This window comes from Arthrobacter sp. AL05, assembly GCF_029960715.1.
GTDB lineage: Bacteria > Actinomycetota > Actinomycetes > Actinomycetales > Micrococcaceae > Arthrobacter.
Window position 1 is genome coordinate 190,147 of sequence record NZ_JASBRC010000004.1, and the last position, 57,671, is coordinate 247,817.

Genomic DNA, 57,671 nt, shown 5'->3' on the forward strand with positions numbered 1-57,671 from the left:
TTCCGGCCGGACGCGCCGGGACAAAAGGAAAGCCCCGGGCGGCCCACTGCGAGCAGCCCGGGGCTTCGGAAACGAGTGGTCAGGCCCTGCGCCGCTGCAGGACGTCGTCGAGGTTGCTCAGGGCGCTCTGCGCCTTGCCGAGGGGCTTTTGTTCAGAGTCCGTATCTGTGGTGCCGGCGGGTGCCTGCACCACGCCCTGCTTCAGCGAGGGTTTGCCAACAGCTTTCGGGGCTTCGGGCAGGTCGAGCGGCTCAGGAGCGGCACGCGGGGCCTTCGGCGCCTCCACGTAGGTTGGCTTGGGGACTTCCACCGGCTCCCAGCTGGATTCTCCAACACCCGGGTTACCCGCGGCAGGTCGTACGGACGTGTCGCCCGAAGCCGCAGCTTCCGCGATGGCCGCCTCGCGGAGGTCCTGGGCAGTCAACGGCTTCGGTGCCGGGGGGTGTTCAACATCGTCTGCCTGGGCGTCAAAGAGCGGGTTCTCGGCCCGTTCACGGGGCTCCCCCGCCGATTGCCGCAATGGTGTGCGCGCCGGGGCCGGCGCTGCCTGGCGCGCCGGAGCGCTCATCGCCGCGCGGAAGGCAGCGTTCACCTTACGGCGACGGTCACGGACCGCGAGTCCGCGGAGGACAACTACTGCCGCTGCCGTGCCCAGCAGTGCAATAACGGGCGCCCAGAGTGAAACGAGGCCAAAGACCCCCAACAGCGCGGACACCACGCCGGTCAGCAGCGAGAGCGAACCGGCCAGCGCGAGGGCCAGCCGACCGAAATGTATCTTGAAAGCCGGGCCCGTAGCGGCAGGCCCACGGCCGCCGTCAAGCCGGGTAGTTCCCCGGACGGATTCGGTGCGCTGGCTGCTGGTCATGGGTTTCTCCTGCTGGGCCGTCATCTTCATGACTTTCCCGGCTTGCGGGGCTGCTGGTTCTAGATCAATGACGTCCGCCACGAGCTCGCCCACGGGTTGCAGGTGGTGTCGTCCGTTCCGGAGGATGTACGGAGCAACCCAAACAATCCAGAGCGCAACAGCAATGACAAGGATCACAGAGCTGCTAAGAGGGAAGTCCACATCAAAACCGTATGAGCAATGCGCTGCTCGGAGCGGCATTGTCCCCGGTGTGTCGCCGGGTAACTGGCAATTGACTGGATTTATGCCGTGCGGGCTTGTCGGTAAAGGCCCGGCCGCTCACTTGGGTCCGGGCTGCTGCCAGCGTGCCAGCAGCCCGCCTGGCACTTCTTCAGAGGTCAGCGCGAAGCTCCGGTGGTCCGCCCATTCGCCGTTGATGTGCAGGAACCGGGGACGGTAGCCCTCGTCGCGAAAGCCGAGCTTCTCCACCACGCGCAGGCTTGGTCCGTTTTCGGGGCGGATGTTGATCTCCATCCGATGCAGCCCGAGGCTCTGGAAACAATAGTCCGTCACCAGTGCCACGGCTGTCGGGGCGATGCCCTGGCCGGCCCGGTCCCGGTCCACCCAGTATCCAAGAGTGGCCATCATCGCCGAACCCCAAACGATAGACGAAACCGTCAGCTGTCCCACAATAACGGGTTCCCGGAAGCCGGCGGTCCGCGCCGTAATGAGGAAGGGCAGGCCAACACCCTGCGCGGCCTGCGCCTTGAGGGACCGCACCATCTGGCGGTAGTCCGGCAGACCACCGCCAGGCTCCGGGTTCGACGCCTCCCAAGGGGCCAGCCACTCACTGTTGCGGGAGCGGACAGTCGTCCATTCCTTGCGGTCCCGGTGCCGAATCGGGCGCAAGACAAGCTCGCCGCTTTCCAGCGTCACCGGCCAGTGGAAGCTGCCCCCCACCGAAGCTACTTGGTCAGGCTGGGAGCAAGGCTCGCAGCGAAGCCGGGCAGCCATTCCCGCAGGCCTGGGCCCAGGTCGTCACTGTCGCAGGCGAGCTGGACGCAGGCTTTGAGGTAGCTGAGCTTATCGCCGGTGTCATAGCGGCGGCCACGGAAGACAACGCCGTACACGCCGTAGCCGTCACCGTCACCGGAGGCAAGTTCCTGCAGCGCGTCGGTGAGCTGGATTTCGCCGCCGCGTCCCGGCTCGGTGCGTTCCAGTACCTCGAAGACAGCCGGGTGGAGGACGTAGCGCCCAATTATCGCGAGGTTGGACGGGGCATCCTCGACGTCAGGCTTCTCTACCAAGTGCTTGATCCGGACGTACTCTTCGCCCTCGATCGCCTGAACGTCGGCGCAGCCGTAGGCGCTGATCGCTGACGGCTCCACCTCGATCAGTGCGATCACCGACCCGCCGGTCTTGGCCTGAACCTCGATCATGGTACTTAGAAGTTCATCGCGGGCATCGATCAGGTCATCGCCGAGCAGGACAGCGAACGGTTCATACCCCACGTGCTGCTTTGCCCGCAGGACGGCGTGCCCCAGTCCCAGCGGGTCGCCCTGGCGCACGTAGTGGATATCACCAAGGTTGCTGGCCGCCTGGATGGACTCAAGCTTCGCGGTGTCTCCTTTGGCCTGAAGGGTGGCTTCCAGGGTAGGGACGCGGTCGAAGTGGTCCTCCAGCGCGCGCTTGTTGCGGCCGGTAATCATTAAGATGTCGGTCAGACCGACGTTGACTGCTTCCTCCACGACGTACTGGATGGCCGGCTTGTCGACGACCGGCAGCATTTCCTTGGGCATGGCCTTGGTCGCCGGAAGAAACCTCGTTCCGAGGCCGGCTGCGGGGATGACGGCCTTGCGGACGGGAGCGTTGGGTGTAGTCACTCGACTAATCTAACGGAGGGACCAAGCATTAGGTAATCATTTCCGACCGGCACCAACCGCGGTTTGCCGGCCGCACCAGCGGAGGGACAAGGCATCGTGGCATCGAAGGAAGAGACCCGGGCCAGCCACCGGGCCCGGCGAGCTGCACTGACGCCGGCGGCCCTGGCGACCGCCGGTGCCGGAATCGCCTCGTACGGCGTTGCCTGGGCAGCCCGCCTGGCGGGCGGCCGCTCCGGCACTTTTGCCGCCTACCTTGGTGTGGGGTCGGAACCGCCAAGTCTTCCCCTGCTGGCAGCACTCCACCAGGAAGGGCATCGGCTGCTCCTTCCGGTCTGCGAGCCCGGCCTGGAGCTGAGCTGGGTCTACTGGACGCCGGCCTCCCGATTCGCGCGGAGCCGGTACGCGCCGATCCAGGAACCCGCCGGCAAGCGACACGATGCTTCCGTGATTCGTTGCGCGGACGGCATTTTCCTGCCGGCCACCGCGGTCGACTACTCCGGCAACCGGATCGGGCAGGGCGGCGGCTACTACGACAAATTTCTGGCGAAGCTGGCCGCACTCCCGTATCCCGGGACGCCGACGTCCGACGGCGGGCTGTTGCCGCCGGTGCCGGCAGCCGCCGTTGTGTACAACGGCGAGGTGCTCCCTGCCGGAAGCATCCCGGCGGAGTCCTTCGACCGGAAGGTGGGTGCCGCACTGACCCCGTCCGGCGTGGTGCAGCTGCAGCACCGGGCTGCCGGGGACCGGTCGCGGGGGTGATAGAATTAGCACTCAGGCCCTGCGACTGCTAAGGGACGGATTCCGCCGATAGAACTACCGGCCGGGATCCCGAACCGGCGGTACGGGACCTGCTCGTTTGCCCCTGAGGAGGATTTCCAGTGCCCACGTATGCATACGCCTGCAAGGACTGCAGCCACGCCTTTGAGATCGTGCAGTCCTTCACCGACAGCACCCTCACCTCCTGCCCTGAGTGCCAGGGGACCCTGCGCAAGAAGTTCAACAGCGTTGGTGTGGTCTTTAAAGGTTCCGGTTTTTACCGGACGGACTCGCGCGACGCAAAGGGCAGCACCGTTTCACAGACGCCGACGCCGGCGCCCGCACCGGCTGCATCCACTGCGCCGGCAGGCGCGTCCGCAAGCTAGCGCCGTTACGAAGGCCGTGCTGCTGCCACTCCTCGCTGGCCGTCACACCGCTTTGTCCACATAGACCGAACTGTAACTGCCAGGCGTGCGCGCCGGTGGGTAGCTTCGGGTTATGGCCCCCATTGGAACCGCCGTCCCGACCACATGGAAGCTACCGGAAGATTTCTTTGAGATCTTCCGTATCGACCCGTGGCGACACTCCTCTATTATCCGGCGCTGGCGATCCCCGGGACGCCGCCTTGATCTGTCCACGCCGGCAGCACCCTCAAAGTCAGCAGTCCCGCCGCGGGGCCGAAGACCCGCCGGCAGGCCGTCCCGCCGGCGGCTGGTCCGATGGCTCAACCGCAACCGCCGGCTCGCCGTGGCGCTGCTGCTCTGCATCGCCGCCGGCCTCACGGTTCAACAACTGACACCTGAGCCGGCCGACACTGTCCCCGCCTTCGCTGCTGCCCGGGATCTCCCCGCCGGCCAGTCCCTTGGAGTGGAGGACCTGACGGTCCTCCACGTGCCCAGGGGCCTGGTTCCCGCGGGCAGCTTCGTGAGCGCTGGTTCCCTCCAAGGCCAGCAGCTTGCCGTCGCCCTCCGCAAGGGCCAGTTACTCGCAGATTCGCAGCTAGTGGGACCTGGCCTGCTGGCTGGAGAGCCGCCGGGATCGGCCGCAGTTCCCCTGCGGATGGCGGATCCGGCCTCGATCCAGTTGCTCTCCCCCGGGCAACTCGTCGACGTAGTCATCACCACCGGCAACAGCTTCGACCAGCCCGCCGCATCCCAGCTGCTGGCAGCTGCCGTTCCCGTGCTGTGGACTTCCGGGCACGGCAGCCGTGCCGGCCCATGGCTGGGGACAGGTGAAAACGAGGGCCTCCTCGTTGTGGCCGCCGACGCCGATCAGGCGCGTCGGCTCGCAGGGGCCTCGACGCAGGGAAAACTCTTCTTCGTCCTCGTCACGGCCGTCCCCGGCTAGTCGCTTCACCGTCCGAAAGCCCCGGCGGAGCAGGCCCGAAAAGGACTTAGGCCCAGTGCGGGGGCTTCTGCTCTTGCAGCCACGAGTCATGGTCGTAGCCGCCGGGCTCGTCGCCCCAGCGCTGCGGGTCATCCTCCGCCGCCTTGTTCGGCAGCACACCGGACGGGGATGCCGCCGACGCCGACTGCGCGGACGCATTGTCCGGTCCGCTGTCCTGGGCGCTGGTGTCGTCCTGGGCCTCGCCACCGTTACCGGTATCGCCATCCGCAGTCATGCCGCTGGCCTCCTTGCTGCCTTGGTCTGTTCTGTAGTCTGGCGCACTGTCCTGTATGCCGGACGTCCGTCCCCGCGAGGCTTGCGCTTCGTTGACGGCAAGGTTTTCGACGTCGTCGTCGAAGAACCCCGGCGATGTGGGTTTACGGTGCGTCACGGCCGGCTTTTCCAGGCCCAGATATCCGCCGATGCGGTCGGCGCAGGCCGAAGGATCCGTGAACACCTCGATGGTCCAGAGCGGCATGTAGCGCCAGCCGAGTCGTTCCAGCAGCTGCGGGCGGAGCCTGCTGCGTTCCCGGACGGTGAGCTTTCGGTACTGTTCGGTGCCGTCTGACTCAATGGCCACGGGCCGCGGAATCTCCGCATCGTCCTGTCCGAGGGTACTCAACGGGTCGGCCGCGGCCACCATATTCAGCGCGCCGTCGTACTGGTGCCAGACCCGTGCGCCCCGGGCCCGCAGCCGGTCCCCGAGGTCGGCCACGAGGGGGTCGGCCCCGAGAGCCTGTTCGCTGGCTGCAGCCCGCGACGCGGGACTTCCGAGATCGGAGTTACCCGCGATTTCCCGGTCCAGCAGTTCATAGAAGTCCACCGCGCCGTGGCTCAGCCGGGTCACGTCGAGGTCCTCCGGACGGAAGCAGCTGAGCACGTGCAGGGACCGGCGTGCCCGCGTCATGGCGAGGGCAAACCTTGCTCGTCCACCATCGACGGAGAGCGGGCCCAGGCTATGCAGCGCACGCCCGTGCGGGGTGCGTCCGTAACCCGGCGAGAAGATCACGTGATCGCGGACCAGTCCCTGGGCACGTTCCAGATCCACGACCCGGAAGGACTCTTCGCCGGCGGTGAAAAAGCTGGCAAGCATCGGGTAGTTGGGCAGCTGAAGCCGGATCGACTCGCCGATCCGCGCCGCATGCCGGAGGCTGCCGGTGACGACGGCCAGCGACGTCCGCGGCCGGAGGCGGGCGTGCTCGAAGACAAGCTCCACGGCCCGGTTTACCTCGGCCACCACAGATTCGACGCCGTCCTGGTCCGCGCTGGGCAGGCCCGTCCCGTCCGGCAGGTATTCCACAGTGAGGGCACGGTCCAGCCCGGTGGCTGACTGGCCCTCCGGCAACCTGCGGAGTCCGCCGTCGTAGAAGCCCTTGCTCAGTTGCCGGACAAGGTCCTCATCCACGGCGCGGTAGACCGTCCGCAGGTTCCAGACGGGCAGTACACCGGCGAGTGCCTTGAAGGCGCTTTCGACGCCTTGATGGGAGCTCTCGCCGGCCGCAAGCCGCTCGACACCGACGGTGAATGTCCGCGGCGTGGCAATCCGGTCGTCACCAAAAGCAATAACCTGCGCGGCGCGGGCTACGGCCGGCAGGACGGCCTGCAGCGACGTTGCCTCGGCGTCAAGGATCACAACGGCATCAAACTTTTGCTCCACCGGCAAAACCGCCGACAGGAGGTAAGGGCTGACGGACCACACCGGAACCAGCATCGGCAGCAAGTCCGGGGCCTGGCCCGTCAGTGCCGAGAGGGTGACCCGGCCATCCTTGAGCAGGCTGCGCAGCAGTTCCGCTTGCCGCGGGTGTTCTGCGATGGCCGCCCGCCAGCGGTCTGCCAGCTGCCAGCGCAGCCTGGCGGCGCCGCTGGCGATGTGCGCGTTGTCCGCGAGGCGGTACTCCGCTTCGAGCTGGCGAAGGGCGTCGCCGTCGGACATAGCCAGGTAATCATCCCCGCTGATCATGGCTTCGAGTGCGGACTGCCACCAGGCGAGCTCAAGCTCGGCGGCCACAGACCCTGCGGGCACCTCACGCTCGGCGAGGTCAGCGAGCAGTTCGCCCAGGCCATGCTCGCGCATGTCTTCGACCAGGAGGGTCCGCTCCGGCAAAGTTTCGAGCGTCCCGGTGTCGGCAACCAGCGCGTCCAGCCGCTCCATAAGATCTTCGTAGGGGCTGCCATGCAGTTCACCGCCCGCCGCGGTGTGCCTGACGGCGTGGCCGAGCTCGACCAGCTCCGCTTCGAGCTCGCGGTACAGGGCGATGATCTCGCCCAGGCCGGAAGGCACTGCAGGGTGCCGCTGCGTCGTGGCGTAGTCGGCCCATGCGGCCCGCTGCTCCTGGACGAGGACGAGGGAGCTGTGCAGGTCGGCAATGTGGACACCCGGCCGGACATATTCCTTGGCCACCCGGCGCAAACGGGAGCGCTGCATGGACGGCATCTCAATGTTCCGTTCGCGCCGCCAGGAGGAAGCTGCGGTGGCGGAGATGAGGTCGTGGACCGGACGGTCGAAGATGTCCGGCGTGAATTTATCCAGGCTTTCGCGAACAGCAACTAACAGCTCAACCTGGTCCCCCCACTCCGAAAACGAACGGCCCAGGCGGATTTCGGCGTGTTCTGCGACACCGTTCATCAGCTCGCGCAGTTCCGGCAGCTTCCTGGCCACGGAGCTGGCCACCTGCTGGGCTTCCTCGGTTTCCTTCCGGGTCAGCAGCCGGGCACCATGCCACGGACTTGTGGTCGAGGCCCTGCTGAAGCTTCCCAGCTCGGCCGCACGGTGGAGCCGGCCAGCGAGTTCCTCGCGGTCCCGGATATTGTCCAGCACACTGCGCTTGAGCCGGACGGTGGTGGCCGGCGCCGGCTGGATGGAGGTCAGCTCGGCCAATGACTGCATCGCCTCGTACGGAGAGCATCCCCAGCGCTGGCGGACGTTGTGCAACGAGGCAACATGGTCCCGAAGGGCATGGCGGTGTTCAATCAAAGTGCTGTGAAGGTTGCTGAGCTGGGGCTCGAGGGATTTCTCATTGCGCACGATGGCCCTGACGAGCTGGCCCTTCAGCTGCAGGGCAGTGGCGTTCCCGGCAAGCTGGAACAGGGCTGAATCCAGTCCCAGGGTCTCCAACTGGGTGGAGATCTCACCCAGGCTGGCTCGCCGGTCCCCCACCACCAGAACCGTCTTACCCTGATCGAGGAGGGTCCCGATGGTATTGATTGCTGTCTGGGTCTGGCCGGTGCCGGGCGGACTGCTGACCACCAGCGAGTCCCCGGCGCGGACGGCGTCGACGACGTACTGCTGGTCGGTGTCGGCGTCGAGCAGCAACAGTTCATCCGCGGGATCCCGCTCATCGGTGCTTGGGAACCGTCCGGGCTTAAGCTCGGATACCTGCAACGGCTGGCCGGCGGCGGCCCGTCCCAACGCCGCCACTAGGGGATGGCTCTCGTTGATCCATGGATCCTCAAGGTTTCCGGACAAGTCCGCGAAGGTGGACACCAGAAGGTTGTGCTCGACCTCGGCGCCGTAGATGGGCTGGATGAGGGTGCTCAGGCGGTCAAGGACCGGCTGGGGATCGAAGCGGGCGGTGCTGTACGCCATCCGGGTTACCGCGTTGACGTCGAAAGCAATGCCGTGGATGGTCTTCAGATGCCGGATCAGGGCGGGGTTGATCTTGGCCTGTTCGGTCAATTGCAGTTCGTAATCGTCCTCGCCCGGACGGACCGTGAGGGAGATGGAACTGAGCATAACCGGGGCTGAGACGCGCTGCGGTTTGCCGCCGACTGCGGAGGTCCACACGACGGTACCCGCCGAAAAGTATCCCGCATCGATGCCGCGGTCATTGGCCAGTTCGAAGATTTTGGAGCGCAGGTTGCGGGACGCCCTCGCGGCGACAACGTACTGCTGGTGATCACGGATCAAGGTGGACAGCCGGGTGCGTCGGCCGGCCATCAACTGTGCCATGCCGGAGGGATGGGCATTGGTCAGGTCTATGGAGCCCTCAGGCGTCTTGGTGAAGCGCAGCATGGTGTCTGCTCCGGTGACCGGCTTGAGCCCCGACAGCCATTTCCTGAGCTCCTCGGAGCCCTCGGGGTGGCCTTGACCAACTGACACTGCTGCCTTCTTTTCTGTGCTTGCGTTTACTCTGCTCACGTTTTTCGTGCCCGCGCGGGACGTCCTGGACCATACCGGCATAATTTCGAGGGTAGCCCGAATCCGGCCCCGGCGAGGCGACGCAACACTGGCGGGACACAAATTCAAACCGAATTCCCAGCATCGCCGCTCGTGCCGCGGGCCGCCGCCGCCCGCTGCCGGGCGGTCCAGGGATGCGGCGACCGAACGGAAAATGGCCGGCCTCCCGACGAGCCCGGCCATTTCATCCGCCCACTACGGGACTATTCCCATTCGATGGTTCCCGGCGGCTTGCTGGTCACATCGAGCACAACGCGGTTCACGCCTTCCACCTCGTTGGTGATGCGGTTGGAGATCCTGGCCAGCAGATCGTAAGGCAGTCGCGACCAGTCCGCCGTCATGGCGTCCTCGGAGGAAACGGGACGCAGGACAATCGGGTGACCGTAGGTGCGGCCGTCTCCCATAACACCGACGCTGCGGACGTCCGCCAGCAGCACTACCGGCATCTGCCAGACCTCGTTGTCAAGGCCGGCGGCGGTCAGTTCGGCGCGCGCGATGGCGTCTGCCTTGCGCAGCAGGTCCAGCCGCTCCTTCGTCACTTCGCCGACGATCCGGATGCCAAGGCCCGGTCCCGGGAACGGCTGGCGCCCTACAATTTCCTGCGGCAGGCCAAGCTGCGCGCCGACGGCGCGGACCTCGTCCTTGAACAAGGCGCGCAGCGGCTCGACGAGTTCGAACTGCAGGTCTTCCGGCAGCCCGCCCACGTTGTGGTGGCTCTTGATGTTCGCGGCACCTTCACCGCCGCCGGACTCGACGACGTCCGGGTACAAGGTGCCCTGGACGAGAAACTTGATCTTCTCGCCGTGCGCTGCCGCCTCTGCGATGATCGCAAGCTCGGCCTCCTCGAAGGCACGGATGAATTCGCGGCCGATGATCTTGCGCTTGGTCTCCGGGTCGCTCACTCCGGCCAGGGCCGACTGGAAGCGCTCCTGCTCGTTGGCCACATAGAGTTTGACGCCAGTTGCCGCCACGAAGTCACGTTCAACCTGCTCCGCTTCGCCTTCGCGCAGCAGTCCATGGTCGACAAACACACATGTCAGCTGGTCGCCGACGGCGCGCTGGACCAGGGCAGCCGCCACCGCGGAATCAACGCCACCGGACAAACCGCAGATGACCCGGGCATCGCCGATCTGTGCACGAACCCGCTCAACCTGCTCCTCAAGGATGTTGCCGGCCGTCCAGTTCGGTTCCAGTCCGGCACCCTTGAAGAGGAAGTTCTCCAGGACCTGTTGGCCGTAGGCCGAGTGCTTGACCTCGGGGTGCCACTGCACGCCGTAGAGGCGCTTTTCCTCGTTCGCGAAAGCCGCGACGTCGGCGCCGGCCGTCGTCGCGAGGACCTCAAAGCCCGCCGGCGCCTCGTGCACGGAGTCGCCGTGGCTCATCCAGGTGCTCTGGTGCTGCGGCATGCCTTCGAGGATGGAGCGGCCTTCGCCGATGGTGGTGGTCTCGGTGGCGCCATACTCGCGGAGTCCGGTCTGGGCGACTTCGCCGCCGAGGGCGTTGGCCATGGCCTGAAAGCCGTAGCAGATCCCGAAAACCGGTACTCCGGCTTCGAAGAGGTCCGAACCAACGGTGGGGGCACCTTCGGCGTAAACGCTTGAGGGTCCGCCGGAGAGGATAATTGCGGCGGGGTTTTTGGCCAGGAGCTGCTCGGTGCTGTAGGTATGCGGAACCACTTCCGAATACACATTCGCTTCCCGGACGCGGCGGGCGATCAGCTGCGCGTACTGGGCACCGTAGTCAACAACCAGGACGGGCTTGTGGGACGTCTGGGATGCAGTGGGAATAGTCACCCTTCTAGGGTACTTTGCGGCGCCGCCCGCCCGCACATTGAGAAGCCGCCAGGACCGCGGATGGGCCGCCGGGTAAGCGAACTCACACCGCGCCGCTCAATAGCGCTGGGGGGCCTGCGGGTTCGCCGCAAGTTCAACCTCCACCTCGGCGTGGAACTTCTTCTCCACGAAGAAGGACAGGAAGGGCACCACCCCGCCGAGTGCCAGGATGATCATTTTCCCGAACGGCCAGCGCATCAGCGACCACAGTCGGAAGTTGGACATAAGGTACACAACGTACATCCAGCCGTGCACGATCAGCACCGCGACGGACAGATTTACGCCGCCGATCACCCCCGGCGGCTCCGCGTCGGCGAATCCGAAACCGAACTGCTGGCCGGTGACGGCGTTGGTCCCGCCGCCGAAGAGATATTGGCCGAACACATACCGGGCAATAAGTTCCGCGCACAGCAGGAGCAGCATGCTGCCGGTCATATACGCGAGGACCTTGTAAAACTTCAGCGCCGAGCGGATCTGGGCCTCGGTGCCGCCAAATCGGCGCTTCTTGCCGCGCCCGGTTCCCGGCACGTTGGACTGCTGCGGCTGGACGGCCGGCTGGGGCTCAATCATGATTGCACTTTCGGTTCGGTGGGGTCCGGTTCGGTGGGGTCCGGTTCGGGATGGTGCAGCGCCGCGGCGTCATACTCCGCATCGAGGGCGTCTTCAAGCCCCCGGCGGTAGTCGTCCTTGACCAGGCGCCACCAAATGAACAGCGCGAAGCCAGCGAACACCACCCACTCCGCGGCGTAGAAGAGGTTCAACCAGTTGACCTTCTCGGCAGGCGGTTGCGGCCCGATGTTCAGCGGCTTCATTTTCCCTCCGGAGGCTGCCGCGCCGACGTCGTTGCCGCCGGAACGCTCCGAACCCGCGGTGACAAAGCCGGGGTAGCTGCTCACTTCCCAGGTGTTGATGAGTTCCGCTACGGAGACGGCGCTGGCCCGGCCGGGACCGGCGTCGGTCCCGGGGACCGGAGCCTCGGATGGCAGCAGCCGTCCGGTCAGGGCAACACTGCCCGACGGCGGGGCGGACGCGTCCGCCGGGTCGGCGACCCAGCCGCGGGCGACCGGGATCCAGGTCTGGGGTGTGGCGGCGGAACCGGTCAGGACGGGGGCATCCTGGACGGCCAGGGCCGAAACGATCCAGTAGCCCTTGGCGCCGTCGTACAGCCGTCCCGGGACGAGCACCTGCTTCTGCGGATCGTACCTGCCGGTGGCGGTGACAATCTGGTCCGCGACCGAACCGGGGAAGAAATCGCCGGGCCGCAGCACCGTGGTGAGGGCTTGGGGTTCCTCGGTCGTGGCGGAGACCGTCACCTCAGCCCTGGTGGAGCGGCCGAACTGCCACTGGCTGAGCAGCACAAACACCCCTGATACGACGATCGCGAACACCAGTCCGGCGATCCAGCGGGGTTTGAGGGCAGTTTTCAGCACCCCTTAACCGTACTTCGTCGGCGTGTAGAACAGCGAAACGGGCAGCAGGGCGACCCGGCGCAGGAGCGGGGCAGCACGGTCCGTGCGTGGCGAGGGAGTCGGCGCGAAAGTCCCCGTCCCGATCTTCAGTGGTCGAAAAAGACCAGGCTGGAATTGATGAGTTCTGCGATGACTTCGGGGTCGTAGGCGCGCCGCAGCGATTCGCGGAACGATTCCTTCGACAGTGACCTGGCAAGGGTGGCCAGCACTTCCAGATGCTCCGAGAAGGAACTGGCCGGTGTCGCGATCAGCAAGACCACTGTTGCCGGCCCGTCGGCGGCGCCGAAATCGAGTGCCTTGCCGTACTTGGTGATGCCGACGGCAATGGTGGTCCGGGAGACGAACTCGCTGCGGGCATGGGGCAGGCCGACGCCGCCTGGCAGTCCGGTGGCCAGTTGGTGTTCACGGGCGTTGACGTGACGGAGGAATCCCGGGAGATCGGAAATGCGTCCGGCGGCATGCATCCGTTCCGCCAGCTGGGTTGTTGCGTCGAGCTTGTCCACGGCGTCCATCTCGAGGATCACCATTTCCGGGGTGGTGAGCTCGGCGTCGTACCGGTCCAATGGTTCCGCCAAGTGGTATCCCTTCGAAGTGGCGCGGTTCCGCCTGCAGCCCCGGTTGGGACCACAGGCGGATGCTGCCGGTCAACGCAACGGGACGATGTCCTCGATGCCCAGGCGTGCTGCGTCGGCGGATTCGTCGTCCGGCTGCTCCTGGCTAAGCCGTTCGGCGTCGACCCGGGCCAGGTAGTGCTTGATTTCGCCCTCGCGCTGCGCATCGCTCCAGCCGAGGACATCTCCCATCAGTTTAGCGACTACCGGCGCTGCTGACACACCGCGGTCCCAGGCTTCGATCGAAATCCGGGTGCGGCGGGTCAGGACGTCCTGCACATGCCGGGCCCCTTCGTGGGTGGCGGCGTAGACGGCTTCGGCGGCGAGGTAGTCGTCGGCGCCCGGCAACGGCTCGCCAAGGTCGGGGTTCTCGGTGATAAGAGCGAGCACTTCCGGGACCATGGACCCGTAGCGGTTGAGCAGGTGCTCGATCCGCGCCACGTGGACACCGGTTTCCTCGGCCATCCGGTTGCGTTTGTTCCAGGCCGCCTTGAATCCGCTGGCACCCAGCAACGGAATGGATTCCGTGCAACTGGGCGCAACGCGTTCGTCCATGCTGCGGGTTGCCTCGTCGACGGCGTCCTTGGCCATTACCCGGTAGGTGGTCCATTTACCGCCGGCCACCACAACGAGCCCCGGTACCGGATGGGCCACCACATGCTCGCGCGAAAGCTTGGCCGTGGAATCGTTTTCGCCGGCCAGGAGCGGCCTGAGTCCGGCATAGACGCCCTCAACGTCTTCACGGGTCAACGGCCGCTTCAGCACCTTGTTCACATGTTCGAGGATGTAGTCGATGTCTTTGCTGGAGGCAGCAGGGTGGGCCTTGTCCAGGTGCCAGTCGGTATCCGTGGTCCCGATGATCCAGTGCCGGCCCCAGGGGATGACAAACAGGACCGATTTTTCGGTGCGCAGGATCAGTCCCACGGTGGACTGGAAGCGGTCCCGCGGCACCACGAGATGGATGCCCTTGGAGGCGCGCACTTTAAGCTGGCCGCGGTCGGTCACCATCGCCTGGGTCTCGTCCGTCCAGACGCCCGTGGCGTTGATGACTTGCTTGGCCTTGATATTAAACGTGGAGCCGTCCTCATGGTTGACCACCTTCGCCCCGACCACCCGTTCGCCTTCCCGGACAAACGCGACGACGGACATCTGGTTCACGGCGTGGGCCCCGTAGTAGGCGGCGGTTCGGACCAGGTTGGCGCAGTACTTGGCATCGTCGACCTGTCCGTCGTAGTACCTGATGGATCCGACGAAGGCGTCATCCTTGAGGCTCGGCGCCGCCCGCAACGTTCCCCGGCGGCTCAGGTGCTTGTGGAACGGGACGCCCCGCTGCTGGCCGGTCGAGATGGACATGGCATCGTAGAGCGCAATGCCGGCCCCCACATATGGACGTTCGATGAAGGGTTTTGTCAACGGGTACAGGAAAGGTACCGGCCGGGCCAGGTGCGGGGCGAGCACCGAGAGGATGAGCCCGCGCTCGTGCAGGGCCTCTTTAACCAGGGCGAAGTCGAGCATCTCCAGGTAGCGAAGGCCGCCGTGGATCAATTTGGAGGACCGCGAAGAGGTACCCGCTGCCCAGTCGTTTGCCTCGACGATGCCAACGCTGAGGCCCCGTGTGACGGCGTCCAGGGCGGCACCGGTGCCGACGATGCCGCCGCCGACGATCAGGATGTCCAGTTCCTTGCCGGGATCCGTGGTGCCCTTGAGTACAGCGAGCGACGCTTCGCGTTCCGCGGGCCCCAGGGCACCGCCGGTCTTTGAAGAACCGCCGGGAAAACTGTTCATGTCACGCCTCCATCCGGATCAAATCTCGTAGTGCACCACACTACTTCCAACTTCACCGGATGGGCAGGGGGCTATCAGTTGCCGGCGTAAGGCGACACCACGACGTCGACGCGCTGGAATTCCTTCAGGTCCGAATAGCCGGTGGTCGCCATCGAACGGCGCAGTGCACCGATCAGGTTGGATGTTCCGTTGGTGTGGTGGCCGGGGCCGAAAAGGACCTCTTCGAGGGGTCCGACGGTGCCAACGTTGACCCTGTCACCCCGGGGAAGTTCAAGGTGGTGCGCTTCCTGGCCCCAGTGCCAGCCCTTGCCCGGGGCTTCCTCGGCGCGGGCGAGGGCGCTGCCGAGCATCACGGCGTCCGCGCCCATGGCGATAGCTTTTACGATGTCGCCGGAGGAACCCATCCCGCCGTCGGCGATCACGTGGACGTAGCGTCCGCCGGACTCATCCATGTAGTCCCGGCGGGCGGCGGCGACGTCGGAGATGGCGGAGGCCATCGGCGAGTGGATGCCGAGGGCCCGGCGGGTGGTGCTCGTGGCTCCGCCGCCGAAACCGACCAGCACCCCCGCGGCGCCGGTGCGCATCAGGTGCAGGGCCGGGGTGTAGCCAGCCGCGCCCCCGACGATTACGGGAACGTCGAGTTCGTAGATGAACTGCTTGAGGTTCAGCGGCTCGTGGTCCTTCGAAACGTGCTCGGCCGAGACCGTGGTGCCGCGGATCACAAAGATGTCGACGCCGGCCGCCACGACGGTTTTGTAGTGCTCCTGGGTCCGCTGCGGGGTGAGGGAGCCGGCAACCGTAACGCCCGCGGCGCGGATCTCCGCTAGCCGCGAGGTGATCAGCTCGGGCTGGATCGGGGCCTGGTAAAGCTCCTGCATACGCCGGGTCACGGCGGGGCTGTTCGTCTCGTCCTGGAGGGCACCGATCTGGTCCAGGACGGCTTGCGGGTCCTCGTACCGGGTCCACAGGCCTTCGAGGTCGAGGACGCCGAGCCCGCCGAGGCGGCCCAGCGCGATGACGGTTTCCGGGGACATCGCGGAATCCATCGGCGCGGCAATAACGGGCATGTCGAACTTGTAAGCGTCGATCTGCCAGGAGACGGATACGTCCTTGGGATCGCGGGTGCGTCGGTTGGGGACGATCGCAATGTCATCCAGGGAGTAGGCACGACGCCCACGCTTGCCACGGCCAATCTCAATCTCGTAAGTCACGTCCCCACTTTACTTGACCCTGCCCGTGACGGGCATTTGGCCGCGCCTGCCGGACCGGGATGGGCTCACAAGGGCACTAACCCCCTGCCGGATTCGAATTACGCGGGGCACAATGTCCAGAGGCCGGCTAGCAAGATCGCACCAACCGTGGCTGCATAAAGGAATGTGGGCTCAGATGTCCAGCAGATCCTCGCCGCCCAAGGCTGCGTTTCGTCCCGGAACCGCCGCGCGGCGTAACAAGGGCCTTGGAAAGTTAAGACTGCGCGATGCCGTGGCGATGGCAGTCGGAGGCATGATCGGCGGAGGTATCTTCAGCGTTCTCGGCGTCACCGTGGCGCTTGCCGGCCACCTGGCCGTGGGTAGTTTTCTTATCGGCGGTGGCATCGCCATTGTCACGGCGCATTCGTTCGCGGCCCTTTCGGCCCGGGCCGGACGGTCCGGCGGCCTGTTCGTATACCTGCAGGATGCCGGCTATCCGCGCGTTGGCTCATACATCTCCTGGCTGCTGATGTTCGGGTACTTGGTCGCCCTGGCAGTCTACGGATTCACCTTTGGCCACTATGCGGCAAACGTCCTGGGCCTGCCGGGGATTTTCGCCGACGGCTTCGCGGCACTGATCTTGCTGGTATTCCTGGGAATCAACCTCCGTGGTGTGGGCGCCTCGGCGCTGTCCGAAGACATTGTCGTGTTGATCAAAGTCGCGGTGCTGGCGTTGATCTCGACGGTGGGGTTCCTGCACTTCGCACCGGAGCGGCTGGCGCCGCTGGACAACTAGGGGCTAGGTGGCGTGATCGTGGCCGCGGCTTCGATCTTTGTCGCCCATGAGGGCTTCGAGCTACTCTCCTACGACTACGAGGATTTGGACCGCCCACGGTGGACACTGCCGCGGGCGCTCTGACTCTCGACCGCCATCGTCACGCTGGTGTACGTGACGGTGACGGTTGGCGCCCAGATGCTGGTCAGCGACGCAATCATCATTTCGCAGAAGAAGGTGGCATTTGCCGCGGCCGGCCAAGCCGCCCTTGGCACGGCCGGATACTGGATCGCCAGTCTCGGGGCATTGCTGGCGGCGAGCTCCGCAATCAATGCAACCCTATTTTCTACCGCACGGCAGATGCATGAAATCGCCGTCGCCCGTGAACTGCCGGCAATCTTCGCAAAGGTCCGTGGCGGACTGCCCGTTACGGCCCTCGTATTCCTGGCAGTCTTTGGTGCAGCATTTGCCATGCTGCCGGACATCACCGAACACCGGACCGCTTGGATTCCAGTCATCGTCGCAAAAATCTGAGCGTGAGGGTGTGCGATGGCCGGGCGACCGAGGGGTAGAGAGAGAGAATGTGCAGTACAAAGCCAAGGAGCGGGAGGAGTTCTTTCGGCGCCTGGATCGAGGCGGCACGATCCGTGCCGTTGCGGCCGAACTCGGGCTGAGCGTGGACGCTTGCTATTGGTGGCGTCGGGAGGCAAGCGTCTCTACTACCCGCGCTAAGAGTCGGATGTACAGCGAGATCGGGGCTTCGTGCTTCCGTGCCACGGCGACCACGTCACGACGGAACTCAGCGGGGAAAGGCTTGGGCATGTGAACATCCTTGCTGCAAGGAGTAAATCCTCACAAGTCAGGAGTCAAGCAAACCCGGGGCAGTCCCTAAATGTCGGAGCGTTCGAGCAAATGGCGGTCCACAAAAGGTGCTAACTCGTCGGCCACAGTGCCGGGGCCCGAGCTGAGTCCGAGGTCATGCGTCACGGGAATCGTCGTCACTGCGGTTGCTTGGTACATCGGCTCTTTCGCTGTTGCGGCTGTTTTGTCCTGGTTCTGTGTGGCGATGACGCTCGCGTGGGCAAGCACCTCTAGTTGCGCCTCGTTGTAAAGCTCGGTCATGGTTTCGACAAAGGTTTCCTGGGTGACTTGTGGGCTTTTGGAGAGGTGCGCTTTTTGGTCCACCAGCCAGGGGTAGTCCGCGAGGTGTTGTGCGATAAGAGGTGCGAACGTCGCCGCAAGTCGTTGTTTGGTGGCCTCATCTGCGTCGGACTGCAACGTATTGAACTCCTCGTTCGCGTCGTCTTCTCGAGGCTCGGACTCCACCATCTGTTTGAGGTCAGCCATTGCCGCCTCGTCGTAGAGCTGAGAGTAGATGAGCATGAGTGAACGTTCCGGAGCCGACAAGAGTCCGGAGATCTCTTCGAAACCTGCGGGCAGGTCTGTGGTTGTGGAGCCCTGCAGGATCGCTCGAATTTCGGCACGTGCACGTTGCAAGCGCGTGATGCTCGCGGATAGTTCCGCTTCGATTCCCAGCAGCCCTGGGTGGGTTGGTTCCCCGCCAAAACCTATGGACTCGATTTGCGCGAGTGGTACGCCAAGGTCGCGGAGCCGGCGGATCTGCAGCAAACGAACAAGATGTCGGGCCCCGTATTGCTTGTAGCCATTGGTCATCCGCGCTGGTTCCTCGAGAAGCCCTGACCGGTGATAGTGACGGATAGTGTTCACAGTCGTTCCGGCGAGTTCGGCTACCTCGCGTGTACTCCAAGGCATGTCCGTTTCCTTTCCCGTTGCTTCACCGCCGCGGGCCGACTGTGATCAGGAACCCATTCAAGACTATGTTCCGAGAACAGGGTCAAAGCAAGAAGTCAGGAATCGGTTAGCGGAGAGGTAGTGCTTGACTCTGTCGTAAGAACACAGTCTTGACTGTTGGGCAAAGGCGTCGTCTACGGGCGCCGAGACCGAACAGGGAAAAGACATGAATAATCCATATGAGTGGCTGCAAATCTTCATCGATCAAGTACCGAGTATCCTTCAACCGTTAATCGTGGCCCTGGCTGGCGCGGTCCCTTATATTGAGGGAGAAGGAGCAGCAGCTTTCGGCATCATTGCGGGTATTAACCCGATCATTGCCGCTATAGCTGGTGCAACAGGCAACATTTTGTGCGTCATCGCTATCGTTCTATTGGGTTCTAATGTCCGCGAACGCGTTGTTGTGCATCGTGCATCGCGCACGGTATCAGCCCAAGAAACGGGGACTTTTACTCCGACTCCCCATGGAGCCCCCGATGAAAACAAATCATCGTCCACGGCGCCCAACACCTCTTCCGTTGACGTGATCGACTATCCCGCCGGTGATGGCGATAGTAAGCCAGCTCGGGGAGCGAAGGGCCAGGTGAAGCTACGTCGCTGGCTGGTGAAGTTCGGGGTCCCCGGCGCAAGCCTACTTGCCCCGTTGGCACTGCCAACGATGCTTACCGCAGCATTTTTCGTCGGTATGGGCATCCCAAAGAAGCGCGTTATTTTCTGGCAGGTCATCGCAATTTTCCTCTGGACGAGCGCTGTGGCAATAGCGGCAACCAGCGTCCTGGCAGGGCTTGGATGGTGAGAATCCACCGGTGCGTCACTGTACCTCGGGTCTTCGGAAACGCGCCTCAGATCCGCTGTCAGCAGCACTAGCGTTGTGTGGACTCTCGACAGACGGGGGCGAACAGGAAGTGATCCTCATCGGTGGCAGCCGCCTGCAGATTCGAGAGTCCATCAACCATCCGCCCCCAAGTAAGCCCGTTTCACGGGATGACAGTGGACTTCATCGTCGAGTCGGTGGCCGGTGACGGCACGTGTCTGGGGTTCTTTTGACCAGTTGTCGTTGGTGCCATGGAATGCTGTGGGGGTGTGGGGTTGGATGGTTGTTAATGTCGTGGTTTTTGGCGCGTCGGGGTGCCAAAGGGCTGGTTGTTCTCAAACGCCATTTGTGTGAAGCGTTCGCTGATCAATCGATGTGCTGCGGGGCTCGGGTGCAGGGCATCGGGTAGGGGGAATTCCTGGGCGTCAGTGCTCCCGAAGAGTTCGAGTCCGTCGAGGTAAAAAAGGTGGGGGTCCTGTTTTTGTCGTTGCTCGACGATAGTACTTAGTGACTCGCGGATGGTGGTGAGGGTTAGCTTGCCTGCGGCTCGTTCTGCTGGGGCGCCGGCGGCCCGAAATGTGATGGTTCCCTCTGCCAGAGCATCCATGTCGAAGGCTCCCGGGCCTGGGGTGTCTTCATGGATGGCGCAATAGATCGGTGAAATGACCAGAAGGGGAGTGTCGGGGTGACCCTCGCGAATGGTGTCGAGGAAACCGTGAACTGCGGGCCCGAATGCTCGCAGCCGCATCAGGTCGTTATTGACAAGGTTGATCCCTATCTTGACGCTGATGAGGTCTGCGTCTGTCTCACGCATCGTTCTGGCCATGAAGGGGTCCAGAAGGGCGCTACCGCCAAAACCGAGGTTGATCAGCTCGACATCACTGAGGCGTGCCGCTCTTACTGGCCAAATTTCACTCGGGCGCGTGGCGTTCGAGCCTTGGCTTATGGAACTACCGTGATGAAGCCATACCGGCCGATGCCGTACGCTCCCTGGTTCGAGAGGGGCATCAGTGCGTAACTGAAGGATCTCAAGATTCTCGTTGTGGGGAAGCCAAATTTCTATAACTTTCGCGTGCCCGGGGAGCTCGGCGAACCGGACGGTGAGCATCGGATCCGTTATCTGCGCAGTTGCCCCAGTGGCCATGTCGATGGTGGAAGTAGTGCCCCCCGATGTGGTGATATGCGCGGTGAGGTTGCCATCAATCATGAGCTCGATGATCCCGTCTGGACGCTGCGGGAAGCCGGCATAGGTCGTCCGTGTCCGGTGGACATCGAGTTCGATTGCTGTGGCACAGGATCGAAAGACCAGGCGTACTCCAGAGGGCTGGGATTCGACCATTCTTAGCTGAGGATCAGTACTTTGTGCACGCGCCCATGAGGGCAGCCGGTGGAACAAGGTGCCCCGTTCGGTGTGCTCAAGTTCTAGCGCGCCGCGGACAATATCCGCAGTGATAGGGGTGATGATCCAGGATTGAGACGACAACCGGTGTCCTTCCGTGGGCAGTGGAGTGGAATTCATTGGCCAGGCCAATGACTAAAAGTGGCGTCGAGAGTTTCGAGGATGCGGTACCAGCTCTCCTCAGCGTCTGGAGCGCTGTGATCGAAACTCCCCGACATTTCCAAAGCGATAAAGCCTCGGATCGTGCTCCCGAACAATCGCACGGCGTGGACCTGGTTGATTTCGGTGAGCCGATATTCGCGCATAATTGCCCCCAGGAACCGGGCATGACGCCATCCAGCGCTTTTCTTTGCGCTCTCTTGGTCGAGTCTCAACTCAGTGGCAGCGAAACGCCCGGGATGGTCCCGGGCGTAATCGCGGAAGGAATCGGCAAGGGCCATGAGAGCGTCCTTGCCAGCGCGACCAGCAATGGCATCAGACGCGCGATCTGCGAGTTCTTCCAAAGCCAGAAGTGCGACACCGGTCTTTAGGTCCGCGGTACTCAGGACGTGAGAATACAAACTTGCTGGCTTCACGTCAAAGTGACGAGCAAGTGCAGCAACAGTCACGCCCTGAAGACCAATCTGATCAGCGAGCTCGGCACCAGCTAAAGCTAAACCCGCTTTGGTTACCCCCCTGCGCACGGCAACAACCTTCCATCAGTGACCCGACAACACGGAATCTATGCATACTAGGAAAAAACCTACACATCGTAGGTTACCCGACAACAGTAACCCCATTTGCACTGTATCCGCGCTGACGCTCTCGTTGGAGTTCGAGCGCCCCGAATCCGTTGAGACATGGGGGCGTTCGAACTCAGACTGCGAGCCAACGTTCTGGAAGGATATCTGTCCGATTCGTAGCGCCGTTGGGCCCAAGGAAGCCGGTCACCAGGCCCGGACGCGTAGTGAAGTTCATACCGTCTACGGCAGTCTTATCGCCAAAACGTTTGGTGAGAGAGTGTGGTTCGATCAAGTGAGGAGCTCGGAATCGTTGTCAGAAGGCCTGATTGGATCTTCGGTTACAGGGTCGAGATAGAAACGCGCCCAGTACACAAGGCCAGAAGCATCGGTTCGCCAGATGACGGGGCCGACGATCCCCGCGGAAATACCATCGGCCGCAGTGCCTGTCATTTCCCATTCCGACCACACTTCGTCGCCGTTCACCGCATGACGCAGAACTCGTGCCTTAAGGTCCGGGAATCGGGTGAGCATCGCCGTCCAGTTGCTCAGCACAATCACGCGCCCCTCAAAATTCGTCGATGGATGATGAGGGGTCTCTGAAACATAGCCGGCGGAGAAACATGCGGCGATGCTCTCGGCGTCATGGGAGTTGATCGCATTCTCGAGCCTGGTCAACGCTTCTAGGTCCGTCATTTTCGCCATCTTTCAGTGGGTTGATTTCGTTGCCAGTCGCACGCGTGGAGCATCGCGGTGTCAATCGCCATTGATCGAACGCATGCCGGTAGGAGCAATAGACAGCGGATCGGTGAAGTTAGGGTCGTGCCGGCCCCCCTAAGTCCGAGCGGAGCCCACTGCTCGAACGTTTGCTCTTCCAGCGGCAAAGACTTCGCAGGGACGACCAGGGAACCGGGCCGGTCAGCATCTCCCAGAAGGAAGTCCAGAACGGGGCGATCCACGGTGCGAGCGGGTCTAGCTCACTTTGCAGGACGATCGTCTCAGGAAAGGCTCCGATAGCTTCGGGCATCTCAACGTCTGTCGGCCAGAAGGCACGCTCCGGCGGGGCATCAAGGGGAGCTACAGCAGTAGTTGTTGGAGCGGGTAGACGAAGTACCGGATCGAGTACGCCTCCCACACGGCACCGATGATGAGCAGCACTAGTGCGGGGAGCGCCAGAAGACCGATCTGCTTCAAGCCCTGTAGATAGCCCTTGCGACGGCTCTGCGCCGCGTTTCTGCGCGGAAACATCCAGCTTCTTCCGATGAGGTAAGCGCCGAGGGCAAAGAGCACATAGGCCTGGAGTTCGATGACGAAGGTCAGAGAATGAGGAATGAGCGAGACCCATCCCTCCGGGGTCGACGGCGCGAGTGTGATACCTACCTGGACTGCCCAGTACGCGAAGAGTGCGAGTCCAGCAAACGGCACGATGAGCGACGGAAGCACGATGGTCAGCAGGCTGAGCCGGAAGACGTTTACGCCAAGAATTATCAGTGCAAAAAGCGGCGGGGTGTTGAGTAGCCCACGCACGATTTCGGCAGTGCCGTCTTGTTCCAACGACGTCACCTGCACCGCACTGAGTGCAGGAAAGGCTAGTCCGATCAAGAAACCGATGATTGCCAGTCCGTAACTGGCAAGGTTGAGTACGAGGTAGGCGCGCTTGTTTTCGCGGATGATTGTAAAGGGGCGCCGCCAGAGCGGTGACGGTGCATGGACCTGGATGGTGGCTATAGGTGTCATGTAACCCATCACATCTTAGGTTTCGATGCGCTTGCAGTGGCGAGGCGTCATCACATTGATGTGACGCGGCGTCACTACCGTCGACGCCGCGTGCACGGGATCGTGGAGTCCATGAAAATCTTCGATCTTGCGCTGAGTGCGGTCATTGTCTTCGGCGCGACCGTCTTCCTTGCTTACATTGGCTACTTCTATTTTGATTTTGGCCTCTTCATGACACTTCCAGCGAATATCGTGGAAGGATTCATTCAGAACTCTGCGTTGCAGTATGTCGCTCTTGGGCTCGGCATCGTGGCGATGATCGCAAAACGCCCGGTCGGTCGTGCGATCAAGCAGCAGGAAGCCGAGAATCGGAGCTAACCATCGACGATCACGCGAAGGATGAGGCTCCAAGCATCACACGGATGCGCAGGGTGGCGATGGTTAGCGCTGTAGTGGCGATTGCGCCTCTTAGCATTGTCGGGATCGTGTTCACTGCAACATCTTGGTCGGAAGCTCTGCTCGTCGCCGTAGGATTCCTCGTCACTCTTGCTCTGCTGCGCAAGTGGAGTTTGGATGGGTACCCGCGCCAGGCAATCCTTGCGCTCATGTTCACCACAGCGTCGTGGATTATTGGTTCACTGACCGCATCGAGCCCGATCGGTTTTGTACCAGTGGCGCTTATCGGTGCGCTCCTGCTTGCGCGGACACGAAGATGGCGGTTGTGGATCTTCGCGTTCGCGTTGTCGGTCACCGCGGTGGGGGCGAGCTCATTTGTTTTCCACCCAGCCAGTTGGGTGCTCGCGGCCCAGTATCTTGTGCTTCCAGCTGTCGGCACGCTCTTTATCGTCGCGGTGATTTTGCTCAGTGAACAGGCCTGGAAGGTGGTGCGGCGACTCGAACGCGCTCAGGAGACCGAGGCTGAGCTTGCGGCCGCCCGCGAGCGAATGCGCTTCGCCGGGGACCTTCACGACATTCAGGGCCATTCGCTTCATGTCATCAAGTTGAAAGCCGCCTTGGGCCGACGCGTGGTGCACACAGATCCCGACCGAGCCGATGTGGAATTCAGCGAGATCCGTCGCCTCGTCGACGAGACCATTGCGGAGACGAGAGCGCTGACATATGCGCGCTACAAGCTAAATTTGTTGGCTGAGCTCGAGAACACGAAGAGTCTCGTCGAGGCAGCTGGCGTGGTGGTCGAGGTGAGATTCGACAACGCGGGCGGGGATGCCGCGGATCCTCTCTTAGCACAGGTTCTGCGGGAAGCTACTACTAACCTGCTCCGCCATGCGCGTCCAACCCTCGTCACGATCAGTGCCTCGCCGAAATCTGTCGAAGTCATCAACGACGGCGCAGCCGATGCGGGTGGCTCTACCCTGAGGGGTCTTGCTCGGCTACGGGATCGAGTGGAGGGCGCGGGTGGCGCGCTGTGGATCGAACAATCGGCAGATAAGTTTATCGTTTCCGCTCGGATTGATCCCGAACGCAAAACTACGGGGATCGAGGACATACGATGAAAAAGGCGGGTCCGATTAGGATCATTCTGGCCGATGACGAGCATTTGTTGCGGACGGCACTTTCGGCGGTCCTTACTCTTGACGGGACGATCAGTGTCGTGGCGCAGGCGGAGAACGGTCGCGAGGCCGTGACGGCGACGCTTGAGCACCTTCCAGATGTACTCGTCATCGACCTGGAGATGCCTGAGATGGACGGCTTGGATGCAGTCGAATCGATTATGTCCAAGAATGCCGGACAGCGCGTACTGATGCTCACCCGGCATGCTCGGCAGGGCGTCCTCCGGCGAGCACTCAAGCTCGGGGTGCTGGGTTTTATGAGTAAGAGTTCTGACCCGGAAGAGATCGCCGAAGTGATCCGCAAAGTCAATAACGGCGATCGCTGGATAGCACACGATGTTTTTGAGGCCTCGGTTGTCGATGACTCACCCCTGACAGCGCGCGAAGCTGATGTTTTACGGGAGACACGCGAGGGGTACTCGGTCAAGGACATCGCTCGGCGACTGCACCTTGCATCTGGCACTGTTCGAAATTACCTCTCGGACGCCACTCAGAAAACCGCGACAACGACCCGGCACGACGCAGCGAGGGTAGCCCGGGACCGCGGTTGGCTGTGACTTGTCGTTCTGAACTGAAACAACACGGACCCCGCGCCTTCGACGGAGGCCGCGTTAGAGATCACCTCGGCGACGCTCACTAACGCTGCATTCGTAACGTATTTCGAAGCTATGGACGATTGCGCTGCAATCGCTGACCAAAACAGCGCACGTGGCGCCTGAGCTAGGAATTTGTGTCTCGTCAGCAGCGTGAAGCGCGCTTTCGTGATGCACATTCCCTTCAGGCTGAGCTACGATACGTCAAGCTGACATGCCATTGACAGCGAGCCAGTTGGGGATCGTTTCCAAACTCTCGGGGTCAAGATGCGTGTCCGGCTCGTTGTATCCACTGCCTGGCGACGCGGCGGTATCAGTCTGAGAGCGTCGATCCTCTTTGAATACGTGATTGGCGTCGGCCGGGAAGCAGAACGTTACATTGGCCATCCCCGCAGCGGCCTCTTGAAGTGGGGTGCCATTGGCGTGAACGTCTACCTGGAGGTCTTTCGTGCCAATGAGGACCAACGTGGGGATCTGTACCTTCGCTAGCGAATCACTCGCCGATTCGATCCACAACTCGCGGGCGAAAGGAAGATTCGCCGGAGCCTCGAAGCCAGCAAGGGCCATCTTCACGTTGTCCGGCAGGCTCGGATCAAGATCCATCTGCTGCCCGGAGGAGTAACGCGCAGCGGCGTCGTGCACCTCCGACATGAATTCGGTGTCATCGATAATCTGTGCCTGGAGCGCCAGTTGCGATATCAGCACTGTTTGTATCGGCCGACCAGGTGGCGCGGCGAGGATGATTCCCGCGAAGGGGACGTCGTGGGCCGTTGTAACGTAGTGCAGCACGTGCAGGGTTCCCTCACTGTGGCCGAGCCCCACAATTCTTGCCGAGTCCACGAAGTCCTGCCGAGAGAGCTCAGTGACGGCTGCGATCAGCTCGTTCAAATGCGACTTCATGCCCATCTTCTCGCTGAGCTTTCCGGCATTCTCCATCGTGTGCGGGCCGGACGCCCGCTTGTCGTAACGAAGAGAAGCGATACCCGCATCAGCGAAGGACTCTGCCAACAGCCGAGCGCTGCCATTGCTAGCGGGCAATATCGGTGAGCACCAATCGCGATCTGTTGGGCCGCTGCCAGCAATGAAGATTACTGAAGGGAATGGCCCATTACCATCGGGACACATAATCGAGCCCTCCATTGTGATGCCATCCAGCTTCCACGTCAGGTCAAGGTTTACAGAGCTAATCCGGTACCGGAAGGACCACAGTCGACACGATCTGTCGCATGTGCCCCCTGTCTGGCTCGTCTTTGAGTCTGGCCTAGAACACCATCGTTGCACGCGAGCACCGGGGGCTGCGGAGAGCCGGCCGTTGAAGGCGATTTCGAAGGCGTTGAGGGCGCCTTTCCATCGTTGGGTCCATCTGGCCCGGCCCTTGCCCTCGGGTCCAAGGCCATGACTGCGAGGTAGACGCACTTGAGCGCGGCTTGCTCGGTGGGGAAGTGTCTGCGGGCTCTGACGGCTTTGCGGATCCGGGCATTGACGGACTCGATCGCGTTCGTGGTGCACACGATTCGGCGGATCTCGCGGTCGAACTGCAGGAACGGCACGAACTCGGCCCAGGCGTTCTCCCACAACCGCACTATCGCGGGGTACTTCCTGCCCCATTCCTCGCCGAACTCCAGGAACCGTTCCTCGGCTTCGGAAACCGTGGCGGCCTGGTAGACCGGTTTGAGCGCCCGGGAGATCTTGTCCCAGTCCTGCCGGGCCGCGTAGCGGAAGCTGTTGCGCATCAGATGCACGATGCAGGTCTGCACGACAGTCTCCGGCCAGACGGCCCCGACGGAGTCCGGCAGGTGCTTGAGTTCGTCACAGACGAGCATGAGGACGTCCTCGACGCCGCGGTTCTTGATCTCGGTCAGGACCTGGAGCCAGTACTTCGCACCCTCACCGCCGTCCCCGACCCACCGACCCAGGATGTCCCGGTTCCCCTCGGTCGTGACGGCCAACGCCACCTAGACCGGTCGGTTAGCGACCTGCCCGTCCCGGACTTCCACGTGGATGCAGTCGATGAACACCACCGGGGAGACCGGGTCCAAAGGCCGGTTCTGCCACTCAGCCATCCCCTCCAGGACTTTGTCGGTGATCGTGGAGATCGTCGTCTTGGATACCTCCGAGCCATACACATCGGCCAGGTGCGCAGCAATGTCCCCATGCGTCATCCCACGGGCCGACAGGGACAGCACGACGTCCTCGATCGAGCCGAGCCGGCGCTGCCGCTTGGCCACCACGGCCGGTTCAAACGTCCCCGCACGGTCCCGGGGAACCTCTATCGATACCGGGCCGGCCTTCGTCAGCACCGTCTTGGACCGGGTCCCATTCCTGCTGTTCCCGGCGGGCTCCTCGGCGCGTTCGTGCTTTTCATAGCCCAGATGAGCGGTAATCTCACCCTCCAGCGCGGACTCGACCACGAGCTTGGTCAACTGCGCCAGCAGCCCGCCCTCGCCGTCAATGGACAATCCCTGCGCCTGCGCGTCACCGACCAACCGCGCGATCAACGCCCTGTCCACGACCGGCGATTTCTCAGCCACCGACACCCGCTCACCACCTTCCACCGCGACCACCTCGGCGGCCGCTTCAACCTGCACGCTCATCATGTACCTCCTGGATCAGAGTTACACCGTTGAAAGTGCAGTCCCGGGCTTCTGGCCCAAGCTGGTCAGCGCCATCGGCTTCCTGGCGTGTCTGGGCGCCTTGGTGGTCCTGGTGGTTCAACTCGTTCTCTACGACGTGGCCACACTGCTGCTCATTGCCGGATCGCTGGCACTCGTATCGGGGTTGAGGCTCGCTTTCGTCCGGCACCAGAGAGGGTCCACGGCCGGTTCAATGGTTTAGCCGGGCGGTTCCGGCCTTTTTCCGCGGTACGGTGGCCGCAATCGTCGTCACCGTCGTCCTGCGCAAAAAAGGGCCGGGCCACAGCAGTTCCCGCTAGCCCGGGTGTCCGCTCAGGCGCCTTCGGCCTCGTCCACGGCCAGCTGCGATTCGAACATCCGGAAATAGCGGCCCCGCATGGCCACCAGTTCCTTGTGTGTGCCCTGCTCGACGATCAGGCCGTCCTCAAGCATGTAGACGGTGTCCGCCTTTTCGATGGTGGCGAGCCGGTGGCTGATGGCGATGATGGTGCTGCTGCGGTCTGCGAAGAGCCGGGTGAAGATCCGGTGCTCGGCGAGTGCGTCGATCGCCGACGTCGGCTCGTCCATCACCATAAAAGAGGCACCGCGGTAGAAGTTCCGGGCCATCGCGAGGCGCTGCCATTGGCCGCCGGAGAGCCCGCTGCCTTTCCGGCCGCGCGGGTCCTCCATCCAGTTGCTCACGTGGTTGTCCAGCCCGTTGGGCAGCTTGTTGATGAATTCGAGGGCTTCGGCATCGGTCGCCGCCCGGCGGATCCGTTCGTCGTCGCGCGGTGTATCCACGTCACCGAAGTAGATGTTCTCCGCCGCGGTGGCGAACTCGTACTTCAGGAACTCCTGGCTGAGCACCGCAAGGTGGCGGTGCCAGGTCTTTACGTCGACGGCGGCGAGGTCGACGCCGTCGAGCAGTACCTGTCCGGAGTCCGGGCGGTACAGCCCGGCGAGAATCCGGATGAGGGTGGACTTTCCGGCACCGTTCTCCCCCACGATCGCGATGTGCTGGCCTTCGCGGATAGTCAGCGAGATACCCCTGATGACTTCCAGCTCGCTGCCGGTGTAGGTGAACCGGATATCCCGCAGTTCCACGGTCCGGGGCGCCTGCAGCAGGGGCGGGGCCTGCTCCGACGGGACCGGCAGCGCCATAAAGAGCTCGTAGTCCTTGAGGTTCGCGAGGTCCTCGTCGATGGAACTCAGGGAAGAGACGAGGCTGTTGGCGGTGGACAGGGCGCGGCTGACAATCTGCTGGACGTAGAGGAACTGCCCCACCGGCTGGGCCCGGGCGATGATCTGGCCCACCACCCAGACCAGGGAGACCACCTCCGCACCGTATTGCAGGGCGTCGGCAGCGAGCTGTTTGGGGATGTAGCGCTTCTGGAAGTCGAGCCGGCGCTTTTCATCAGCGTCCCGCAGCCGGGAGCGCAGCCCCATCAGGTAGCCCACGATCCCGTAGAGCCGCATCTCGGCGATGTGCTGGGGACGCAGGAGATTGGTTTCAATCATCCGGCGTTGCCGTCGCGAATCCACTTGGGTGTTCCAGTGCGCGATCTGCTCGCGGGAGAGCTTGAACTGCAGGTACACGCTGGGCACAATCGCCACCAGCACGATCACGGCAATCCACCAGCTGACCAGCAGCAACGCGCCGATCGCCAGGAGCACCGAGACAAGCTGGGTGAAAATGGCTGCGATCCGGTCCAGGACCCGGGCGTAGGAATCGGAGAAGCGCTTGGCCCGGTCGTAGAGGTCCACCGTCTCTTTGTCGTCATAGCGCCAGAACTCCAGGGCCAGGAACCGCTCGTACATCAGGTCCCCGACGATCGCGCCGACCTTGAAGCTCATCAGCTGCTGGATGTACCGGTCCACGCTGCTGAAAGCGCCCCAGAACAATCCCAGCCCGGCAGTGATGATGACGTAGACAATCGCCTGCTGGCCGGCCGCGGCGTTCCCCGCGTAGGCCGCCGCCAGCGCCGTCGTGGTCAGGGCAGCGAAGTAGGTGGTTACAAGCGGCAGGAGCGCCGAAATCACCGAGCCCACGATCTTCATCACGACGGCGGCGGGCGAGGCCCGGAAACTCACGCGCAGCACCTGCGCTACAGCCCGGGCGTAGGGCCTGAGCGCCAGTTTGCGTTTCGGCTCGCGCGCGGGCAGGAGTGCGGACATGCCTCCAGCCTAGAACATATCCCCCTGCCCAACTGACTGGCAGCAGGGGCCGTTATGAGCCTTCAAAACGGCCCCTGCTGCGAGTCAGTTGGGTGTTTTAGCGCGAACCGTAGTTCGGCGCCTCCACCGTCATCTGGATGTCGTGCGGGTGGGATTCCTTGAGCCCGGCCGGCGTGATGCGGACGAATTTTCCGCGGGCCTTGAGCTCGGGCACCGTCGGGGCGCCGGTGTAGAACATCGTCTGGCGGAGTCCGCCGACCAGCTGGTACGCCACGGAGGCCAGCGGCCCGCGGTAGGCGACCCGGCCCTCGATGCCTTCCGGAATGAGCTTGTCATCACCGGAGACGTCGGCCTGGAAGTAGCGGTCCTTGGAGTACGAAGTGTTCTTGCCGCGGGTCTGCATGGCCCCGAGCGATCCCATCCCGCGGTAGAGCTTGAACTGCTTGCCGTTGACGAAAATCAGATCCCCGGGAGACTCGTCACAGCCGGCCAGCAGGGAACCGAGCATCACGGTGTCCGCGCCGGCGACCAGCGCCTTGCCGATGTCCCCGGAATACTGCAGCCCGCCGTCGGCGATCAGCGGAACGCCGGCCGGGATGGCTGCCTTTGCCGACTCATAGATGGCGGTGATCTGCGGGACGCCGACGCCGGCAACAACGCGGGTGGTGCAGATGGAACCCGGACCCACACCGACCTTGATGCCGTCAGCACCGGCGTCAATGAGCGCCTGGGCGCCTTCGCGTGTGGCGGCCTGGCCGCCGATGATGTCCACGTGCGCCGCCGCCGGGTCAGACTTCAGCCGGGCAATCATGTCCAGGACACCCTGGGAGTGGCCGTTGGCGGTGTCCACGAAGAGGGCGTCAACGCCCGCGTCGATCAGGGCCATCGCACGTTCCCAGCCGTCACCGAAGAACCCGATGGCCGCACCGACGCGCAGCCGGCCTTCGTCGTCTTTGGTGGCCAGCGGGTACTGCTCGGCCTTGGTGAAGTCCTTGGTGGTGATGAGCCCCTTGAGCCGGCCCTGCTCGTCGACCAGGGGGAGCTTTTCGATCTTGTTGGTCGCGAGCTTGTGTGAGGCTTCTTCGCGGCTGATGCCGACGTGCCCAGTAACAAGGGGCATTTTGGTCATTACGTCGCTGACCAGGCGGATCGGGAAATCCGCTTCCGGCACAAAGCGGGTGTCGCGGTTGGTGACAATGCCCAGCAGCCGCATGCCCTCATCGACGACGGGCAGGCCGGAAACGCGGTAATGCGAGCAGATTTCATCCAGCTCGGCCAGCGTCGCTTCCGGGCCGATGGTCAGCGGGTTGGTGATCATGCCGGATTCGCTGCGCTTGACGCGGTCCACCTGGTCGGCCTGGTCGGCGATGGAAAGGTTGCGGTGCACCACGCCGAGGCCGCCCTGGCGTGCCATGGCGATCGCCATCCGGGACTCCGTCACGGTGTCCATCGCCGCGGAGAGCAACGGCGTGTTGACGGTGATGCGCTTGGAGATCCGGGAAGACGTATCCGCCTCGGACGGGATGACGTTGGTGTGTCCGGGCAGCAGCAGGACATCGTCGTAGGTCAGGCCGATAAAGCCGAAGGGGTTGTGTTCGGGCTGGGTCATGAGTGCGCCTCTTACCTTGGGTACGGGTTTCACGGGTAGGGGTTGCAACAGATGACCAGCCCGTCATTACGGGCATGGCCTGTGCAGAAGTGTTGAATAAATAGTAGAACCTTGCCGCCAATCCCCATATTCCGGGGCAGGAATGTGAGCAACTGCACCGGACGCCGCCGCGTCACGTCCAGCCGGTGGCTGCCAGGAGCCGCTCTTCGAACATGGGGAGCATACTTTGGACGTAGGTCTTGGTCAGATGGTTGTCGTCCTTGTACACGTACACATTCCCGACCACGGCCGGGCAGATTCCGTCGGCGCAGATGAAGTCGCTCAGGTCCATCAGGTACAGGCCCTGGACCCTCCCCCGGTAGGCGTCCAGGGGTGAAGAACGGGCCAAGGACTCCTGCAGCGGCACCCGGCACTTGGGGTCGTCCGAGCCGTTCTTCTGGACGCATTCGGGCATGTTGATGCCAAAGCGCGGATTGTCGCGGATGCCGACCACGTCCATACCGGCGTCGGTGAAGGCTTGAATGCCCTCAAGATACTGCGGCACCTCGGTTTCAAACGGCGCTTCGGTGTGGGTGAGCGAGGCGACTGTGAAAACGGCATCGGGCTGCTGGTCCAGGACGTACCGGGCGCTGGCGGCGTTGAAAGCGTTGCACTCGGCGTCCCGCTCCGGGGACTCACCGCCGAAGCGGCAGTTGCCTTTCAGCAGTGCCACCACTTCCCAGCCGCGGGTCCGGGCGACCGGCCCGAGTGCTGCCATGTACTGCTGGGCGTGGGAGTCGCCCAGGACCACAATGCGTTTGGTGACAGTCTCCGGCCGGGTGTTTTGCAGGCATCCGGCGAGCAGCGGGTCGGCGGGCACGTTCCCGTCCGTGCAGAGCCCGTCGATGTCAGCCCATTCGTTTTTCATGGCGACCGGAGCCGGAATGATCTTCGCGGCGGGAGTAGGTTTACCCGCGTTCTCGGGCGCCAGGGCGGCCGCGCCGGGGGTCAGTTCCTTCGGCTGCGCCGCCGCGGCCGCCTCGTCGGCCATGATCTTGCTCTGCCACACGGACACCGGGCCAGCCAGCAGCGCGCCACACGCTGCGATCACGACGGCGGTGCGCCAGGCCCGTCGCTGCGGCCAGTGCCACTCGCGTAAGGGCTTCTCCACGAACCTGGTGGTCAGCACCGCCAGCACGATCGAGGCGGCCACCACGGCCAGGCCCTGGATCAGGTTCGGCGCGGCGATGCCCATCCCGGCAAGGGCAAGCACCAGCAGCGGCCAGTGCCAGAGGTACAGGGCGTACGAGTTGTCCCCGAGTGCCACCAGCGGTTTCCAGCTCAGGATCCGGTCGACGCCGAAGCGGCTCCCGCTCTGTCCGGCCACGATGATGGCCGCAGCTGCCAGCGTCGGCCACAGCGCAATGAAGCCCGGGAAGGAGCGGTCTACGGTGAGCAGCAAGCCGCAGGAGAGCATCGCGGTCAGCCCGGCCCAGCCGAGGACAACCCGGAGCGCTTTACCGGGTTTGAGGTGTGGAAGTGCAAGCGCCAGCAGCGATCCGAGCGCGAATTCCCAGAGCCGGGTGCGGGTGTCGAAGTAGGCATAGGCCTGGTTGGCGGCGGTTTGCTCAATGGAGTAAATCAGTGAGGCAACGAAAATCGCACCAAACGCCGCGGCCAGGAGGCCGGGGTAACTGATCCGGTTTGCCCACGGCGTCCGCCGGCGCAGGAGGCGCAGCAGCACTGCGGCGCCGGCAAAAACGAGCGGCCACAGCAGGAAGACCTGCCCTTGGATGGACAGCGACCAGAAGTGCTGCAGCGGACTGGCGCCGGAGTGGTCCTGCGCGTAGTAGTCGACGGCGGAGTCCGCCAGCAGCCAGTTCTGCCGGTAGAGAAGGGAGGCCCAGGCCTGGTCGAGGATGTCCGGCCAGCGGCTCTCGGGCAGGATTGCCCGGGTGCCTGCAAGTACACCCAGAATAACGACTACAACGGCGGGCAGCAGCCGTTTGAGCAGGTGCAGCCAGTGGCTCAGGAGACGAAGGGGCCTGCCGCTTTCGACCTTTCGGGCGAAGCTGAGAGTCATCAGGAAGGCGGAAATCAGGAGGAAGACGTCCACCCCGCCGGAGACCCTGCCGAGCCACACGTGGTACGTGACCACCATCAGGACCGCAAGGGCGCGCAGGCCCTGGACTTCGGGCCGGTAGCCCGGTTGTGGGGGCGCCGGAGAACCCGCGACCGCCTGCTGCGGGCTGGCTGTGCTGCGCTCGATCGACACTGGGAGCCCTTCAGGCCGGTTTCCAAAACATCAATGTTACCGAGCCGTAATTTTTCTGGCCAATCACAGCGCGGTGACCGGCGGGCCAGCGGCAGGTTCCCTGCCGGCCCGGGGCTACCCTGTAACGAGCCAGAGGAGGCCCCATCGTGATCGCAGAGCTGCGTATTTGTGTTCCGGCCGAGTTGTCCGCCGCCGTGACGGACTGCTGCACCGGAGAGCTAGGCGTCGCGGAAGTTTCCCGCCAGCCGGGCGCTTCTGTCCTTCCCGCCGGGGACATCATCCACGTCCTGGTCGCCAGGGAATCCGTGGAGCGGCTCGTGGAGAAACTCCAAGCCCTGAATGTCCAGGAGCAAGGTTCGATCTCGGTGGCCATGCCGGAGTTGGTGCTCTCCGACCGTGCGGACAAGGCCACCGCCGACGCCCCCGGCGAAGGCGCGGACACCGTGATCTGGGACGAGGTATCCCGACAGACGGGCGAAGACTCGCGGCTTACGTGGAGCTACCTGGCGTTCCTGATCCTCGCGACCCAGCTGGCGGCCATCGGGATCGTCACGGATTCCACTATCGCCATTGTCGGGGCCATGGCGGTGGGACCGGAGTTCGGCCCCCTGGCGGCCCTGGCCGTGGCACTTGTCCGCGGCCAATGGCAGCTGGGCCGCAGTGCGGCACTGGCGCTTGGCGTCGGGTTCCCCGCGGCCATGCTGGCGGCCGCGCTCACGGCGTGGCTGTCAGTACCGCTGGGCCTCTTTCCGCCCGACGTGCTGGACCGCGGTTCTGCCGTCGACTTCATTTACCACCCGGGCCCCTATTCGCTCATCGTTGCCGTCCTGGCCGGGACCGCTGGGATGCTCTCCGTGATCAGCCGGCGGTCCGCAGCGCTGGTCGGGGTGTTCATCTCGGTCACAACGGTCCCGGCCGCGGGCTTCGTGGCGGTGGCCCTGGTCCTGGGCGAATACCAAAAGGCTGCCGGCTCGGCGGTGCAGCTGGGGCTGAACCTCGTGGGCATCGTCGCGGCCGCGGTTGCCGTGCTGATCTTTTACCGGCTCGTCACCAGACACCGGCTGCGGGGTGCGAGCCTGCGGCCACGACGGACCGCCACGGGGTCCAGACGCTGATGACTGCCTAAAACACACAAAAGACCGGACCAGCGGGTGCTGGTCCGGTCCTTTGTTTACTGGTCTTTGGCTGGCTGCTCCCTTGGCTGGCTGCTCCGAGGGAAACTGCGGCACCGTCCGGGGCGCCGCCGCCGGACCTTAGTGCTGGTGGCCCGCGTGCTCGTCCTCGTCGGCAGGCTTCTCGACCACGAGGGTTTCCGTGGTGAGCACCAGCGCCGCGATGGAAGCCGCGTTGCGCAGGGCCGCACGCGTCACCTTGACCGGGTCGATAACGCCGGCCGCGATGAGGTCTTCATATTCGCCGGTCTTGGCGTTGAAGCCCTGGTTGTTGGCTGATTCGGCCACCTTGGCGACCACCACGTAGCCGTCGAAGCCGGCGTTCTGGGCGATCCAGCGCAGCGGCTGGGTCAGTGCCCGGCGGACGATGCCGACAGCGGCGGCCGCGTCACCTTCGAGGGCCTTGACGGCAGGGTCCTCGTCGAGGGCCTTGAGGGCGTGGATGAGGGCAGCGCCACCGCCGGCCACAATGCCTTCTTCCAGGGCAGCGCGGGTCGAGGACACGGCGTCCTCGATGCGGTGCTTCTTTTCCTTCAGCTCGACTTCGGTAGCCGCGCCAACCTTGATCACGCCGATGCCGCCGGCCAGCTTAGCCAGGCGCTCCTGGAGCTTTTCCTTGTCCCAGTCGGAATCGGTGCGGGTCAGCTCGGCGCGCAGCTGGGAAACCCGGGCTGCGACGTCCTCGGCCGAACCGGCGCCGTCAACGATGGTGGTGTTGTCCTTGGTGACGGTGATACGCCGGGCAGTACCGAGCACCTCCAGGCCGACCGTATCCAGGCTGAGGCCCAGTTCCGGCGAAACAACCTGCGCACCCGTAAGGGTGGCGATGTCCTGCAGCATGGCCTTGCGGCGGTCACCGAAGCCCGGAGCCTTGACGGCAACGACGTTCAGGGTGCCGCGGATGCGGTTGACGATCAGCGTGGAGAGAGCCTCGCCGTCGACGTCCTCGGCGATGATAAAGAGCGGCTTGGAGCTCTGCAGCGCCTTTTCCAGCAGCGGCAGGAAGTCCTGGACGGATGAAATCTTGCCCTGGTTGATGAGGATCAGCGCATCTTCGAGGACTGCTTCCTGGCGTTCTGCGTCGGTGACGAAGTACGGGGACAGGTAGCCCTTGTCGAACTGCATGCCCTCGGTGAGGACCAGTTCGGTCTGCGTGGTGGAGGATTCCTCAATGGTGATCACACCATCCTTGCCGACCTTACCGAATGCCTCGGCCAGGAGCTCGCCGACCTCGTCGCTCTGTGCGGAGATGGAGGCGACGTTGGCGACCTGGGTGCCTTCGACCGGACGTGCGTTTTCGAGCAGGCGGGCAGCGACGGCTTCGACGGAAACCTCGATGCCGCGCTTGATCTCGCCCGGTGCGGCGCCTGCCGCAACGTTGCGGAGGCCTTCCTTAACAAGCGCCTGTGCCAACACAGTGGCGGTGGTGGTGCCGTCGCCGGCCACGTCGTTGGTCTTGGTGGCGACCTCCTTGGCAAGCTGCGCGCCAAGGTTCTCGTAGGGGTCGTCCAGTTCGACTTCACGGGCGATGGTGACACCATCGTTGGTGATCGTGGGGGCGCCCCACTTCTTGTCCAGCACAACGTTGCGGCCACGCGGGCCAAGCGTCACCTTGACCGTGTTGGCGAGCTTATCGATGCCGGCTTCAAGCGACCGGCGGGCAGCGTCGTTAAACGCAAGCTGCTTTGCCATGGTTTTTGTCCTTTCAAGACAGAACCCCGCGCAACTGACCTGTCAGAGATGAATCAGACGGATCGGCGGCGCGGGGTCCATAAGAGTTACTTTACGACGATCGCCAGGACGTCGCGGGCGGACAGTACGAGGTACTCGGTACCGCCGGTCTTGACTTCGGTTCCGCCGTACTTGGAGTAGATAACAACGTCGCCGACGGTGACGTCGATCGGAACGCGGTTGCCGTTGTCGTCAAAGCGGCCGGGGCCAACTGCAACAACTTCGCCTTCCTGCGGCTTTTCCTGCGCGGAGTCCGGGATAACCAGGCCGGAGGCCGTGGTCTGCTCGGCTTCGAGCGGGCGGACAACAATACGATCCTCAAGAGGCTTAATAGAGACCGACAAGGACCTCTCCTTTTCGTCAGCAAATTCGTGGACTTTAAAGCTGTGGTGCCAAGGCGCACAAACCGTCGTCGCGGTGCCGGCAGCGTACCTGGCAGGTCCAGCTTGAGTATTAGCACCCTCCTAGGGAGAGTGCTAATGACGACTCTATGTAAGTAGTTAGCACTCGGTCAAGGTGAGTGCCAGAATTTCGTCACCCGTTAACGCCGCACGACTGCCGGCTGCCCTCAGCCGAGGTCCTCGAAGTTCACGTCTTCGCCGTTGTCCGCGTCGCTGGCACCGGCCTCCCCCCGGTGCCGGTACAGCACCAGGGCGCCGGCGGCGGCAAGGACGACGCCGGCGGCCAGGACGACGATGCCGCCGGTTCGGGCCGCGGCATAAGTGTCCCGGATGTCCCTCGCCTCGTCGGTGGCGTCCGCAACGTCTTTGCCGCCGACGGAATAAACCGTGGCGTTGAAGGAATCAAGGAAAAAGATAATCACCAGCAGCGCCGCGCAAACCACCGCGAGCACAATGCCGGCGATCAGCGCCGGCCGGGCGTAACGGGCCAATCCCCGGCGGGTGGCCCGGCCGCCGTCGGCATCCCGGCCGGCGGTCCGGTCATTGGGGTCATCTGCGTCCGAGCCGGTGTTTGCCGTGCCGCTGTCTTCCATGCCGTCTAGCCTATCGGGCGCACGGCGCCTCGACTGCCTGAACTAGGCTTGATCCCATGGCTGACGCACCGCAGGACCAGATCGCCCCGCTCCTCAACCCCGCAGGCTGGGAGCTGCTGGCGTCACTGGGCGCGTACCGCGAGGACGAGGCGTTCCGCCTCAACGCAACCCTGCGGAAGGCCGGCCACTCCCCCGAACTCGTCTCTGCCGTGCTCACCCAGTCCCGGCTGCGGACCAAGGCCGAAGCCAAGTTCGGCGAGTTCGCCCGGCAGATGATTTTCACCCAAGCCGGTTTGGAACAGGCCACCCGGCTGACCGTGGCGGCGCGGCACGCGCAGCGCTTCGCGGCGGCAGGCGTTCGGCATGCAGCAGATCTCGGCTGCGGCCTCGGCGCCGATTCCATGGCGCTTGCATCGCTGGACATCACGGTCACGGCAGTGGAGCGGGACGAGACGACGGCGGCCTGCGCCACGATGAACCTGATCCCGTTCCGGAACGCCACAGTGCTGCACTCCGACGCGACGTCGGTTTCCCTCGAGGGAATAGACGGCGTCTGGCTGGACCCAGCACGCCGGACCACCTCCACCTCGGGCACAAAGCGCCTCTGGGACCCGGAGGACTTCTCCCCGCCGCTGTTCTTTGTTGAGTCCCTGGCCGGCGCCGGCATGGCGGTGGGTGTGAAGATGGGCCCGGGCATGCCGCACGACTCGGTACCCGGCAATTGCGAGGCCCAGTGGGTCTCGGTCGGCGGGGACGTCACCGAAGTCGCACTGTGGTTCAATGCGCTCCGGCGCCCGGGGATCCGGCGGGCAGCCCTCCTGCTCGGGCCTGCTGGGGCCGCGGAGCTCAGCAGCGCCGAGGATTTCAACGGCGGACCGGTCGCCCCGATCGGCCCGGTTGAGGGCTACCTTTACGAACCCGACGGCGCCGTCATCCGAGCCGGTCTGGTGGCCGACGTCGCACTCCAGCTGGGCGGCCACCTCGTGGACGAGCACATCGCTTACATCTGCGCGCCCGAACTTCTGGACACCCCTTTTGCCCGGGCGTTCAAAGTCCTGGACGTGATGCCCTACAACGTCAAGGCGCTCAAGGCCTGGGTCAGGGACCAGGGCATCGGAGTGCTGGACATCAAAAAGCGCGGCACCGCTGTCACTCCGGAGGAGCTGCGCAAACAACTGCTCCCCGGGGGTAAATCAGGCAGTGCCAAGAACAAGGGAAAGAAGGCGGCCACCCTGGTCCTCACCAGGATCGGCGAGGAGCGGGTGGCCATTTCGGTCGAGCCGGTCCAGTGACTCACCGCCGGATTCCGAGCGCCTACTGATCCCGCATAAAAGCCTCGGCTGCGTGGACCTGCTCGTCAGTGGGCCGGATCCCGGTGTAGAGCACAAACTGCTCCAGCGCCTGGATTGTCGCCACCTGCGCACCGGTGATGACCGTCTTACAGGCTGCACGGCCGGCCTTGATCAGCGGGGTCTCGGCGGGCAGCGCGACGACGTCGAAGACCACCGTCGCGGCGTCCAAAACCTCCTGCGGGAAGGATAGCGCCCCGGCGTCCGGCCCTCCGGCCATACCAATCGGGGTGACGTTGATGATCATGTCCGCCGCCCCCGCGCCGGCGGGATCGACGTCGGCGCGCCAGGCGAAGCCATAAAGCCCTGCGAGCGCCCGCCCCGCCTCCTCACTGCGCGCGATCACTGTGACGTCGCGGAACCCGGCATCACGCAGGGCGGCGGCGGTGGCCTTCGCCATGCCGCCGGCACCCAACAACCACACCGCGTAGGAGGCGGGTACTGCGTTGCGCTGCAGCAACTGCTCGATCGCCGTGTAGTCGGTGTTGTAGGCGGTCAGGGTGCCGCCGTCGTTGACGATGGTATTGACCGAATCGATGGCTTTCGCCGACGGGTCCATCACATCCACGAGCGCCGTCACGTCTTCCTTGTACGGCATGGACACGGCACAGCCGCGGATTCCCAGGCCACGCACGCCGGCGATGGCCTGGGCGAGGTCGGTGGGGGCGAAGGCCTTGTAGATCCAGTTCAGGCCAAGCTGGTCATACAGGTGGTTGTGGAAGCGCGTCCCGTTGTTGCTCGGCCGGGCCGAGAGGGAGATGCACAAGGTCATGTCTTTATTCAGGATGGGCACCCTTCCATTAAACGACAGGCCGGTCCCGGCCGGGGCCGGCATCAGTCACAGCCGGTGCCCGCGGGCTGGGACCCAACGTCGACCGGAAGTTTGCCGGGGGCCGTGGCAGTCCCGGCAAGAACCGAGGCCAGCGCGTCGAACGCGCCCTGGCTGCGTCCGTAGACCGCGATTCTGCTGCGGGCCGTGACGTCGGCCAGCGGCCAGGGCGCATCGAGGGCCACCGCCACCTCGGCTGCCGCCTCCGGTGCAGGCGGCTGTGGTCCGGCACCGATCAGCCGGACGAGCGGGCCCTCGCCGATGCTGATGCCGGCCTTGCTCGCGGATGCGGCGAAGCGCGAGCGGTCCTGCGCCGAACCGCCGGCCACACGGACGCTGGCCGGCACGATCGGACCGCGGCAGGGCCCGGCGAGCACGGTGATGGCGGCCCGGGAGACCTTTTGCGAGAGTTCGCTGCCGCTCCCGGGCGCCGTGCCGGGGCCCTGTCCGGTGCGGCCGCGCCAGATCATCATGGTAACTACACGCTGCGCGGCCTCCGCGAGCCGTGCCGGCGGCAGCGCACCGCTGCGCACGGCGCCGACGATCGCGGCGTGGGCCGCCTCGACGTCGGCGGGCATCAGCAGCAGGTCAGCGCCAGCGGCGAGGGCCAGCGGAGCGGCGGAGTCGTTGGGGTACCGGTCCTGGATCGCCGCCATGTTTAGCGCGTCGGTGATGGCAACACCTTTGAATCCCATCCGGCGAAGTTCCGCGTAGGCCGCCTTGGAGACGGAGGCCGGGACCCCGGGATCAAGCGCCGTCACGGCAATGTGGCCGGTCATGACCATCGGCAGCCCGGCGTCAACGACAGATTGGAAGGGCCGCAGGTCCTTGGCGCGGAGTGCATCCAGGCTGGCATCCTGGACGGGCAGCCCGGCGTGGGAATCCACGGTGACGGAGCCGTGGCCGGGAAAATGCTTGGCGGCCGGCAGCAGCCCCCCGGCCAGCATTCCTTGGGAAAAGGCGACACTGTAGGCGGCTGCGGCGTCGGCGTTGCCGGACATGGAGCGCGCGCCGATGGCAGGATCGGCCGGGCCCATGGTGACGTCGGCCGACGGGGCAAAGTCGGTGTTGAAGCCCAGTGCCGCCAGTTCAGCTGCCATGGCTGCGCCGGCCTCTCCGGCGAGGGGCGCACTTCCCGCCGCGCCGTAGCTCATCGGGGCGGGCCATTCGGTCAGCGGCGCCCTGAGCCGTGCCACCTTTCCGCCCTCCTGGTCGACGCCGATCAGGCCGGGCCAGCTGCGGCCGCCGGCGCGGGCCGCGGCCTGGAGCTGGCCGGCGGCGGCCTGCATGGCTGTGGTGTCAACGCTTCCGTCTGCGGTCCCCGGAACGTTGTCCCCCATGATGATGGAACCGGCCAGGTGCAGGCGCTCGATGACCGCGGCATGGGCGGTATGGTCGAGTCCGGGAAAAAACGGCAGCAGAACCTGGCCCGCCAGCTCTTCGGTGCTCATGGCGGCAACAGCCCGCGCCGCATCGGCCGCGTCCCGTTCCTGCGGTCCCCATCCGAGCGGGCGTGTCCCGGCCAGGGCGGAGGCATCCTTACTATCGGGCAGCGGCGCGGCAGTGCCGCCGCTCGGCTGTGCCGGTCCGGATGGTGCGGCGGTTTGCGCCGCTCCGGAGGGCGGCGGCGCCGGCGGCCCGGAGCAAGAGGAGGTTCCGAACACAAGCAGGACGACGGCCGGGACCAAGGCGGTCTTCCGCGTACTTCTGTGAACACTTTCACGTTTTCGCTGCAGTCTTGCCACCGGTCCGATGTTACCCCTGCACTAGACTTGAGGCACCGTTGCCTCGCCAACTGTCCGGCACATCCGCCCACGACGTTGCCGGTCGGGGCAGGGAAACGGACAGCAGAAAAGTGAAGGGACCACATGAAGATTGATTTCGCTTCATCCAGGCAATCAACTCTTGGTGTGGAATGGGAACTAGCCCTCGTGGACGCGGAAACCGGGGAGTTGGCCTCCGTCGCCAAAGAGGTGCTCCGCGGCGTCGCTGCGCGGCACCCCGAACTGAACGAGGATGACGAGCACCCCCACATCAAGCAGGAGTTGCTGCTGAACACCGTGGAGCTGGTCACCGGGATCTGCAACACCGTGGCGGAAGCGAAAGCGGACCTGACCAGTTCCCTCGCCGCAGTCCGTGAAGTCACCGATCCGATGGGCGTTGAAATCTTCTGCGCGGGCAGCCACCCCTTCAGCCCGCCGCAGCTGCAACCGGTGACAGACAAAGAGCGTTACGCCAAGCTCATTGACCGCACACAGTGGTGGGGCCGCCAGATGGTGATCTACGGCGTCCACGTGCATGTCGGCCTGGACAGCCGGGACAAGGTGTTGCCGGTACTGGACGGCTTGGTGAACTATTTCCCGCACTTCCAGGCGCTCTCCGCCTCCAGCCCGTTCTGGGGCGGCGAAGACACCGGTTACGCCTCCCAGCGTGCCCTGATGTTCCAGCAACTGCCGACCGCGGGGTTGCCTTTCCAATTCGCCAACTGGGCGGACTTCGAATCGTACGCACAGGACATGTCCACCACCGGCGTGATCGACTCGCTCTCCGAAATCCGCTGGGATATCCGGCCCGTCCCTCATTTTGGCACCATCGAGATGCGGATCTGTGACGGCCTGGCAACCCTGGAGGAAGTCGGCGCCGTCGCAGCGCTGACCCAATGCCTCGTTGATGAGTTTTCAACGACACTGGACAACGGCGGCACCATTCCCACCATGCCGCCCTGGCATGTCCAGGAGAACAAGTGGCGTGCCGCCCGCTACGGCCTGGACGCCATCATCATCCTGGACGCGGAGGGGAACGAGCAGCTTGTTACGGACCACATCCGCGAAACTGTCGCACGGCTCCGGCCCGTCGCCGAGAAGCTGGGCTGCGCTGCGGAGCTGGCGGACGTCCTGAAGATCGTTGAGCGCGGCGCCGGATACCAGCGGCAGCGGCGCGTGGCGGCAGAGCACGGCGGGGACCTGCGCGCCGTCGTACTGGACCTGGTCCAGCAGATGCGCCAGGGCCCCGAAGCGTAGAGCCGGGGCCGCGCCGGGGCGGCCTCAGGCCGAGACGGTGGTGACCGGCATCGAGGAATCCGGGGCGAAACCGAGGCCGCTTGGCGCGATCCCGGCCATCACCAGCTGGGCGCCGAGCGCGGCGACCATGGCGCCGTTGTCCGTGCACAGGGCAAGCGGCGGGACGGTCAACCGGATCCCGGCGGCGCTGCACCGCTGTTCCGTGAGCTGGCGCAGCCGTGAATTTGCCGCCACGCCGCCGCCCAGCAGGAGGTCGGTGATGCCGTTCTCCCGGCAGGCCAGCACCGCTTTGGAGGTAATGATGTCCACGACCGCCTCCTGGAAGGCTGCGGCGATGTCCGCCACCGGCACCGTCTCGCCGCGTGCCTCGAATTGCTCCACGCAGCGCGCGACGGCGGTCTTGAGTCCGCTGAACGACCAGTCGTAGCGGTGCGGGCCGGGTTCGTCCGCGGACCCCATGTACTTGGGCTGGCTCAGGCCGCGCGGGAAGCGGATCGCTTTGGCGTTGCCGGTGCGTGCCAGCGTGTCGATGGCCGGTCCGCCCGGATAGCCCAGGCCCAGCAGCCGCGCCACCTTGTCGTAAGCCTCGCCGGCGGCGTCGTCGATCGTGGACCCGAGCAATTCCACGTCCGCGGTGATGTTCCGGATCCGCAGGATTTCGGTGTGCCCGCCGGAGACCAGCAAGGCCCCCAGGTTTTCCGGCAGGCCGTTTCGCGGCACGGTACTCCCGCGCCCGCCGGCTGCCGCCGCGGACCCGGCGAAAGCCTGCGGGCCGCCGTCGTCCGGCTGGAGCAGGCCGACGCCGACATGGGCGACGAGGTGGTTGATGGCGTAGAGCGGTTTGCCCGTTGCCACAGCGAGCGCCTTGGCCGCGCAGACACCCACCATCAGGGCTCCCGCGAGGCCCGGACCGGAGGTCACGGCGATCGCATCGATGTCCTCCAGCGTCACCCCGGCCTCGGCCAGGGCCGCGCGGAGCGTGGGGACGAAGGCATCGAGATGGGCGCGGGAGGCGATCTCGGGGATCACGCCGCCGAACCGGACATGCTCATCCATGGAGGAGGACACCGTGTTGGTCAGCAGCCGGGTCCCGCGGACAATCCCGACGCCGGTCTCGTCACAGGAGGACTCAATGCCCAGGACCAGCGGCCGGACATAAGTGGTGCGGTTCATGGTCGGGCTGCTTCCCTGGGAGTGGCATCGGATTCGGGACTGGTCAGCCGCAGCCGCATGATCAGCGCGTCAACGCCGTCGCGGTAGTAGCGGGCCCGGAGGTGGATCTGCTCGAACCCGTAGCGGCGGTAGAGCTGTTGTGCCCGGGGGTTGTCGGCCCGGACCTCCAGGAGCACGTCCTCGGCACGGCGCAGCCGGCTTTCCATGATGAGCGCTGTGAGCAAAGCCGAACCAATGCCCCGGCCCTCGTAATCCGGCGCAACCGCAATGGTCTGGACATCCGCGATCGGCTCGATGCACATCAGCCCTGCATAGCCCACAATCTGCCCTGCCCGCTCGGCCACGAGGTAGTGCCGGGTGCCGGCCTGCGCCAGTTCGGCGACAAACATCTGCAGTGGCCAGGCGTCCACCGGGAACAGCTGGCGCTCCAGCTCATCCACTGCGGGAATGTCCGCAGCGGTCATGAGCCGAAGTCTCACGCCGCCGGGCAGCGCTGCCGGTTCCGCACCGCGGCCAGCGGACGGGGCGTTCACAGGGCCCTCTTCCGCGGACCGGGTACCTGGGCGTCGGACTCGCGCAGGTAGAGCGGGGTGGAGTCGAGCAGCTGTTCGCCCGCCGCGAGCCGCGCGAGGGCGAACTGGCCCAGCGACAGGGCTTCCGGCTGGCGGGAGCTGAACTCGGGAACGGCCTTAACGAGGTCTGCATAGAGACCGGCGCCGGCGCCGTAGACGGGAAGCTCGGGCAGCGCCCCGGCAAAGCCGACGTGCGGGCCGTCCAGCAGCTGCGGCAGCTGGCCGCTGGCCAGGGCGTACCGGGCCCAGTAGACCTCTTTGCGCCGGGCATCCGTGGCGACAATGAACTCCGGCGCCGCGACCGTGGACTCCGCCACTTCCAGGGCGATGGCGTCAAGGCTCATGAGGCCATGGAGCGGCTTGCCCCAGACGAACGAGAGGGTGCGGGCCGTGACGATCCCCGAGCGCAGCCCGGTGAACGGACCCGGTCCTACTCCGACGACGACGGCGTCGACGTCGGAGCCGTCCAATCCGGCCTCCGTAAGGAGCGCCGCGATTCCCGGGGCCAGTACTTCGGCGTGGCTGCGGGTATCTTGTGTGGCGAAGCTCGCCACCACCGATTCCGGGGTGTCATCGGAAACGAGGGCGGCGCTGGCCACGGCCGAGGTGTCGATGGCAAGGATCAGCATCAGGTCCCTTCCGGGGTGGTGGGCAGGGGCTGCGCGGGATTCTCGCCGGGAGCGGGCAGCACGGGCCGGTCCACCCAGCGGGGACCGAACCCGCGGATCATGATGGTGCGAGGTTCATCGTTGTCCGCAGGGTCAAAATCCAGGGTGTCTGGTTCAACGGGGCCGGGCACAACGGGGCCGGGCACCGACGCGGCAGCTGGTGGCGCAGCGGCGCCGCCGAGGCTGCGGACCAGATCCACCTCGAGCCGGCTCTCGCTCAAGTGTTCCACCCGGTCCCGGCCCCATTCGACAACTGTGACGGCGCTGTCCATGGTGTTTTCCAGGTCGATGTCGTCGATTTCCGACGCGGAACCCAGCCGGTACGCGTCCACGTGCACCAGGTCCGGACCGCCCGGACGGGAACCGGAGGGCAGGTTCGGGTGGATGCGAACGAGCACGAACGTCGGTGAGATGATGCCGGCACGGACGCCCAGTCCCTCGCCGAGGCCCTGGGTGAAGGTGGTTTTTCCCGCTCCGAGCTCGCCGGTGAGGACCAGCAGGTCACCGGCCTGGAGCTGGGTACCGAGGACGGCGGCAAGGGCGTGGGTTTCCTCCGCGCTCCGGACTGTCAGGGTCCGTTCCCAGAGCACCCCGCTCACGGTTGCGACCCCTCGCGGCCGGGCATTTCATTGATGTAGCGGCGCGGAACCCGGGGACTGATCCGCGTGACGATCTCATAATTGTTGGTGCCGGCGGCCCGGGCCCAGTCCTCGGCGGTGGGACCGCCGTCCTCACCGTTGCCAAAGAGCACGGCCTCGGCGCCCAGCACGCTGGTCCCTCCGGCCGACACACTGAGCGGACCGAGGTCGATCACCATCTGGTCCATTGCGATGCGTCCCACCACGGGGTAGTTCACACCACGGACCCGGACGGGTCCGCCGGTTGCGATCCGCGGGACCCCGTCGGCGTAGCCCAGCGGGATCAGGCCCAGCGTGCTGGCGCTGCCGGTGCGGTAATTCAGCCCGTAGGAGACGCCCTGGCCGGCGGGCACGTCTTTGCAGTGCGAGACCACCGTACGGACGGTCATGGCGGGGCGCAGGCCCAGTTCTTCCGGGCTCTGGTCCTCGAACGGGGACAGCCCGTAGAGGCCCAGGCCCACGCGGACCAGGTCAAAGTGTGTGTCCGGCCGCGACAGCGTGGCCGGGGTGTTGGCAAGGTGCCGCACCTCGGGGTCCACGCCGGCGTCCTGGGCGATAGCGAGGGCTTCGCGGAAGGCGGCCAGCTGCTCGTCCGTTTCCGGCCGTTCGGGTTCGTCGGCGACGGCCAGATGGGAAAAAATACCCACCACGCGCAGGAGGCCCTGGTCTTGGTAATCCATGGCTTCGCCGACCACACCGTCCCAGGCACTCATGGTTGCCCCGTTGCGGCCCAGCCCGGTGTCCACTTTTAGGTGCACTCGGGCTGGCCGTTCCTGCTCCCGGGCTGCAGCCACGGTGCGCTTTAGATCCCACCCCGAGCACCCGATATCAATCCCGGCGGCCACGGCGGCGGCGAAGTTACTCTCCGGGGTGTGCAGCCAGGCAAGCACGGGCGCCTCGATCCCGGCGGCGCGCAGGGCCAGGGCTTCGGAAATATGGGCGGTTCCCAGCCAGGTGGCGCCGGCGCCAAGGGCAGCACGGGCCACGGGAACGGCGCCGTGACCGTAAGCATCGGCTTTGACCACTGCCATCACCCGCGCCGGTGATGCTACGGCTGCGATGCGGCGGACGTTGTGCCGGATGGCTGCAAGGTCGATTACGGCCGAGCGTTCTTCGGCGTGGCCGGGCTGGGCCTCCGGGACGGGCCGGAAGTCACCTGTTGCTGCTGGGTAAGTCACTTAACGATTCTAGGGGTGGCCGCGCATGGGGCTTAATTCAGGCCCCGCGGCAGCCCTGCTCCGGGGGGACATGCCCACTGTTAGCACCCACCGCTGGGCACAACAGGTTTATGCCCATTCCCCGGCTCGCACGGAGAGCATGTCCACCGGGACGGGAGCCCACCGGCGGACATGTCCGCTGGTGGGCTCCCGGTTGGAACAGCGCTACGCGTCCGAGAGGTGGGCGATGGTCGCCGTCGCCCGCCGCTGCGCCTCCGGCGGTACGTCCCGGATGATGTCCTCCAGAAAACGGTAGCGCCGCATCCACTGGCTGGACTGGCGTTCCTTGCGGGCGTTGGCCCGCTGCCACCAGTCGGCGATGTCCCCCCAACCGGGCGCCGCCAGCGAGCCGCCGACCTCCTGCACTGCCAGGGCCGCGCAGAGATTGGCAAACCTCAACCTGTCACCCAGCGGCCAGCCGGCCAGGCAACCGACGATGAAGGCGGCTCCGAAGCAGTCCCCCGCACCGGTCGGGTCGAACGCGGACACGGGCAGCGACGGCACCCACTCCTCCTCGCCCGTTTCGGAGTCCACCGCCATCGCCCCCTGGGATCCAAGGGTCACGACGGCGACCGGCACCTTGTCCGCCAGGGCGTAGAGTGCGGCCCACGGGTTGTCATGGCGGGTGAAAGCCATGGCTTCGTGCTGGTTGGGCAAAAAGGCGTGGAAATACTTCAGGTTGTCCAGCCGGGAGGAGGACCAGGCGCCGGTGGGATCCCAGCCGACGTCGCCGAACAGCCGGACCCCGGCTTTGTGCGCGTCGATTGCCCACGGCTCCACTTCCTCGCCGAGCTCCGCGACGGCGGCGAGCGCCGGCGGCGGCTCGCCGATCAGTTCGCTGGAGCTGACGGGGGCCGGGTGCCCGTGGGTCACCATGGACCGGTCATGCTCCACGCTCAGGGAGACTGTGACCGGTGAATGCCAACCGGCGACCCGCCGGGACAAGGACAAGTCCACGTGCTCCTGTCCGGCCAGTATCTTCCAGTTGTAGTCGCCGTAGCCGTCATCGCCGAAGGCAGCCGCCAGCCCGGTCCGCAGCCCCAGCCGTGCCGCGGCGATGGCCTGGTTGGCTACGCCCCCGGGGCAGCTGCCCATCCCGTCGCTCCAGATCTCGGTGCCGGCGACGGGGGCGTGCGGCAGCCCGGTGAAAATGATGTCCTGAAAGACCGTCCCCGTGAGCAACAAGTCAAAACCCGCCGCACCGGGGGTACGGGCGGAGGCAAGCGGATCAAATCGCTGCGTCGGAAGCGCGTCCATAGTTGGCACCCTACGCCGTCGAGGTACCGCTGGAAAGGCGCCTGCCGGTCCAGTCGGTCCCCTCCGCGCATAGACTGTCGGCATGCGGCTGACGATTGCCGGCGGCGGCGGATTCCGGGTACCGCTGATCTACCGGGCGCTCTGTGCGGGGCCCTTCGCCGGGCTGGTCCGGGAACTGGTGCTGTACGACGTCGATCCCGGCCGCCTCGACGCGATCCGTGCGGTGCTTGCCTCGTACCCGGCACCGTACGTGCCAGGCACCGCAACCTTACCCGCGGTGCGGGCCACCACATCCCTGGCCGAGGCGCTGTCCGGCACGGATCTGGTGTTCGCCGCGATTCGTCCCGGCGGGACGGCCGGGCGAACCGCCGACGAGCGGGTGGCCTTGGACCTCGGGCTCCTGGGCCAAGAGACCACAGGAGCCGGCGGCATCTCGTACGCGTTGCGGTCGATTCCGCGCATGCTGGAGCTCGCTGAGCAGATGCGGCGCCACTGTCCTGACGCGTGGCTGCTGAATTTCACGAATCCGGCGGGCATGGTCACCGAGGCCCTTGTGCCGGTCCTCGGGCCCAAGGTGGTCGGCATCTGCGATTCGGCCAGCGGGCTGGTGCACCGGGCTGCGGGTGCCGCGGGCGTCGCACTGCCCGCGGGGACGCTCGACGGCGTCGGGTACTACGGCCTCAACCACTTGGGCTGGCTCTACCGTCTGGAGTCCGGCGGCCAGGACATGCTTCCGGGACTGCTGGCCGATGCAGACGCTTTGGCCGGTTTCGAGGAAGGACGCCTGTTTGGGCAACCTTTCCTTGCGGAACTGGGATGCCTGCCGAACGAATACCTCTACTACTACTACGAGACCGGCCGCGCCCTGGCCGGCATCAGGTCCGCCGCCACGACCCGCGGCGAGTCCATCGAACGGCAGCAGTCCGAACTGTATCCGCGGCTCGCGGCCGCCGGCCAGGACGCCTACCGGCTCTGGGACGCCGCGCGCCGATCCCGTGAGGAAGGCTACCTCGCCGAGGCCCGATCCGCTGGCGAGCGCCGGGATGAAACGGATTTGGCCGGCGGCGGCTACGAACGGGTTGCCCTCGCCGTGATGCGCGCCCTCTCCGGCGGCGGCCCGGCGGAGCTGATCCTCAATACCCGCAACACCGGCGGCGATCCGGCAGCGGGCCGGATCGCGGCTATTCCGGGACTGCCCGCGGACGCCGTCGTCGAGGTCCCCTGCCAGGTAACGCCCGACGGCGTTGTTCCCCTTCAGCAGGAACGCCCGGCACCGGCGCAACTGGCCCTGCTGCAGCAGGTCAAGGACGTCGAGCGCCTCGTTGTGAGCGCCACCCGCCGGGACGCCGGGAGCGCCGGAACCGGACGCCGGGATGCGGCCCGGGCTGCTTTTGCCAGGCACCCGCTGGTCGGCTCCGGACCCGGCGGTTCCGGGGACCTCGACTCCGGGGACCTCGCGGGAAGGCTGCTGGCCGGCTACGAACGGGCGTTTCCGGAACTGCAGAATCTGTGGCGGGATTAAGTGCCGAGCCCGCGGCGCTATAGCCTGCGGTACATGACGTGCAGTCCGACGTAGCCCAGGCGTGGGTGCAGGAACGCTTCCGGGAGGGTGGCCAGCACCTCGAAGCCCAGGGACTGCCAGGCGGCAACGGCATTGACGTTGCTTTCCACCACGGCGTTGAACTGCATCGCACGGAACCCGGCGGCCCGCGCTGCGTCCAGCGAATAGGCGCACAACGAACGGGCCACCCCTTTGCCCTGGTAGTCCGGGTGGACCATGTACCCGGCATTGGCAACGTGGCTTCCGCCGCCGCCCTGGTTTGCATGCAGCTCGCCGGTGCCCATGATGACGCCCGCGAGCTCCCCCAGGCCCGCCGCGACGAAGGTCTGGCCGGGCGTTTGTTGGAACCAGCGTTCAAATGCCTGGTGCCCGGTAGTGGTCCGGTCCCAGGTGAAGGTTTCCCCGGCCCTGACGACAGGCTCAACGATTTCCCAGACCGCGGGCCAATCCCCGGCGGCGGCCGGCCGGATTTCCCAGCCGGGGACGGTGGGATCCCTCGTTTCGTGTGCGCGCACAGTCGTCACGGTAGCAGCACCGTAGGCTCTCTGACCGGCACCGCCCGCCGGCCTGTGAAACGGCGGTAACTTCAGGAGTAGTGTTTTATCGAAACACAGGTCCGGACGTGTGTCCCGGGACCAGCTGAACAAGGTGCGCGTCCGCCGGGATGCGTTCCGGAGCGGGGAGGAGAACAATGTCGCTGGTCCGCCGCGTCGCATTCCTCTCGCTGCACACCTCGCCGATGGAGCAGCCCGGCTCCGGCGACGCTGGGGGCATGAACGTGTACATCCGTGCCCTTGCAGCAGCCCTCGCCGAGACCGGCGTCGAAGTGGAGATCTTCACCCGGTCCACGTCCGCCGGACAAGCCGCCGTCGAGCATCCCTCCCCCGGCGTCTGCGTCCACAACGTCCTGGCCGGTCCGGCCCGGAAGCTGCCCAAAGAAGAACTGCCCGAGCTTCTGCACAGCATGGTTGCCGAAATCGACCGGATCCGGCAGTTGCAGCCGCACGGCCGCTACGACGTGATCCATTCGCACTACTGGGTGTCCGGGGTCGCCGGGCTTGAGCTCGCCGGCCTGTGGGGGCTGCCCCTCGTGCACACAATGCACACCATGGCCAAGGTGAAGAACCTGCTGTTGGTCGCCGGCGAACAACCGGAACCCCGCCGGCGCGAGGACGGCGAGCAGCGGATTGTCGACGGCGCCACCCGGCTGATCGCCAACACCGGTACCGAAGCGGCCGAATTGGTCTCGCACTACAACGCGGACAACGACCACATCGATGTGGCCCCGCCGGGTGTGGACCTGGGCATCTTTACACCAGCGTTCCGCAGCCGGGCCCGTGCGGACCACGGCGTCCCGCCCGAACGTTTCCACCTGCTGTTCGCCGGGCGCATCCAGCGGCTGAAAGGCCCGCAGATCCTGGTCAAGGCCGCCGCCCTGTTGCGCGAACGCCGGCCGGACATCGACCTTCAACTCACCATCGTCGGTGCCATCAGCGGCTCCAGGGACTTCGATTTGAAGTCGCTGATCAGCGCGGCCGGGATGGACGACGTCGTCACCCACCACGCGCCGGTCAGCGCCCCGGAGCTGGCCGGCTGGTACCGGTCCGCGGACGTCGTTGTGATGCCTTCCTACAGCGAGTCCTTTGGTCTCGTGGCGCTCGAAGCCCAGGCCTGCGGCACACCGGTGGTCGCCACCCGGGTCGGCGGACTGTCCCGTGCCATCTTCGACGGCCGGACCGGATTGCTCGTCGATGGCCACAAGGCTGCCGACTGGGCGGACGCGCTGGAGGCGCTGTACGACGATCCTGCGACCCGCTGGGACATGGGCCGCGCGGCCGCCTTGCACGCGCAGGAATTCGGCTGGCAACGCACCGCCGCCATCACGTTGGAGAGCTACAACACGGCGCTGAGCCAGTATTTTGGAAACCTGACCATTCCGCTGGGCCACACACCCGCCACCGGAACCGCGGGCCGGTAACACCGGCCCGAACCACTGGCCGGAACACCCACCGATGCCACGAAGCAAAGGACGACGATGTCTGACACCGTTACTGACGGATCCGCCGCAGGAACCCCCACCGCTGGTGCCCCGGTGCCCAGTGATCTGGAGATCGCGCAGAAGGCCAGCATGCGGCCGATAGCGGAGATCGCGGCAGCGGCGGGCATCAACGCCGAAGCCCTGGAATTCTATGGCCGGTACAAGGCGAAGATCGACCCGGCACGGCTGGCGGGTTCCATGCCCGGGGCGCCGGTCCGATCCCCGGGCAAGGTGGTGCTTGTTTCTGCGATGTCGCCGACGCCCGCCGGGGAAGGCAAGTCCACCACAACCGTGGGACTGGCGGATTCCCTGGCCCGCGCGGGCCACAACGTGATGATCGCGCTCCGCGAGCCTTCGCTGGGCCCGGTCCTGGGCATGAAGGGCGGCGCCACCGGCGGCGGCTATTCCCAGGTGTTGCCGATGGACGAGATCAACCTGCACTTCACCGGCGACTTCCACGCCGTCACCTCGGCGAACAACGCCCTGATGGCACTGGTGGACAACCACATCTACCAGGGCAACGAGTTGAACATCGACCCTCGTCGGATGACCTTCAAGCGCGTGCTGGACATAAACGACCGTTCACTGCGGGAGGTGGTGATCGGTCTCGGCGGCCCGGCCCAGGGCATCCCCCGGCAGGACGGCTTCGACATCACCGTCGCCTCGGAGATCATGGCCGTCTTCTGCCTGGCTACGAACCTTTCCGACCTCCGGGAACGCCTGGGCCGCATCACCTTCGGCTACACCTACGACCGGCAGCCGGTCACGGTGGCCGAACTGGGTGTCCAGGGTGCGCTGACCATGCTGCTCAAGGACGCCATCAAGCCGAACCTGGTGCAGACCATCGCGGGGACTCCGGCCCTGGTGCACGGCGGACCGTTCGCCAACATTGCCCATGGCTGCAATTCCCTGATCGCCACCCAGACTGCGCGCAGCCTCGCGGACATCGTCGTCACCGAGGCAGGCTTCGGCGCGGACCTGGGCGCAGAGAAATATATGGACATCAAGTCACGCGTCGCCGATGTGGCCCCCTCCGCCGTCGTGGTGGTCGCGACCGTGCGCGCTGTAAAAATGCACGGCGGCGTCGCGAAGGATCAACTCAACGAACCGAACCTGGATGCGCTGGCAGCCGGCGTCGTCAACCTTCAGCGCCACGTGCGGAATGTGGAGAAATTCGGCATCACCCCGGTGGTGGCGATCAACAAATTCGCCACGGACACCCGCGAGGAGCTGGACTGGCTCCTGGAATGGTGCGCCGCGGAGGGTGTCCAGGCGGCGGTGGCCGACGTCTGGGGCCGCGGGGGTGGTGGCGACGGCGGCGACGAGCTTGCGGCCAGGGTCGCCGCCGCGATCGACGCCCCGCACACCTTCCGGCACCTGTATCCGCTGGAGATGTCGGTGGAGGACAAGATCCGGACGATCGTGCAGGAAATCTACGGCGCCGACGGGGTTGATTTCTCTGTCCCTGCGCTCAAGCGGCTCGCGGAGATCGAAAAAAACGGCTGGTCCGGTTTCCCGGTCTGCATGGCGAAGACGCAGTATTCCTTCAGCGATGACGCGAGCAAGCTGGGCGCCCCCAAGGGTTTCACCGTGCACGTCCGCGACCTCATTCCGAAGACCGGCGCGGGCTTCATCGTGGCCCTCACCGGAGCGGTCATGACCATGCCGGGGCTGCCCAGAGTTCCTGCGGCGATGCGGATGGACGTTGACGCCGACGGCAACCCGGTCGGCCTCTTCTAGACCCTCCCTCACATCCCGCAGCCCACCCGCCAACCCTCCCTCACATCCCGCAGCCCACCCGCCAACCCTCCCTCACATCCCGCGACCCACCCGCCAAGGGACGTCGGAACCGGTGACTACCGCTACGGGCCATTCCCGGGCAACTGTGGATAACTCCTGCACGGTTACCTGAATGGGTTCACAATTCCAGCATGAGAATGCGAACGGAGCTTCCCGGGCCACTCGGCACAGCACCCTTCACTGTCGCTGACGCCCGGTCCTGGGGAGTGCCCAAAAACAGACTCAGACAGTCGGATATCCGGCAGATCAGCAGGGGTCTCTACCGGCCCGTGGAGTGGCGCTTCGAGTTGGAAACGGCGGCTCGAGCATTGTCCGTCGCGTCGCCGGGTGCCTGGATCTCACACGTCACAGCCGCCAGACTTCGATGTCAGCTCTTGCCTCCCTGGCTCTCGGACTCTGAGGAGCTCCACCTAAGCAAGCCGCGGGAGCTGCCCGAGGTCCGCCGCAAGGGCATAGTCGGGCATGCGGTTCTCGCTTGGGACGACGAGGTCGAAACAGCGGACGGCATCCGGATCAGCACCCGGCCCCGGACGTGGCTCGACCTCGCCCGGCGGTTGAGCCTGCCCGAACTTGTCTGCATGGGAGACGAGCTCGTGCGTATTCCCCGGGTGGGCCTGGAAGGACGGAGCGAACCCTTCGCGACCATGGATGGGCTGCGTTCGATGCTGAAACGCCACCCGAATCTGCAGGGAATCGTCCGTGCCCGGGCGGCACTTGACCTGATGCGAGTGGGATCCGATTCAGGTCCGGAGACGCTGTTGCGCCTTGTGATGTGCGACGCCGGGCTCCCGGAGCCGGAGCTCCAGCTCCTGCTCCGCCCGGAAAGACCGGGCTCCCCAACAGCGGACCTTGGCTATCGCCGGCGTCGGGTGGCAGTGCAATACGACGGCGGTCACCATCTGCTCCCTGCCCAGATATTTAGCGATCGTCGTCGTGACAAAGCGTTCGAGGCAGCGGGATGGACGGTGCTCGTCCTGACAAGAGATGACCTTGCGGACGGCTTCGCCGTCGCCACCGCCAGGATTAAGCGACTCCTCCGCAACGCATACCTCAGCCCGTCCTCTGCTGCCGGCTTTTCCAGCGAAGACTGAAGGAGCGCTCCGCCGATACCTGCATAACGTGAGGGAGGATCGGGCTGGAAACGACCGGAAGTGAGGGAGGATCGGGCTGGAAGCGACCGGACGTGAGGGAGCGCCTCCCGGACACTCCCGGACACTCCCGGACACTCCGGACACACGAACGCTCCCACACCAAAGGTGCGGGAGCGTTGTCGGGGGGCGAAAGAGCGGGGCTTAGCGCTCCACGTCTCCGCGGATGAAGGCCTCGACCTTTTCACGGGCAAGGTCGTCGTTGAACTGCTCCGGCGGCGACTTCATGAAGTAGCTCGAGGCGGAGAGCAGCGGGCCGCCGATGCCGCGGTCCATGCCGATCTTCGCGGCACGGATGGCGTCGATGATCACACCGGCAGAGTTGGGCGAGTCCCAGACCTCCAGCTTGTATTCCAGCGACACCGGGGCGTCGCCGAAGTTGCGGCCCTCGAGGCGGACGAAGGCCCATTTGCGGTCGTCGAGCCACTGGACGTAGTCCGACGGGCCGATGTGGACGTCCTTGGCGGCGAGCACGGCTTCGACATTGGACGTCACGGCCTGCGTCTTGGAGATCTTCTTGGACTCGAGCCGGTCGCGCTCCAGCATGTTCTTGAAGTCCATGTTGCCGCCGACGTTCAGCTGGTAGGTGCGGTCCAGGGTGACGCCGCGGTCCTCGAACAACTTTGCCATCACGCGGTGCGTGATGGTGGCGCCGATCTGGCTCTTGATGTCATCGCCCACGATCGGCACGCCTGCGGCGGTGAACTTGTCCGCCCAGGCCTTGGTCCCGGCGATGAACACCGGCAGGGCGTTGACAAAGCCAACTCCGGCATCGATCGCGCACTGGGCGTAGAATTCGGCGGCCTCCTGCGATCCGACCGGCAGGTAGCAGACCATCACATCGACCTTGGCGTCCTTGAGGGCCTGGACAACGTCGACCGGCTCCTCCGGGGACTGCTCGATGGTCTCGAGGTAGTACTTGCCGAGTCCGTCGAGGGTCGGGCCGCGCTGGACGGTAACACCGGTCGGCGGGACGTCGGCGATCTTGATGGTGTTGTTTTCGCTGGCCAGGATGGCGTCGGACAAGTCCAGGCCCACCTTTTTGCCATCGACATCGAAGGCGGCGACGAACTCGACGTCGTTGACGTGGTACTTGCCGAACTCCACATGCATCAGCCCGGGAATCGTGGCCTGTGGGTCGGCATTGCGGTAGTACTCAACGCCCTGGACCAGTGAAGTGGCACAGTTACCTACGCCGACGATTGCAACACGAATCGGATGTGAAGACACGGAACTCCTTTGAGGACAACTTCATGTGCCCGGCGCGGAAGTACTCTGATGCACGACGGCGGCAACGGGCACGGCGCCATACGGCGCCCTTAGCATTCTAGTCAACGGCGCGGCGGCCTAAGTTGTTCCCGGCCGCCGCACCTTCCTTAGCGCCCGCAGGCGAGGCAGGCTACTTCTGCGCCCACAGGTTGATCTCGGACTCGACGGCGAACTCGTCGATCGCGCTCAGCTCTTCGGCGCTGAAGCCGAGGTTGTTGATCGCCGCCAGGGTGTCCTCCAGTTGCCGGACACTGGAGGCGCCGACCAGCGCCGATGTCACGGCGGAGCCCTTCTCCTGCGGACGGAGGATCCAGGCGATGGCCATCTGGGCGAGGGACTGGCCGCGGCTTTCGGCGATCCGCTGCAGGCCCCGCACCCGGTCCAGCTTCTCCTCGGTGATGCTGTCTTCGGCCAGGGACTTCTCCTGGGCGGCGCGGGAACCGGCCGGGATCCCGTTCAGGTAACGGTCGGTCAGCATTCCCTGGGCCAAGGGCGAGAATGCGATGGAGCCGGCACCGACCTGTTCGATCGCCTCGTACAGGTTGGGGCTGCCGTTTTCGGTCCAGCGGTTCAGCATGGAGTAGCTCGGCTGGTGGATCAGCAACGGGGTGCCGAGTTCCTTGAGAATCCGGGCGGCTTCGAGGGTCTGCTCCGGGGTGTAGGAGGAGATGCCCGCGTAGAGGGCCTTCCCGGACCGGACGGCGTGGTCCAGTGCGCCCATGGTCTCTTCCAGCGGCGTTTCCGGGTCGGGACGGTGGCTGTAGAAGATGTCCACATAGTCCAGGCCCATCCGGGTCAGCGACTGGTCCAGGCTCGCGAGCAGGTATTTACGGGAACCCCATTCGCCGAACGGACCGGGCCACATGTTGTAGCCGGCCTTGGTGGAGATGATGAGCTCGTCCCGGTAAGGCGCGAAATCATCCTTGAGGTGGCGGCCGAAGTTGGTTTCGGCCGAACCGGCGGCCGGGCCGTAGTTGTTCGCCAGGTCGAAGTGGTTCACACCCAGGTCGAAGGCCCGGCGCAGGATGGCCCGCTGGGTCTCGAACGGCTTATCATCCCCGAAGTTGTGCCACAGCCCCAGGGAGATGGCCGGGAGCTTCAGTCCGCTGCGGCCCACACGGCGGTACGGCATGGAGTCATAACGGCTTGCTGCTGCAACATAAGTCATACGTTCAATCCTGTCCTATTTCGAGATGACGGCGGCACTGTGGCCGGGAAGGGCGAGCTGGCCGTCGGCGAGGTGTACTGCGTCC

General features: G+C 65.1%; 51 protein-coding genes and 2 pseudogenes (1 of these 53 running past the window's edge). 17 read left to right on the top strand and 36 right to left on the bottom strand.

The window, feature by feature from the left end; all coding sequences use genetic code 11:
• Positions 1–79: 79 nt before the first annotated feature.
• The 3 genes from QK287_RS07225 to galU form a co-directional block, all read right to left on the bottom strand.
• Positions 80–1,066, bottom strand: a complete 987-nt coding sequence (locus QK287_RS07225) for a hypothetical protein (RefSeq protein ID WP_282359694.1) — start codon at positions 1,064–1,066, stop codon at positions 80–82.
• Between the two features lie 117 nt (positions 1,067–1,183).
• Positions 1,184–1,804 (bottom strand): GNAT family protein, encoded by a 621-nt coding sequence (locus tag QK287_RS07230; RefSeq protein WP_282359695.1) that lies wholly within the window; start codon positions 1,802–1,804, stop codon positions 1,184–1,186.
• A gap of 5 nt (positions 1,805–1,809) precedes the next feature.
• The gene (gene galU / locus QK287_RS07235; RefSeq protein WP_282359696.1) at positions 1,810–2,727 is read right to left on the bottom strand and encodes a UTP--glucose-1-phosphate uridylyltransferase GalU; all 918 of its coding nucleotides are present in this window, start codon (positions 2,725–2,727) and stop codon (positions 1,810–1,812) included.
• Positions 2,728–2,823: 96 nt separating this feature from the next.
• Here galU and QK287_RS07240 point away from each other — a divergent pair, with 96 nt between their 5' ends.
• From QK287_RS07240 to cpaB, 3 genes are all read left to right on the top strand, one after another.
• On the top strand, positions 2,824–3,486 hold the full coding sequence (locus QK287_RS07240) for a 5-formyltetrahydrofolate cyclo-ligase (protein ID WP_282359697.1): 663 nt from the start codon (positions 2,824–2,826) through the stop codon (positions 3,484–3,486).
• Between the two features lie 119 nt (positions 3,487–3,605).
• Positions 3,606–3,869 (top strand): FmdB family zinc ribbon protein, encoded by a 264-nt coding sequence (locus QK287_RS07245; RefSeq protein ID WP_226773997.1) that lies wholly within the window; start codon positions 3,606–3,608, stop codon positions 3,867–3,869.
• Positions 3,870–3,981: 112 nt separating this feature from the next.
• A complete protein-coding gene (gene cpaB / locus QK287_RS07250) occupies positions 3,982–4,830 on the top strand; it encodes a Flp pilus assembly protein CpaB (RefSeq protein WP_348774698.1) in 849 nt (282 codons plus the stop codon).
• A gap of 46 nt (positions 4,831–4,876) precedes the next feature.
• Here cpaB and QK287_RS07255 read toward each other — a convergent pair whose 3' ends face one another.
• The 7 genes from QK287_RS07255 to QK287_RS07285 all read right to left on the bottom strand — a co-directional run bounded on the left by QK287_RS07255 (position 4,877) and on the right by QK287_RS07285 (position 15,954).
• Entirely contained in the window at positions 4,877–8,968 is a 4,092-nt protein-coding gene (locus QK287_RS07255; RefSeq protein WP_282359698.1) for an AAA family ATPase, read from the bottom strand.
• 281 nt (positions 8,969–9,249) lie between these two features.
• Positions 9,250–10,839 carry a glutamine-hydrolyzing GMP synthase gene (gene guaA / locus QK287_RS07260; RefSeq protein ID WP_226773999.1) on the bottom strand — a complete coding sequence of 530 codons (1,590 nt, stop codon included), beginning with the start codon at positions 10,837–10,839 and terminating at the stop codon, positions 9,250–9,252.
• A gap of 96 nt (positions 10,840–10,935) precedes the next feature.
• On the bottom strand, positions 10,936–11,448 hold the full coding sequence (locus tag QK287_RS07265; protein ID WP_226774000.1) for a DUF3817 domain-containing protein: 513 nt from the start codon (positions 11,446–11,448) through the stop codon (positions 10,936–10,938).
• Positions 11,445–12,308, bottom strand: a complete 864-nt coding sequence (locus QK287_RS07270; protein WP_226774001.1) for an SURF1 family protein — start codon at positions 12,306–12,308, stop codon at positions 11,445–11,447. Before QK287_RS07270 ends, QK287_RS07265 begins: the two co-directional genes overlap by 4 nt.
• Before the next feature lie 125 nt (positions 12,309–12,433).
• Positions 12,434–12,922, bottom strand: coding sequence for a PTS sugar transporter subunit IIA (locus tag QK287_RS07275; protein ID WP_226774002.1), 489 nt, complete (start codon positions 12,920–12,922; stop codon positions 12,434–12,436).
• Between the two features lie 69 nt (positions 12,923–12,991).
• Entirely contained in the window at positions 12,992–14,743 is a 1,752-nt protein-coding gene (locus QK287_RS07280; protein ID WP_226774003.1) for a glycerol-3-phosphate dehydrogenase/oxidase, read from the bottom strand.
• Between the two features lie 74 nt (positions 14,744–14,817).
• Positions 14,818–15,954 (bottom strand): GuaB3 family IMP dehydrogenase-related protein, encoded by a 1,137-nt coding sequence (locus QK287_RS07285; RefSeq protein WP_226774004.1) that lies wholly within the window; start codon positions 15,952–15,954, stop codon positions 14,818–14,820.
• Between the two features lie 175 nt (positions 15,955–16,129).
• Between QK287_RS07285 and QK287_RS07290 the strand changes: the two genes are divergently transcribed.
• Together QK287_RS07290 and QK287_RS07295 are read left to right on the top strand one after the other, a co-directional pair.
• On the top strand, positions 16,130–16,729 hold the full coding sequence (locus QK287_RS07290; RefSeq protein ID WP_282359699.1) for an amino acid permease: 600 nt from the start codon (positions 16,130–16,132) through the stop codon (positions 16,727–16,729).
• Positions 16,730–16,864: 135 nt separating this feature from the next.
• A complete protein-coding gene (locus QK287_RS07295; RefSeq protein WP_282359798.1) occupies positions 16,865–17,242 on the top strand; it encodes an amino acid permease in 378 nt (125 codons plus the stop codon).
• Between the two features lie 354 nt (positions 17,243–17,596).
• On the opposite strand, the gene QK287_RS07300 is transcribed toward QK287_RS07295, so the two are convergent.
• Positions 17,597–18,481 carry a MerR family transcriptional regulator gene (locus QK287_RS07300; RefSeq protein ID WP_282359700.1) on the bottom strand — a complete coding sequence of 295 codons (885 nt, stop codon included), beginning with the start codon at positions 18,479–18,481 and terminating at the stop codon, positions 17,597–17,599.
• Between the two features lie 205 nt (positions 18,482–18,686).
• Here QK287_RS07300 and QK287_RS07305 point away from each other — a divergent pair, with 205 nt between their 5' ends.
• Positions 18,687–19,316: a small multidrug efflux protein gene (locus tag QK287_RS07305; protein ID WP_282359701.1), complete on the top strand. Its 630-nt coding sequence runs from the start codon at positions 18,687–18,689 to the stop codon at positions 19,314–19,316.
• A gap of 304 nt (positions 19,317–19,620) precedes the next feature.
• On the opposite strand, the gene QK287_RS07310 is transcribed toward QK287_RS07305, so the two are convergent.
• The 5 genes and pseudogenes from QK287_RS07310 to QK287_RS07330 form a co-directional block, all read right to left on the bottom strand.
• Positions 19,621–20,817 carry an SGNH/GDSL hydrolase family protein gene (locus QK287_RS07310; RefSeq protein ID WP_282359702.1) on the bottom strand — a complete coding sequence of 399 codons (1,197 nt, stop codon included), beginning with the start codon at positions 20,815–20,817 and terminating at the stop codon, positions 19,621–19,623.
• Between the two features lie 32 nt (positions 20,818–20,849).
• Complete coding sequence (locus QK287_RS07315) at positions 20,850–21,416, bottom strand: TetR-like C-terminal domain-containing protein (RefSeq protein ID WP_282359703.1); 567 nt, start codon at positions 21,414–21,416, stop codon at positions 20,850–20,852.
• A 217-nt stretch (positions 21,417–21,633) separates the two neighbouring features.
• A pseudogene (locus QK287_RS07320) lies at positions 21,634–21,747 on the bottom strand (ABC transporter ATP-binding protein); the annotation flags it as partial.
• On the bottom strand, positions 21,744–22,148 hold the full coding sequence (locus QK287_RS07325) for a nuclear transport factor 2 family protein (protein WP_282359704.1): 405 nt from the start codon (positions 22,146–22,148) through the stop codon (positions 21,744–21,746). The pseudogene QK287_RS07320 and the gene QK287_RS07325, both read right to left, overlap by 4 nt.
• Positions 22,149–22,529: 381 nt before the next feature.
• On the bottom strand, positions 22,530–23,189 hold the full coding sequence (locus QK287_RS07330) for a hypothetical protein (protein WP_282359705.1): 660 nt from the start codon (positions 23,187–23,189) through the stop codon (positions 22,530–22,532).
• 111 nt (positions 23,190–23,300) lie between these two features.
• On the opposite strand from QK287_RS07330, the gene QK287_RS07335 reads away from it, so the two are divergent.
• From QK287_RS07335 to QK287_RS07345, 3 genes are all read left to right on the top strand, one after another.
• Positions 23,301–23,546 (top strand): hypothetical protein, encoded by a 246-nt coding sequence (locus tag QK287_RS07335; RefSeq protein ID WP_282359706.1) that lies wholly within the window; start codon positions 23,301–23,303, stop codon positions 23,544–23,546.
• A 107-nt stretch (positions 23,547–23,653) separates the two neighbouring features.
• Positions 23,654–24,682 carry a histidine kinase gene (locus tag QK287_RS07340; RefSeq protein ID WP_282359707.1) on the top strand — a complete coding sequence of 343 codons (1,029 nt, stop codon included), beginning with the start codon at positions 23,654–23,656 and terminating at the stop codon, positions 24,680–24,682.
• Positions 24,679–25,296 carry a response regulator transcription factor gene (locus QK287_RS07345; RefSeq protein WP_282359708.1) on the top strand — a complete coding sequence of 206 codons (618 nt, stop codon included), beginning with the start codon at positions 24,679–24,681 and terminating at the stop codon, positions 25,294–25,296. The genes QK287_RS07340 and QK287_RS07345 overlap by 4 nt, the downstream gene beginning before the upstream one ends.
• A gap of 240 nt (positions 25,297–25,536) precedes the next feature.
• Here QK287_RS07345 and QK287_RS07350 read toward each other — a convergent pair whose 3' ends face one another.
• Both QK287_RS07350 and QK287_RS07355 read right to left on the bottom strand, forming a co-directional pair.
• A complete protein-coding gene (locus QK287_RS07350) occupies positions 25,537–26,340 on the bottom strand; it encodes an alpha/beta fold hydrolase (protein ID WP_348774703.1) in 804 nt (267 codons plus the stop codon).
• 285 nt (positions 26,341–26,625) lie between these two features.
• Positions 26,626–27,869, bottom strand: a pseudogene (locus QK287_RS07355) (IS256 family transposase); the annotation flags it as partial.
• A 58-nt stretch (positions 27,870–27,927) separates the two neighbouring features.
• Between QK287_RS07355 and QK287_RS07360 the strand changes: the two are divergent.
• On the top strand, positions 27,928–28,167 hold the full coding sequence (locus QK287_RS07360) for a hypothetical protein (protein WP_282359710.1): 240 nt from the start codon (positions 27,928–27,930) through the stop codon (positions 28,165–28,167).
• Positions 28,168–28,277: 110 nt separating this feature from the next.
• Here the strand turns inward: QK287_RS07360 and QK287_RS07365 are convergent, their stop codons facing one another.
• From QK287_RS07365 to QK287_RS07375, 3 genes are all read right to left on the bottom strand, one after another.
• Positions 28,278–30,119 carry an ABC transporter ATP-binding protein gene (locus tag QK287_RS07365; protein ID WP_282359711.1) on the bottom strand — a complete coding sequence of 614 codons (1,842 nt, stop codon included), beginning with the start codon at positions 30,117–30,119 and terminating at the stop codon, positions 28,278–28,280.
• 97 nt (positions 30,120–30,216) lie between these two features.
• A complete protein-coding gene (guaB, locus tag QK287_RS07370) occupies positions 30,217–31,728 on the bottom strand; it encodes an IMP dehydrogenase (protein ID WP_226774007.1) in 1,512 nt (503 codons plus the stop codon).
• 172 nt (positions 31,729–31,900) lie between these two features.
• Positions 31,901–33,976: an acyltransferase family protein gene (locus tag QK287_RS07375; protein ID WP_282359800.1), complete on the bottom strand. Its 2,076-nt coding sequence runs from the start codon at positions 33,974–33,976 to the stop codon at positions 31,901–31,903.
• Positions 33,977–34,128: 152 nt separating this feature from the next.
• Between QK287_RS07375 and QK287_RS07380 the strand changes: the two genes are divergently transcribed.
• Complete coding sequence (locus tag QK287_RS07380; RefSeq protein WP_282359712.1) at positions 34,129–35,097, top strand: DUF389 domain-containing protein; 969 nt, start codon at positions 34,129–34,131, stop codon at positions 35,095–35,097.
• A 138-nt stretch (positions 35,098–35,235) separates the two neighbouring features.
• Here the strand turns inward: QK287_RS07380 and groL are convergent, their stop codons facing one another.
• From groL to QK287_RS07395, 3 genes are all read right to left on the bottom strand, one after another.
• Positions 35,236–36,846 carry a chaperonin GroEL gene (gene groL / locus QK287_RS07385; RefSeq protein WP_226774009.1) on the bottom strand — a complete coding sequence of 537 codons (1,611 nt, stop codon included), beginning with the start codon at positions 36,844–36,846 and terminating at the stop codon, positions 35,236–35,238.
• An 86-nt stretch (positions 36,847–36,932) separates the two neighbouring features.
• The gene (groES, locus tag QK287_RS07390) at positions 36,933–37,229 is read right to left on the bottom strand and encodes a co-chaperone GroES (RefSeq protein ID WP_024367421.1); all 297 of its coding nucleotides are present in this window, start codon (positions 37,227–37,229) and stop codon (positions 36,933–36,935) included.
• Positions 37,230–37,453: 224 nt separating this feature from the next.
• A complete protein-coding gene (locus QK287_RS07395; RefSeq protein ID WP_226774010.1) occupies positions 37,454–37,879 on the bottom strand; it encodes a hypothetical protein in 426 nt (141 codons plus the stop codon).
• Positions 37,880–37,935: 56 nt separating this feature from the next.
• On the opposite strand from QK287_RS07395, the gene QK287_RS07400 reads away from it, so the two are divergent.
• Positions 37,936–39,171, top strand: a complete 1,236-nt coding sequence (locus QK287_RS07400) for a class I SAM-dependent methyltransferase (RefSeq protein WP_282359716.1) — start codon at positions 37,936–37,938, stop codon at positions 39,169–39,171.
• 22 nt (positions 39,172–39,193) lie between these two features.
• On the opposite strand, the gene QK287_RS07405 is transcribed toward QK287_RS07400, so the two are convergent.
• Complete coding sequence (locus QK287_RS07405; protein WP_282359717.1) at positions 39,194–40,021, bottom strand: shikimate 5-dehydrogenase; 828 nt, start codon at positions 40,019–40,021, stop codon at positions 39,194–39,196.
• Positions 40,022–40,062: 41 nt separating this feature from the next.
• A complete protein-coding gene (locus QK287_RS07410) occupies positions 40,063–41,508 on the bottom strand; it encodes a glycoside hydrolase family 3 N-terminal domain-containing protein (protein WP_282359718.1) in 1,446 nt (481 codons plus the stop codon).
• 417 nt (positions 41,509–41,925) lie between these two features.
• On the opposite strand from QK287_RS07410, the gene QK287_RS07415 reads away from it, so the two are divergent.
• On the top strand, positions 41,926–43,077 hold the full coding sequence (locus QK287_RS07415) for a glutamate--cysteine ligase (RefSeq protein ID WP_226774013.1): 1,152 nt from the start codon (positions 41,926–41,928) through the stop codon (positions 43,075–43,077).
• Positions 43,078–43,101: 24 nt separating this feature from the next.
• On the opposite strand, the gene tsaD is transcribed toward QK287_RS07415, so the two are convergent.
• The 6 genes from tsaD to QK287_RS07445 form a co-directional block, all read right to left on the bottom strand.
• Positions 43,102–44,250 carry a tRNA (adenosine(37)-N6)-threonylcarbamoyltransferase complex transferase subunit TsaD gene (tsaD, locus tag QK287_RS07420; protein WP_226774014.1) on the bottom strand — a complete coding sequence of 383 codons (1,149 nt, stop codon included), beginning with the start codon at positions 44,248–44,250 and terminating at the stop codon, positions 43,102–43,104.
• Entirely contained in the window at positions 44,247–44,714 is a 468-nt protein-coding gene (rimI, locus tag QK287_RS07425; RefSeq protein ID WP_226774015.1) for a ribosomal protein S18-alanine N-acetyltransferase, read from the bottom strand. Before rimI ends, tsaD begins: the two co-directional genes overlap by 4 nt.
• Before the next feature lie 65 nt (positions 44,715–44,779).
• On the bottom strand, positions 44,780–45,451 hold the full coding sequence (gene tsaB, locus QK287_RS07430; RefSeq protein ID WP_226774016.1) for a tRNA (adenosine(37)-N6)-threonylcarbamoyltransferase complex dimerization subunit type 1 TsaB: 672 nt from the start codon (positions 45,449–45,451) through the stop codon (positions 44,780–44,782).
• Entirely contained in the window at positions 45,451–46,089 is a 639-nt protein-coding gene (gene tsaE, locus QK287_RS07435; RefSeq protein WP_282359719.1) for a tRNA (adenosine(37)-N6)-threonylcarbamoyltransferase complex ATPase subunit type 1 TsaE, read from the bottom strand. Before tsaE ends, tsaB begins: the two co-directional genes overlap by 1 nt.
• Positions 46,086–47,306: an alanine racemase gene (gene alr / locus QK287_RS07440; protein ID WP_226774018.1), complete on the bottom strand. Its 1,221-nt coding sequence runs from the start codon at positions 47,304–47,306 to the stop codon at positions 46,086–46,088. Before alr ends, tsaE begins: the two co-directional genes overlap by 4 nt.
• A 204-nt stretch (positions 47,307–47,510) precedes the next feature.
• The gene (locus QK287_RS07445) at positions 47,511–48,602 is read right to left on the bottom strand and encodes a carbohydrate kinase family protein (protein ID WP_282359720.1); all 1,092 of its coding nucleotides are present in this window, start codon (positions 48,600–48,602) and stop codon (positions 47,511–47,513) included.
• Between the two features lie 82 nt (positions 48,603–48,684).
• Here QK287_RS07445 and QK287_RS07450 point away from each other — a divergent pair, with 82 nt between their 5' ends.
• Positions 48,685–50,124 (top strand): 6-phospho-beta-glucosidase, encoded by a 1,440-nt coding sequence (locus QK287_RS07450; RefSeq protein WP_282359721.1) that lies wholly within the window; start codon positions 48,685–48,687, stop codon positions 50,122–50,124.
• Positions 50,125–50,141: 17 nt separating this feature from the next.
• Here QK287_RS07450 and QK287_RS07455 read toward each other — a convergent pair whose 3' ends face one another.
• Positions 50,142–50,678 carry a GNAT family N-acetyltransferase gene (locus QK287_RS07455; protein ID WP_282359722.1) on the bottom strand — a complete coding sequence of 179 codons (537 nt, stop codon included), beginning with the start codon at positions 50,676–50,678 and terminating at the stop codon, positions 50,142–50,144.
• Positions 50,679–50,854: 176 nt separating this feature from the next.
• Between QK287_RS07455 and mshA the strand changes: the two genes are divergently transcribed.
• The 3 genes from mshA (at position 50,855) to QK287_RS07470 (ending at position 55,092) form a co-directional block, all read left to right on the top strand.
• A complete protein-coding gene (mshA, locus tag QK287_RS07460) occupies positions 50,855–52,141 on the top strand; it encodes a D-inositol-3-phosphate glycosyltransferase (RefSeq protein ID WP_282359723.1) in 1,287 nt (428 codons plus the stop codon).
• A gap of 57 nt (positions 52,142–52,198) precedes the next feature.
• On the top strand, positions 52,199–53,941 hold the full coding sequence (locus QK287_RS07465) for a formate--tetrahydrofolate ligase (RefSeq protein ID WP_282359724.1): 1,743 nt from the start codon (positions 52,199–52,201) through the stop codon (positions 53,939–53,941).
• A gap of 191 nt (positions 53,942–54,132) precedes the next feature.
• Positions 54,133–55,092 carry a hypothetical protein gene (locus QK287_RS07470; protein ID WP_282359725.1) on the top strand — a complete coding sequence of 320 codons (960 nt, stop codon included), beginning with the start codon at positions 54,133–54,135 and terminating at the stop codon, positions 55,090–55,092.
• Positions 55,093–55,293: 201 nt separating this feature from the next.
• On the opposite strand, the gene QK287_RS07475 is transcribed toward QK287_RS07470, so the two are convergent.
• From QK287_RS07475 to treZ, 3 genes are all read right to left on the bottom strand, one after another.
• Positions 55,294–56,379 (bottom strand): inositol-3-phosphate synthase, encoded by a 1,086-nt coding sequence (locus QK287_RS07475; RefSeq protein WP_226774617.1) that lies wholly within the window; start codon positions 56,377–56,379, stop codon positions 55,294–55,296.
• A gap of 169 nt (positions 56,380–56,548) precedes the next feature.
• Positions 56,549–57,586 carry an L-glyceraldehyde 3-phosphate reductase gene (gene mgrA / locus QK287_RS07480; RefSeq protein ID WP_282359726.1) on the bottom strand — a complete coding sequence of 346 codons (1,038 nt, stop codon included), beginning with the start codon at positions 57,584–57,586 and terminating at the stop codon, positions 56,549–56,551.
• Positions 57,587–57,601: 15 nt separating this feature from the next.
• Positions 57,602–57,671: the end of a malto-oligosyltrehalose trehalohydrolase gene (gene treZ / locus QK287_RS07485; protein ID WP_282359801.1), read on the bottom strand. It continues 1,700 nt past the right edge of the window; the window shows 70 of its 1,770 coding nt (coding positions 1,701–1,770); its start codon lies off the right edge, out of view; the stop codon is at positions 57,602–57,604.

Bases quoted from the DNA above. Each gene is read 5' to 3' on its own strand.
- cpaB (WP_348774698.1), top strand. From the start codon at position 3,982: ATGGCCCCCATTGGAACCGCCGTCCCGACCACATGGAAGCTACCGGAA.
- QK287_RS07265 (WP_226774000.1), bottom strand. From the start codon at position 11,448: ATGATTGAGCCCCAGCCGGCCGTCCAGCCGCAGCAGTCCAACGTGCCG.
- QK287_RS07280 (WP_226774003.1), bottom strand. From the start codon at position 14,743: ATGAACAGTTTTCCCGGCGGTTCTTCAAAGACCGGCGGTGCCCTGGGG.
- QK287_RS07290 (WP_282359699.1), top strand. From the start codon at position 16,130: ATGTCCAGCAGATCCTCGCCGCCCAAGGCTGCGTTTCGTCCCGGAACC.
- QK287_RS07300 (WP_282359700.1), bottom strand. From the start codon at position 18,481: ATGCCTTGGAGTACACGCGAGGTAGCCGAACTCGCCGGAACGACTGTG.
- QK287_RS07305 (WP_282359701.1), top strand. From the start codon at position 18,687: ATGAATAATCCATATGAGTGGCTGCAAATCTTCATCGATCAAGTACCG.
- QK287_RS07325 (WP_282359704.1), bottom strand. From the start codon at position 22,148: ATGACGGACCTAGAAGCGTTGACCAGGCTCGAGAATGCGATCAACTCC.
- QK287_RS07330 (WP_282359705.1), bottom strand. From the start codon at position 23,189: ATGACACCTATAGCCACCATCCAGGTCCATGCACCGTCACCGCTCTGG.
- QK287_RS07335 (WP_282359706.1), top strand. From the start codon at position 23,301: ATGAAAATCTTCGATCTTGCGCTGAGTGCGGTCATTGTCTTCGGCGCG.
- QK287_RS07345 (WP_282359708.1), top strand. From the start codon at position 24,679: ATGAAAAAGGCGGGTCCGATTAGGATCATTCTGGCCGATGACGAGCAT.
- QK287_RS07360 (WP_282359710.1), top strand. From the start codon at position 27,928: ATGTACCTCCTGGATCAGAGTTACACCGTTGAAAGTGCAGTCCCGGGC.
- QK287_RS07365 (WP_282359711.1), bottom strand. From the start codon at position 30,119: ATGTCCGCACTCCTGCCCGCGCGCGAGCCGAAACGCAAACTGGCGCTC.
- guaB (WP_226774007.1), bottom strand. From the start codon at position 31,728: ATGACCCAGCCCGAACACAACCCCTTCGGCTTTATCGGCCTGACCTAC.
- groL (WP_226774009.1), bottom strand. From the start codon at position 36,846: ATGGCAAAGCAGCTTGCGTTTAACGACGCTGCCCGCCGGTCGCTTGAA.
- QK287_RS07395 (WP_226774010.1), bottom strand. From the start codon at position 37,879: ATGGAAGACAGCGGCACGGCAAACACCGGCTCGGACGCAGATGACCCC.
- QK287_RS07400 (WP_282359716.1), top strand. From the start codon at position 37,936: ATGGCTGACGCACCGCAGGACCAGATCGCCCCGCTCCTCAACCCCGCA.
- QK287_RS07410 (WP_282359718.1), bottom strand. From the start codon at position 41,508: ATGAGCACCGAAGAGCTGGCGGGCCAGGTTCTGCTGCCGTTTTTTCCC.
- QK287_RS07415 (WP_226774013.1), top strand. From the start codon at position 41,926: ATGAAGATTGATTTCGCTTCATCCAGGCAATCAACTCTTGGTGTGGAA.
- tsaD (WP_226774014.1), bottom strand. From the start codon at position 44,250: ATGAACCGCACCACTTATGTCCGGCCGCTGGTCCTGGGCATTGAGTCC.
- rimI (WP_226774015.1), bottom strand. From the start codon at position 44,714: ATGACCGCTGCGGACATTCCCGCAGTGGATGAGCTGGAGCGCCAGCTG.
- tsaB (WP_226774016.1), bottom strand. From the start codon at position 45,451: ATGCTGATCCTTGCCATCGACACCTCGGCCGTGGCCAGCGCCGCCCTC.
- QK287_RS07445 (WP_282359720.1), bottom strand. From the start codon at position 48,602: ATGGACGCGCTTCCGACGCAGCGATTTGATCCGCTTGCCTCCGCCCGT.
- QK287_RS07450 (WP_282359721.1), top strand. From the start codon at position 48,685: ATGCGGCTGACGATTGCCGGCGGCGGCGGATTCCGGGTACCGCTGATC.
- mshA (WP_282359723.1), top strand. From the start codon at position 50,855: ATGTCGCTGGTCCGCCGCGTCGCATTCCTCTCGCTGCACACCTCGCCG.
- QK287_RS07465 (WP_282359724.1), top strand. From the start codon at position 52,199: ATGTCTGACACCGTTACTGACGGATCCGCCGCAGGAACCCCCACCGCT.
- QK287_RS07470 (WP_282359725.1), top strand. From the start codon at position 54,133: ATGAGAATGCGAACGGAGCTTCCCGGGCCACTCGGCACAGCACCCTTC.
- mgrA (WP_282359726.1), bottom strand. From the start codon at position 57,586: ATGACTTATGTTGCAGCAGCAAGCCGTTATGACTCCATGCCGTACCGC.